Source organism: Thermincola sp. GK-1 (assembly GCF_059412445.1).
Genome location: NZ_JBSQAT010000016.1, coordinates 1 through 57,671, shown reverse-complemented (window position 1 = coordinate 57,671; position 57,671 = coordinate 1). Strand labels below are relative to the sequence as shown.

54 protein-coding genes (1 of these 54 running past the window's edge) are annotated in these 57,671 nt (G+C 44.8%); 49 read left to right on the top strand and 5 right to left on the bottom strand.

Annotation, left to right across the window (positions count from 1 at the left end; genetic code table 11):
* Positions 1 to 458: the start of a PRC-barrel domain-containing protein gene (locus ACSNJE_RS13235; RefSeq protein ID WP_495252832.1), read on the bottom strand. Its footprint begins 469 nt before the window's first position; 458 of the gene's 927 nt are visible here — the first part of the coding sequence; the start codon lies at positions 456 to 458; the stop codon falls past the left edge of the window.
* A gap of 146 nt (positions 459 to 604) precedes the next feature.
* On the opposite strand from ACSNJE_RS13235, the gene ACSNJE_RS13230 reads away from it, so the two are divergent.
* The 19 genes from ACSNJE_RS13230 to ACSNJE_RS13140 all read left to right on the top strand — a co-directional run bounded on the left by ACSNJE_RS13230 (position 605) and on the right by ACSNJE_RS13140 (position 19,529).
* Positions 605 to 1,258, top strand: coding sequence for a 50S ribosomal protein L25/general stress protein Ctc (locus ACSNJE_RS13230; RefSeq protein ID WP_013119092.1), 654 nt, complete (start codon positions 605 to 607; stop codon positions 1,256 to 1,258).
* A gap of 99 nt (positions 1,259 to 1,357) precedes the next feature.
* The gene (gene pth / locus ACSNJE_RS13225) at positions 1,358 to 1,921 is read left to right on the top strand and encodes an aminoacyl-tRNA hydrolase (RefSeq protein ID WP_013119093.1); all 564 of its coding nucleotides are present in this window, start codon (positions 1,358 to 1,360) and stop codon (positions 1,919 to 1,921) included.
* 71 nt (positions 1,922 to 1,992) lie between these two features.
* Positions 1,993 to 2,388, top strand: a complete 396-nt coding sequence (locus tag ACSNJE_RS13220) for a hypothetical protein (RefSeq protein ID WP_013119094.1) — start codon at positions 1,993 to 1,995, stop codon at positions 2,386 to 2,388.
* Between the two features lie 162 nt (positions 2,389 to 2,550).
* Positions 2,551 to 6,087, top strand: coding sequence for a transcription-repair coupling factor (gene mfd, locus ACSNJE_RS13215; RefSeq protein ID WP_495252831.1), 3,537 nt, complete (start codon positions 2,551 to 2,553; stop codon positions 6,085 to 6,087).
* Positions 6,088 to 6,148: 61 nt separating this feature from the next.
* Positions 6,149 to 7,207 (top strand): peptidylprolyl isomerase, encoded by a 1,059-nt coding sequence (locus ACSNJE_RS13210; protein ID WP_052218619.1) that lies wholly within the window; start codon positions 6,149 to 6,151, stop codon positions 7,205 to 7,207.
* A gap of 119 nt (positions 7,208 to 7,326) precedes the next feature.
* Complete coding sequence (spoVT, locus tag ACSNJE_RS13205; RefSeq protein ID WP_013119097.1) at positions 7,327 to 7,890, top strand: stage V sporulation protein T; 564 nt, start codon at positions 7,327 to 7,329, stop codon at positions 7,888 to 7,890.
* 105 nt (positions 7,891 to 7,995) lie between these two features.
* Positions 7,996 to 9,558, top strand: a complete 1,563-nt coding sequence (locus ACSNJE_RS13200; protein ID WP_495252830.1) for a putative polysaccharide biosynthesis protein — start codon at positions 7,996 to 7,998, stop codon at positions 9,556 to 9,558.
* A gap of 29 nt (positions 9,559 to 9,587) precedes the next feature.
* Positions 9,588 to 11,069 carry a bifunctional methyltransferase/pyrophosphohydrolase YabN gene (gene yabN / locus ACSNJE_RS13195; RefSeq protein ID WP_495252829.1) on the top strand — a complete coding sequence of 494 codons (1,482 nt, stop codon included), beginning with the start codon at positions 9,588 to 9,590 and terminating at the stop codon, positions 11,067 to 11,069.
* 119 nt (positions 11,070 to 11,188) lie between these two features.
* A complete protein-coding gene (locus tag ACSNJE_RS13190; RefSeq protein WP_013119100.1) occupies positions 11,189 to 11,461 on the top strand; it encodes an HU family DNA-binding protein in 273 nt (90 codons plus the stop codon).
* A 190-nt stretch (positions 11,462 to 11,651) separates the two neighbouring features.
* Positions 11,652 to 13,874 carry a methyl-accepting chemotaxis protein gene (locus ACSNJE_RS13185; RefSeq protein ID WP_495252828.1) on the top strand — a complete coding sequence of 741 codons (2,223 nt, stop codon included), beginning with the start codon at positions 11,652 to 11,654 and terminating at the stop codon, positions 13,872 to 13,874.
* A gap of 21 nt (positions 13,875 to 13,895) precedes the next feature.
* The gene (locus tag ACSNJE_RS13180) at positions 13,896 to 14,156 is read left to right on the top strand and encodes an RNA-binding S4 domain-containing protein (protein ID WP_052218615.1); all 261 of its coding nucleotides are present in this window, start codon (positions 13,896 to 13,898) and stop codon (positions 14,154 to 14,156) included.
* A gap of 115 nt (positions 14,157 to 14,271) precedes the next feature.
* The gene (locus tag ACSNJE_RS13175; RefSeq protein WP_052218614.1) at positions 14,272 to 15,231 is read left to right on the top strand and encodes a SpoIID/LytB domain-containing protein; all 960 of its coding nucleotides are present in this window, start codon (positions 14,272 to 14,274) and stop codon (positions 15,229 to 15,231) included.
* Positions 15,232 to 15,352: 121 nt separating this feature from the next.
* Complete coding sequence (yabP, locus tag ACSNJE_RS13170; protein WP_013119104.1) at positions 15,353 to 15,640, top strand: sporulation protein YabP; 288 nt, start codon at positions 15,353 to 15,355, stop codon at positions 15,638 to 15,640.
* Between the two features lie 42 nt (positions 15,641 to 15,682).
* Positions 15,683 to 16,189, top strand: coding sequence for a spore cortex biosynthesis protein YabQ (yabQ, locus tag ACSNJE_RS13165; RefSeq protein WP_495252827.1), 507 nt, complete (start codon positions 15,683 to 15,685; stop codon positions 16,187 to 16,189).
* Positions 16,190 to 16,395: 206 nt separating this feature from the next.
* Positions 16,396 to 16,629 (top strand): helix-turn-helix transcriptional regulator, encoded by a 234-nt coding sequence (locus tag ACSNJE_RS13160; RefSeq protein WP_013119106.1) that lies wholly within the window; start codon positions 16,396 to 16,398, stop codon positions 16,627 to 16,629.
* Positions 16,629 to 17,033: an FtsB family cell division protein gene (locus ACSNJE_RS13155; RefSeq protein ID WP_013119107.1), complete on the top strand. Its 405-nt coding sequence runs from the start codon at positions 16,629 to 16,631 to the stop codon at positions 17,031 to 17,033. Before ACSNJE_RS13160 ends, ACSNJE_RS13155 begins: the two co-directional genes overlap by 1 nt.
* A 118-nt stretch (positions 17,034 to 17,151) precedes the next feature.
* The gene (locus ACSNJE_RS13150; RefSeq protein ID WP_013119108.1) at positions 17,152 to 17,520 is read left to right on the top strand and encodes a S1 RNA-binding domain-containing protein; all 369 of its coding nucleotides are present in this window, start codon (positions 17,152 to 17,154) and stop codon (positions 17,518 to 17,520) included.
* Between the two features lie 56 nt (positions 17,521 to 17,576).
* The gene (locus tag ACSNJE_RS13145; RefSeq protein ID WP_052218612.1) at positions 17,577 to 18,458 is read left to right on the top strand and encodes a Ppx/GppA phosphatase family protein; all 882 of its coding nucleotides are present in this window, start codon (positions 17,577 to 17,579) and stop codon (positions 18,456 to 18,458) included.
* Between the two features lie 162 nt (positions 18,459 to 18,620).
* Positions 18,621 to 19,529, top strand: a complete 909-nt coding sequence (locus tag ACSNJE_RS13140) for a hypothetical protein (RefSeq protein WP_474774013.1) — start codon at positions 18,621 to 18,623, stop codon at positions 19,527 to 19,529.
* 53 nt (positions 19,530 to 19,582) lie between these two features.
* On the opposite strand, the gene ACSNJE_RS13135 is transcribed toward ACSNJE_RS13140, so the two are convergent.
* Positions 19,583 to 20,983: a phosphoglucomutase/phosphomannomutase family protein gene (locus ACSNJE_RS13135; RefSeq protein ID WP_474774012.1), complete on the bottom strand. Its 1,401-nt coding sequence runs from the start codon at positions 20,981 to 20,983 to the stop codon at positions 19,583 to 19,585.
* A 107-nt stretch (positions 20,984 to 21,090) separates the two neighbouring features.
* Complete coding sequence (locus ACSNJE_RS13130) at positions 21,091 to 21,324, bottom strand: hypothetical protein (RefSeq protein WP_495252826.1); 234 nt, start codon at positions 21,322 to 21,324, stop codon at positions 21,091 to 21,093.
* A 181-nt stretch (positions 21,325 to 21,505) separates the two neighbouring features.
* Between ACSNJE_RS13130 and ACSNJE_RS13125 the strand changes: the two genes are divergently transcribed.
* From ACSNJE_RS13125 to ACSNJE_RS13020, 22 genes are all read left to right on the top strand, one after another.
* On the top strand, positions 21,506 to 22,105 hold the full coding sequence (locus ACSNJE_RS13125) for a hypothetical protein (RefSeq protein WP_495252825.1): 600 nt from the start codon (positions 21,506 to 21,508) through the stop codon (positions 22,103 to 22,105).
* Between the two features lie 16 nt (positions 22,106 to 22,121).
* Positions 22,122 to 22,679, top strand: coding sequence for a hypothetical protein (locus tag ACSNJE_RS13120; RefSeq protein WP_013119117.1), 558 nt, complete (start codon positions 22,122 to 22,124; stop codon positions 22,677 to 22,679).
* Positions 22,680 to 22,812: 133 nt separating this feature from the next.
* The gene (gene spoIIE / locus ACSNJE_RS13115) at positions 22,813 to 25,245 is read left to right on the top strand and encodes a stage II sporulation protein E (RefSeq protein WP_474774009.1); all 2,433 of its coding nucleotides are present in this window, start codon (positions 22,813 to 22,815) and stop codon (positions 25,243 to 25,245) included.
* 122 nt (positions 25,246 to 25,367) lie between these two features.
* A complete protein-coding gene (locus ACSNJE_RS13110; protein ID WP_495252824.1) occupies positions 25,368 to 26,066 on the top strand; it encodes a hypothetical protein in 699 nt (232 codons plus the stop codon).
* Positions 26,067 to 26,186: 120 nt separating this feature from the next.
* Positions 26,187 to 27,602, top strand: coding sequence for a tRNA lysidine(34) synthetase TilS (gene tilS / locus ACSNJE_RS13105; RefSeq protein WP_495252823.1), 1,416 nt, complete (start codon positions 26,187 to 26,189; stop codon positions 27,600 to 27,602).
* Between the two features lie 78 nt (positions 27,603 to 27,680).
* A complete protein-coding gene (gene ftsH / locus ACSNJE_RS13100; RefSeq protein ID WP_052218604.1) occupies positions 27,681 to 29,621 on the top strand; it encodes an ATP-dependent zinc metalloprotease FtsH in 1,941 nt (646 codons plus the stop codon).
* Positions 29,622 to 29,651: 30 nt separating this feature from the next.
* Positions 29,652 to 30,101, top strand: a complete 450-nt coding sequence (gene ndk, locus ACSNJE_RS13095) for a nucleoside-diphosphate kinase (RefSeq protein ID WP_052218603.1) — start codon at positions 29,652 to 29,654, stop codon at positions 30,099 to 30,101.
* 177 nt (positions 30,102 to 30,278) lie between these two features.
* Positions 30,279 to 30,680, top strand: a complete 402-nt coding sequence (locus ACSNJE_RS13090) for a thioesterase family protein (RefSeq protein WP_052218602.1) — start codon at positions 30,279 to 30,281, stop codon at positions 30,678 to 30,680.
* Between the two features lie 367 nt (positions 30,681 to 31,047).
* Positions 31,048 to 32,823: a formate--tetrahydrofolate ligase gene (locus tag ACSNJE_RS13085; protein WP_013119124.1), complete on the top strand. Its 1,776-nt coding sequence runs from the start codon at positions 31,048 to 31,050 to the stop codon at positions 32,821 to 32,823.
* 494 nt (positions 32,824 to 33,317) lie between these two features.
* On the top strand, positions 33,318 to 33,845 hold the full coding sequence (locus tag ACSNJE_RS13080) for an HD domain-containing protein (protein WP_052218600.1): 528 nt from the start codon (positions 33,318 to 33,320) through the stop codon (positions 33,843 to 33,845).
* Between the two features lie 30 nt (positions 33,846 to 33,875).
* A complete protein-coding gene (gene folP / locus ACSNJE_RS13075; protein WP_052218599.1) occupies positions 33,876 to 35,057 on the top strand; it encodes a dihydropteroate synthase in 1,182 nt (393 codons plus the stop codon).
* Positions 35,058 to 35,067: 10 nt separating this feature from the next.
* Complete coding sequence (gene folB / locus ACSNJE_RS13070) at positions 35,068 to 35,430, top strand: dihydroneopterin aldolase (RefSeq protein WP_052218598.1); 363 nt, start codon at positions 35,068 to 35,070, stop codon at positions 35,428 to 35,430.
* Position 35,431: 1 nt separating this feature from the next.
* Positions 35,432 to 35,923: a 2-amino-4-hydroxy-6-hydroxymethyldihydropteridine diphosphokinase gene (gene folK / locus ACSNJE_RS13065; protein ID WP_013119128.1), complete on the top strand. Its 492-nt coding sequence runs from the start codon at positions 35,432 to 35,434 to the stop codon at positions 35,921 to 35,923.
* Positions 35,924 to 36,185: 262 nt separating this feature from the next.
* On the top strand, positions 36,186 to 37,061 hold the full coding sequence (locus ACSNJE_RS13060; RefSeq protein WP_474774006.1) for a Rossmann-like and DUF2520 domain-containing protein: 876 nt from the start codon (positions 36,186 to 36,188) through the stop codon (positions 37,059 to 37,061).
* The gene (gene panB / locus ACSNJE_RS13055) at positions 37,061 to 37,897 is read left to right on the top strand and encodes a 3-methyl-2-oxobutanoate hydroxymethyltransferase (protein ID WP_495252822.1); all 837 of its coding nucleotides are present in this window, start codon (positions 37,061 to 37,063) and stop codon (positions 37,895 to 37,897) included. The genes ACSNJE_RS13060 and panB overlap by 1 nt, the downstream gene beginning before the upstream one ends.
* 11 nt (positions 37,898 to 37,908) lie before the next feature.
* On the top strand, positions 37,909 to 38,754 hold the full coding sequence (gene panC / locus ACSNJE_RS13050; protein ID WP_474774004.1) for a pantoate--beta-alanine ligase: 846 nt from the start codon (positions 37,909 to 37,911) through the stop codon (positions 38,752 to 38,754).
* A gap of 3 nt (positions 38,755 to 38,757) precedes the next feature.
* Positions 38,758 to 39,141, top strand: coding sequence for an aspartate 1-decarboxylase (gene panD, locus ACSNJE_RS13045; RefSeq protein WP_013119132.1), 384 nt, complete (start codon positions 38,758 to 38,760; stop codon positions 39,139 to 39,141).
* 87 nt (positions 39,142 to 39,228) lie between these two features.
* Positions 39,229 to 40,146, top strand: coding sequence for a quinolinate synthase NadA (nadA, locus tag ACSNJE_RS13040; protein ID WP_041587874.1), 918 nt, complete (start codon positions 39,229 to 39,231; stop codon positions 40,144 to 40,146).
* A gap of 28 nt (positions 40,147 to 40,174) precedes the next feature.
* Positions 40,175 to 41,767: an L-aspartate oxidase gene (gene nadB, locus ACSNJE_RS13035; RefSeq protein WP_052218594.1), complete on the top strand. Its 1,593-nt coding sequence runs from the start codon at positions 40,175 to 40,177 to the stop codon at positions 41,765 to 41,767.
* Positions 41,768 to 41,786: 19 nt separating this feature from the next.
* On the top strand, positions 41,787 to 42,641 hold the full coding sequence (nadC, locus tag ACSNJE_RS13030) for a carboxylating nicotinate-nucleotide diphosphorylase (RefSeq protein WP_495252821.1): 855 nt from the start codon (positions 41,787 to 41,789) through the stop codon (positions 42,639 to 42,641).
* 150 nt (positions 42,642 to 42,791) lie between these two features.
* Positions 42,792 to 43,766 (top strand): biotin--[acetyl-CoA-carboxylase] ligase, encoded by a 975-nt coding sequence (locus tag ACSNJE_RS13025; RefSeq protein WP_495252820.1) that lies wholly within the window; start codon positions 42,792 to 42,794, stop codon positions 43,764 to 43,766.
* Between the two features lie 82 nt (positions 43,767 to 43,848).
* Positions 43,849 to 44,421, top strand: coding sequence for a biotin transporter BioY (locus ACSNJE_RS13020; protein WP_013119137.1), 573 nt, complete (start codon positions 43,849 to 43,851; stop codon positions 44,419 to 44,421).
* Between the two features lie 57 nt (positions 44,422 to 44,478).
* On the opposite strand, the gene ACSNJE_RS13015 is transcribed toward ACSNJE_RS13020, so the two are convergent.
* Both ACSNJE_RS13015 and ACSNJE_RS13010 read right to left on the bottom strand, forming a co-directional pair.
* A complete protein-coding gene (locus ACSNJE_RS13015) occupies positions 44,479 to 46,233 on the bottom strand; it encodes a vWA domain-containing protein (protein WP_495252819.1) in 1,755 nt (584 codons plus the stop codon).
* Positions 46,234 to 46,247: 14 nt separating this feature from the next.
* On the bottom strand, positions 46,248 to 47,594 hold the full coding sequence (locus tag ACSNJE_RS13010) for a magnesium chelatase ATPase subunit I (protein WP_495252818.1): 1,347 nt from the start codon (positions 47,592 to 47,594) through the stop codon (positions 46,248 to 46,250).
* A gap of 352 nt (positions 47,595 to 47,946) precedes the next feature.
* Between ACSNJE_RS13010 and ACSNJE_RS13005 the strand changes: the two genes are divergently transcribed.
* The 8 genes from ACSNJE_RS13005 to lysS all read left to right on the top strand — a co-directional run bounded on the left by ACSNJE_RS13005 (position 47,947) and on the right by lysS (position 57,129).
* Positions 47,947 to 48,417, top strand: a complete 471-nt coding sequence (locus ACSNJE_RS13005; protein ID WP_013119140.1) for a chemotaxis protein CheX — start codon at positions 47,947 to 47,949, stop codon at positions 48,415 to 48,417.
* 130 nt (positions 48,418 to 48,547) lie between these two features.
* Positions 48,548 to 49,315: a type III pantothenate kinase gene (locus ACSNJE_RS13000; RefSeq protein WP_013119141.1), complete on the top strand. Its 768-nt coding sequence runs from the start codon at positions 48,548 to 48,550 to the stop codon at positions 49,313 to 49,315.
* Complete coding sequence (gene dusB / locus ACSNJE_RS12995) at positions 49,296 to 50,318, top strand: tRNA dihydrouridine synthase DusB (RefSeq protein WP_474660317.1); 1,023 nt, start codon at positions 49,296 to 49,298, stop codon at positions 50,316 to 50,318. Before ACSNJE_RS13000 ends, dusB begins: the two co-directional genes overlap by 20 nt.
* A gap of 1,131 nt (positions 50,319 to 51,449) precedes the next feature.
* On the top strand, positions 51,450 to 52,730 hold the full coding sequence (ltrA, locus tag ACSNJE_RS12990) for a group II intron reverse transcriptase/maturase (RefSeq protein WP_495252817.1): 1,281 nt from the start codon (positions 51,450 to 51,452) through the stop codon (positions 52,728 to 52,730).
* Positions 52,731 to 52,949: 219 nt separating this feature from the next.
* Positions 52,950 to 53,852: a DUF8754 domain-containing protein gene (locus ACSNJE_RS12985; RefSeq protein ID WP_013119143.1), complete on the top strand. Its 903-nt coding sequence runs from the start codon at positions 52,950 to 52,952 to the stop codon at positions 53,850 to 53,852.
* A gap of 22 nt (positions 53,853 to 53,874) precedes the next feature.
* The gene (locus tag ACSNJE_RS12980; protein ID WP_495252816.1) at positions 53,875 to 54,792 is read left to right on the top strand and encodes a hypothetical protein; all 918 of its coding nucleotides are present in this window, start codon (positions 53,875 to 53,877) and stop codon (positions 54,790 to 54,792) included.
* 300 nt (positions 54,793 to 55,092) lie between these two features.
* Positions 55,093 to 55,569 (top strand): transcription elongation factor GreA, encoded by a 477-nt coding sequence (gene greA / locus ACSNJE_RS12975; RefSeq protein WP_013119145.1) that lies wholly within the window; start codon positions 55,093 to 55,095, stop codon positions 55,567 to 55,569.
* 90 nt (positions 55,570 to 55,659) lie between these two features.
* Positions 55,660 to 57,129 (top strand): lysine--tRNA ligase, encoded by a 1,470-nt coding sequence (gene lysS, locus ACSNJE_RS12970; RefSeq protein ID WP_474773998.1) that lies wholly within the window; start codon positions 55,660 to 55,662, stop codon positions 57,127 to 57,129.
* Positions 57,130 to 57,671: the final 542 nt, after the last annotated feature.

Below are 57,671 nucleotides of genomic sequence, written 5' to 3'. Positions count from 1 at the left end.
GCATCGGCTCCCATGGTTATTATCTGGGATGCGGGCAGCAGGCCTTTTCCTTTCAGCAGGCTTTCCATAAGCTTGCCTGATATTTCCAGGGAGACAATCTGCCCGGATTTTTCGTCGATATAATATTCGTCTACATGGCCGAGAACTTTGCCTGTTTCTGAAATCACTTTCAACCCGATAGGGTCAGTTTTTTCCCGCAGCAGTTTGAGGATTTCAGGCAGGTTGGTCGATTTTTCCACGTTACTGGACTGGTCGATGGTAATAGCGTCGTCGCCGACATTGGATACCTTACTGTAAGGAATGATTTTTTGCTCTCTAAACCAACCTTTCTGGTCTATAACCAGGGCGGCTATTTCTTTTTGTTCCGGGTCCACGACCAGTGATTTAACGGTCCCTATTTGAATCCCTTCTGCGATGCTTATTATTGGCATGGCCATTATTTTACGGCTTTTTCGCATGGCTAACCCTCCATTATTTAAACTAACCACTTAATTTGGAACGGATTTTTATAAAATAATATTCCTCCACTTAGGTTTATATGCCATAAAAAGGGAAATAATATAGACAAATTATTGGAAACCAAACGAAGAGGGGGAGTACGAAAATGGTAGAAGTAAAACTGAGGGTCCAACCAAGGCCAAATAAAACCAGAAGTTATAAACATTGGCTTAGAAATCACGGGAAAATTCCAGCCGTCATTTACGGTAAAGATTTGCCTAACAAATTAGTTGAAGTTGATGTGCGGAACCTGGAGAGCATTTTGCGGAACGGCGCCGGAAAGAATGCAATTATTAATTTAACGGTTGAAGAAGCAAAGCCCCACAAACTGACTGTAATGATCAAAGACTTGCAGCGTGACCCTGTAAAGGGCGATTTAATGCATGTAGATTTGCAGAAGATTTCGCTCACTGACAAGATACATACCACTGTGCCTATTCATTTAACCGGTGAAGCGGAAGGGATTAAAAAAGGCGGAATTTTACAGTCCGGTTTGCGGGAACTCGAAATAGAATGTGTACCGGCAAACATACCGGACCATATCAGTGTAGATATATCTGGCCTGGATATCGGCGATAGCCTGACAGTAGCTGATATTGCCGGGCAGGATGGATTTACGGTTAAGAATGACCCGGCTACAGTTATTGTTAGTATAGTGTCTCCACGCCGGGCAGAAGCTATAGAAGATAAAGCGGTGGAACCTGCTAAAACCGAACCGGCCAATGGGGAAGCAGGGAATGGAGATAAAAAAGAGGAATAACGCTACTGCTGAGTAAAATTCTTTCCCCGAAAAATTTCTCGCAGGAAAAATAGGAATTTCAGCGAATAGTTCATAAGAATTATTAGGGAGGCCAGACCGTTGAAACTTATAGTAGGGTTGGGAAATCCGGGGAAAGAATATGAGTTTACAAGGCATAACATAGGTTTTTTGGTGCTGGAGCAGTTAGCCGAAAAGTGGGGAATAGCAGTAAACAAAAATAGGTTTAAATCCCTTTTCGGCGAAGGGATTTTTCAGGAAGACAAGATTGTCCTGCTGAAACCCCAGACCTTCATGAATTTAAGCGGCCAGGCGGTTTTGGATGCGGTTCGGTTTTATAAGCTGGAATCCACTGACATCCTGGTAATTTACGATGATATGGACCTTCCCACCGGTCGCCTTCGTTTGCGGAAGAGCGGTGGCGCTGGAGGACATAGGGGAATGGAGTCCATTATTTACCTGCTAAACACTGAAAATTTTCCTCGTTTGCGAATAGGCATAGGAAAACCCGGACCGGATAAAGATGCGGTCCAGCATGTGTTGGGAAGGTTTGGTGAAGAAGAGCGGGAAAGGGTGGTTGCAGCCGTTTCCAAAGCGGTGGCGGCCGTAGAACTGGTTTTGAAAGAAGGCGTGGAAAAAGCAATGAACACAGTTAACAGAAACTAACGCCTCTTCAAATAAGGATAATCCAACCCGGTTTTTACAATTAATTCTCCATTTAAGGAGGTAAAAGGTTAATGCTTGTCGCTGTGGCGGCAGTTGCGGCTGCTGCTGTTTCCTGGTCGGGAAATAAAATCTTGACCAGACTATGGAAAACCGAAGGAATTATGTTTATCACTCCTTTACTTGAAGAGACGGCCAAAACTTTATCGGCTGTATTGCTACAACAGTCTGTTGTGTTGGTGCATGGTGCTTTTGGGGTAATTGAGGCTGGCTATGACTTAACAATAAAAAAGCAGACCAGTCCGATAGCAGCCTTGGTAAGCCTTTTAGGGCACCTTTTTTATGGAATCATTACATTACTCGGTTTCATGAAATGGGGAACCTGGCCTGGAATTATGCTTGCCTATGCCGCCCATACATTTTGGAATGTTTTTATTTTAAAAGCTTTACGGGATAGGCAGGTATCCTGAAAGAAAGCCCAGTCCTTGACGCAGGCATATTGGGCAGCTATAATGAATATAACTGTAAAAATATAGAAGAAGTTGCAGACCGGCTTTAGCTTTTCCTGCTAAGGCTTTTTTGGCGTTCGGAAAAAATGAATTGCAGTTAATAACCATCGGGAGCAAAAGATTATGGGTACTAATGGGTTATTTACTCCACTAATAGAATCAGCCGAATTCAATTCACTGACTGCCGGTTTAAAGCGGGGTCTGGCATATCAGATGGTTTATGGCTTGTCAGGTGCGCAGAATAGCTACCTGATAGCCGGTATTATAGAGAAGTTAAACGTGCCGGCCCTTATTATGGCGCCCAATGGTATTGCGGCTAAGAAAAGGCTCGATGATTTGAGGAATTTTTTACCAAACAGGGAAATATTGTATTATCCGGAACTGGAGCATGTGCCCTTTGGTTCCATTGCCCAAAGTAAAGAGCTGGCTGCTCAGCGCCTGGCTGTTCTTGCCAAGTTGGTGCAGCAGGACAACCTTATTATTGTGGCGCCTGTTGAAGCTCTTTATCAGCAATTGATTCCCAGGTCTGTATTTGAAAAGTTCAGTTTATGCCTTTCCGTGGGCCAGATTATTTCCCAGGAAAAAATGATTGAAGTATTTTTGGCGCAGGGATACGAAAGAGTTGAGATGGTGGAGGGCCCCGGCCAGTTTAGTGTGCGGGGCGGTATTATAGACATCTTTCCGCAAACCAGGGAGCGTCCTCTACGCATAGAGCTGTTCGACGATGAAATTGATTCCATCAGGGAATTTAAAGTAGATAGCCAAAGGTCGCTGAATAGGCTTCAGGAAGCAGTTATTTTTCCCGCTGTCGAACTGGTCGTAGAACGGGAAAATTTTGTAAAGGCTGCCGACCTGATTGCAGCCGATTTTGCCGAACACGGAAAAAGGCTGAAAAAAATAGGCAAGTATGAAGCTTTTAATAAGTTGCAGGAAAAAACGAAAGAGATAATTGAAAAACTGAGAAGCGGCCTTTATATTGAAGGGATGGAATATTATTTTTCCTATTTTTATCCTGAAGGGGCCAGTTTGCTGGATTACTTAGACAGGAAGACGGTACTTTTTGTTGAAGAACCTTCCAGGCAGAAGGAATACCTGCAGAACCGTATCAATGAAATGGCCGAGAGCCATACTCATTATCTGGAAACAGGCCTGGCCCTGCCCAAACAGGGAAGAGCCTACTTTAATCCTGGTGACCTGCAGAAATCAGCCAAAGATTTTTCTCAGGTCGGTTTTTCCTTGCTGCCCAAGCAGCCCGCCGGAATAAGACCCGGCAACATAGTCAGCTTTGCCGGGAAATCCATCCCCTTTTTCATGAGTAAAACCGATTTGCTTGTAGAGGAAATTCGCAATCGCAGAAAAAAAGGTTATGCCATTGCCATAATGGCCAGTACTTCCAACAGGGCGGAGAAAATCCGCGACTTACTAAGGGACAGTAAAGTTGATGCTTTTTACGTATCCCGAATAACGGGCGAACTTAAACCCGGTAACGTGATTATTACCGAAGGCAGGATTGAAGCCGGATTTGAGATCGGGCAAATTAAATTTGCCCTTATTACGGACCTGGAAATATACGGAAAAAGAAAAAGCGGCAAGAAGGCCACCTTAAGACACCAGGAAGGGGCACTCATAAGTCATTTTACGGATTTGTCCGTAGGTGATTACGTTGTCCATGTAAATCATGGGATTGGGCGGTACCTGGGCCTGCAAAAGCTAGAGGTCGGTGGGGTTACCAAAGACTACCTGGTTATCCAGTATACGGGTGAAGATAAACTTTATGTCCCTACTGACCAAATAAGCTTGGTGCAGAAGTACCTGGGTGCCGAAGGAGCTGCTCCCAAACTGTCCAGGTTAGGGGGCCAGGACTGGAACAAAGTTAAGAAAAGGGTTAAGGAATCGGTCCGGGAAATGGCCCAGGAACTACTAAATCTTTACGCGACCCGGGAAAAAGTGGTTGGGCATGCTTACCCGCCCGACACAGTATGGCAGAAAGAATTTGAAGAAGCATTTCCATACGAAGAAACACCGGACCAACTGCGGGCCATCAAAGAAATCAAAGAAGACATGGAACGTCCTAAACCTATGGATAGGTTATTGTGCGGAGATGTAGGATACGGCAAAACCGAAGTGGCTATCCGGGCCGCTTTTAAAGCTGTTATGGACAGCCGGCAGGTAGCTGTTTTAGTTCCTACTACCATACTGGCTCAGCAGCATTATAATACCTTTGTGGAACGTTTTTCAGGCTACCCCATCAAAATCGAGATGTTAAGCCGCTTCCGCTCACCCAAAGAACAGCAGGAAATTTTAAAGAACCTAAAAACCGGCGGCGTGGATATAGTAATCGGAACGCATCGTTTGGTACAAAACGATGTACAGTTTAAAAAGCTTGGGTTGGTCATTGTGGATGAGGAGCAGCGTTTTGGCGTTGCCCATAAAGAGCGCTTAAAACAATTGCGAAAAAATGTTGACGTTCTCACCCTTACCGCCACACCTATTCCGCGGACATTGCATATGTCCCTGGTCGGGGTACGGGATATGAGTATTTTAGAAACTCCCCCCGAAGACAGGTGGCCGGTACAAACTTATGTGCTGGAATTTAATTGGGACGTTATCGGTGATGCCGTCAGGAAAGAAATGGACAGGGGAGGCCAGGTTTATTTTGTTCATAACCGGATTATGGATATAGACCAGATAGCGGCTCAGCTTAGGGCAGCCGTTCCTGAAGCCAGGGTAGCCGTGGCCCATGGGCAAATGAAAGAGGACCAGTTGGAGCAGGTAATGCTGGAGTTTCTTGAGGGTGAGTACGACGTGCTTCTTTGTACGACTATAATCGAAACGGGCCTGGATATCCCCAACGTGAATACTCTTATTGTGGATGAAGCGGACCGAATGGGACTGTCGCAATTATACCAACTACGGGGACGTGTCGGGCGTTCACATCGCCTGGCCTATGCTTATTTTACCTACCGGCGTGACAAGGTGCTGACAGAAGTTGCGGAAAAACGTCTCCAGGCTATTCGTGAGTTCACCGAATTCGGCTCCGGCTTTAAGATTGCTATGCGTGACCTGGAGATCCGCGGCGCCGGCAACTTTCTGGGGCCGGAGCAGCACGGGCACATGATGGCCGTGGGTTTTGATATGTACTGCAGGCTACTCGAGGAAGCGGTCAAAGAGCTGAAAGGCGACCTGATTGAAGAAATTCAGGAGCCTACGATAGATTTAAATATCGATGCGCATATAGGTAATGATTATATCACTGACGCCGGAATGAAAATAGAAATTTATCAAAAAATTATGCGCATACAATCTGCGGAGGATGCCAGGGATGTGGGAGAAGAGTTGGAAGACCGTTACGGCCCTGTGCCTCAATCGGTCACAAACCTGTTGGCTATTGCGCGAATTAAGGCTTTGTGTACGCGGCTTAAAGTTCAGGCAGTTACCCAGATTAAAGATATGGTCCACATTAAGTTCCATCCCAGCAATACGGTGCAGGGAGAACAGTTAGCAGGATTGGCGCAAAGATACCGCCACCGTCTGGTGTTTACCGGCACGCAGGCCTTGCAAATTAATCTGAAGGTGAAGGGTCTGTCTCGGGAACAAGCGCTGGCTAAAGTAGAGGAATTGTTGCTCTATCTACTAGACGAGGGAAAATTAAGAACTTGAAGTTTGTAGGCATCGGCAGTATAATATGGTTATGATTATAAAAGGGGAGGGTCACGAATTAATGTCAAAATTCAGAAAAATTTTAGGTCTGGCGCTTATATTGGTTTTTGCGGTCGTTGTAGCCGGTTGTGGAGCCAAAACAGTTGCGGAAGTAAACGGCGAAAAAATTACTCAGGAACAGTTGGACAAGCGTGTGAACAAAATGAAGCTGGCTTATGAGCAGCAGGGAGCTTCCTTTGAAGGAGAGCAGGGTAAGCAGATGCTCGAGGCCATTAAAAAGCAGACGCTTGACCAGATGATTGACCAGTTATTAATTAAACAGGCAGCCGAGAAAGAAGGCGTTGCGCCTTCAGATGCCGAAGTTCAAAAGCGTTTTGACGAGATTAAAAAGCGTTTTAAATCCGAAAAAGAATTTGAAGATGCCCTGAAAAATTATAACTATACAGAAGAAGAATTAAAAGAATATATTGCGCAACAGGCGATGACCGACGCTCTTTTCCAAAAGGTAACGAAGGACGTGAAAGTTACCGAAGAGGATATGAAAAAATATTATGAGGAGCGGAAAGACTCCTTTAAGGAGCCGGAAAAAATTAAAGCCCGCCATATCTTAATTAAGTTTGATACGGCAAATGAAAAAGTCGGTCGGAAAGAGGAAGAGGCCAAGAAAATGGCTGAAGAACTCATTGCCAAGTTAAACAACGGCGCTGACTTTGCTGAACTGGCCAAAGAAAAATCCGAAGACCCCGGCAGCAAAAACGATGGTGGTTTGTTGAAAGATCCCATGGGTAGTGATTATTTCGCCCGGGGCGTAATGGTCAAAGAATTTGACGATGCCGCTTTTGCTCTGAAAAAAGGGGAAATTACCAAAAAGCCTGTAAAAACCCAGTTCGGGTATCATATTATTAAAGTAGAAGATAAAAAACCGGAAAAGCAAAAAACTTACGAAGAAGCTAAAGAACAAATCAAAAAAGACCTGCCGAATACCCGGAAACAAGAGGTTTTCAACAAATATATCGAAGGTTTGAAGCAAAAGGCTAAAATTACCAATGAGTTAACCAAGAATGAACCGGCTGCTTCTAAGCTGCCGCAGGGCCATCCACCTATTAACGAAAATAAATAACTGTCAATTCAAGCTTAAACCCTTAAAAGGAAAAAAATGAATAATTCCCTCCACTGCGATATATACTATCAGTAAAAGAATAGTAGTAAATTTAAGCAGACGAAAAAGGAGGGAAAACAGTGAAAGCTACAGGTATTGTACGCAGAATAGATGACCTAGGAAGAGTAGTAATTCCCAAAGAAATAAGGAGAACTTTACGTATTCGTGAAGGCGATCCTTTGGAAATTTTCGTTGACAGAGAAGGAGAAGTTATCTTAAAAAAATACTCACCTATAGGTGAATTAGGTGATTTTGCTAAGGAATATGCTGATTCTTTATATGAAGCTATTGGCCATATTGCTTGCATTGCTGACAGGGATACCATAATTGCCGTAGCCGGTGCTTCTAAAAAAGAATTTCTGAACAAGCATATTGGGCCTGCTGTTGAAAAAGTTATGGAGGATCGCAGGGCGGTTTTGGTGAACAACCCGGCAGCCGATCCTACCTGTAAGGACTGCCCCATTATCGAGGGTGAGGAAGAAGACAGATACAGCGCTCATGTTATTGCTCCTATAATCGCTGAGGGCGATCCTATCGGGGCGGTAATATTGCTCTCCAAAGAAGAAGGAGTTGAAATGGGTGACCTGGAAATGAAACTGGCTGAAACAGCAGCCGGGTTCTTGGCGAAGCAAATGGAACAATAACTGGCTAGGTAGCACACAAGGTGCTACCTTTTTTATTGTCAAATATTAATAAAATGTCATCGTCAGCCATAAACATAATTATCATAACTGGACGACGGTGATAAAATGACAAAAGGGGCATTGGCGAAGGGAGCAGTTATATTAAGTATTGCCGGGTTTATTAGCAAAATTATCGGTGCCGGGTATCGGATTCCGCTTTTTCGGCTGATCGGCGCGGAGGGTATGGGCATTTATCAAATGGCTTACCCTTTGTATACTTTGCTTTTAACCATATCCAGCGCCGGCATACCGGTGGCCGTTTCCAAGCTCGTGGCGGAGCGGGTAGTACTGAACGACCGGCAAGGAACCCGGGATATCTTATTGGTAAGTCTGGTTATGCTATCTTTGATTGGCGCTTTATGCACTACAGCGCTTTACATATTGGCCGGCTTTTTATCCCGGGAAGTATTAAAAGATGAAAGAGCGTATTATTCTATCGTGGCCATAGCGCCAGCAGTTTTTTTTGTTGGGCTGATGTCCGTTTTCCGCGGGTACTTCCAGGGTTTCCAGCAAATGTATCCTACTGCCATATCGCAGATTATTGAGCAGGCGGTAAGGGTGGCGACAGTTTTGATAGGGGCTTATCTCTTTTTGCCGTGGGGAATTGAGTATGCTGCCGCCGCAGCAACCTCAGGAGCTGTAGCCGGAGCTGTAGCGGGTTTGGGGGTCCTCCTGGTTTGCTATGTCTGGAAATCTGCAATTCTGCCCCCGGTATGGACTAAGGGTATGGGGGGCCAATCGCTGTCTCTGCTTATGACGGGCTACCGTATATTAGCCTTGTCACTGCCGATCTCTTTTGGGGGCCTGGTACTGCCTATGGTGCAGATTCTTGATGCTGTTACTGTACCCTTAAGGCTGCAACAGGCCGGCTATTCCGTGGCCAAAGCGGCGGAGTTATATGGGGAGCTAACAGGTGGAGCGGTTACCTTGGTGAATGTACCGACTATTTTTACTCTAGCCCTGGCTACTTCTTTGGTTCCTGTTATATCAGAACTCCATGCAAGAAAAAATAAATTTCAGATTTACCGTAATTTAAATGCCGCTGTAAAAGCAGCCGTATCTATATGCCTGCCTGCAGCAATGGGCCTGTATTTGTTGGCCGAACCTATCGCTGACCTTCTTTTCAACTGTCCCGAAGCAGGTATACCTTTGTCTATTTTAGCTCCCGCCGCTGTATTTTTGGGATTACACCAGACTACTTCCGGTGTTTTGCAAGGGTTAGGCAGAACCCATTTACCGGTAAAAAACTTATTGGTCGGTGTGGTAGTGAAGTTAGGGTTAAATTATTATTTAACAGGTCTTCCTGTTTTCGGAATAAGAGGCCCTGCCTTGGGGACATTGGCCGGTTTTTGTATTTCCTCTGTTTTGAACCTGGCAGATTTACGCAGAGTGACGGATTGGCGCTTAAGCAGGCAGGTATTGTCAAAACCGGCAGTAGCTGCTACAATTATGGCGGTAGGCGTATATTTGACCTTTGGATTTTTGAAACTAACTTATAACATGCATTTGGCCACTGTTTTAACAGTGCTTTTCGGGGCGGGAATCTATTTTGTAGTTTTGGCATTAATAGACAGAGGCAACGATTCTACGATAATGTTGCTTGTCAATGTGTTCAGGAAACGCTCATAGGGAAATAGGCCATTGTAGGGAGGAATTTAATGGGAGATATTACGGTGATTGGTTTGGGCCCCGGAAGTATTGGGGCTCTAACGGAAGCAACCATAAAAATTCTCAAAGGAAACGAACGGGTTTTTCTCCGCACTACCAAACACCCTGTTGTTCCATTGCTTATGGAACAGGGCCTTATAAAAGGCGATTCTTTTGATCATTTTTACGAAGAAATTGATGATTTTGGTGAAGTGTACCGGCGAATTGCTGTGACATTACTGGAAGAAGCAGAAAAAGGTCCGGTAGTATATGCTGTGCCGGGCCATCCCCTGGTGGCGGAAGATTCAGTGCACCTGTTGCAGGAAATGGCCCGGGAAAAAGGCATTAAAGTGGAGATCATACCGGCCATGTCTTTTTTAGAACCATTGTTTCAAGTGGTAGGTTATGATCCTATAAAGGGATTGAATATTATTGATGCGCTCCAGTTGGACAAGCATTTCCCATTGCCGGCTTCGGCCAATGTGGTGGTCCAGGTTTACAGTCAACTGGTGGCTCAGGACGTGAAAATTTCCTTGATGGATTATTATCCTGACGAACATAAAATTTTTGTGGCTAGAGCAGTCGGGGTTCCCGGCATGGAACAGGTAGCTGAAGTCCCCCTATATGAATTGGACAGGCTGCCCTGGATTGACTACCTGACAAGTGTCTTTATTCCGCCGCTGCCGGGAGCTGAAAAGGGGCCTGTTAAATACCCCATGGACCCTTTGGTAAAAATTATGCAGCAATTGAGAAGTCCTGAGGGGTGCCCCTGGGACAGAGAACAAACTCATGAATCCTTAAAAAAGTATTTGATTGAGGAAACATACGAAGTTCTGGATGCTATAGATAATGGAAATATGAATAAATTTTGCGAAGAATTGGGAGACTTATTACTACAGATAGCCTTTCACGCACAGATAGCTGATGAGGAAGGTTTCTTTGACATCAATGATGTGGTTAAGAGCATCGCTGAAAAACTGGTGCGCCGGCATCCCCATGTTTTTGGAAATACGCGCGTAAAAAACAGTAGTGAGGTAAGTTATAACTGGGATAAAATAAAAGAAATGGAAAAGCGAAAGGAAGGAATGGAGGAAGCATCTATCCTGGACTCTATTCCCAAGGCTTTACCTGCTTTGCTGAAAGCAGAGAAGGTCCAGAAACGGGCAGCGAAGGTTGGCTTTGACTGGACTGATTACAGAGGTGCACTGGATAAGATTTACGAGGAACTAGAGGAGCTTAAAGAAGCCCTTGACCGGGGCAATCGTTCCAATGCAGCGGAAGAAATGGGTGACCTTTTCTTTGCCCTGGTAAATCTGGCGCGTTTCTTGAGTGTTGACCCGGAAGAAGCCTTACAGGCTACTGTTGATAAATTTATCAAAAGGTTTAAGCTCATGGAAAAAAAGGCTTGGGAAACCGGAAAGAAGCTGGCAGACCTGAATTTAGACCAACTAGATCAATTATGGGAGGAGGCCAAAATTGTCCTAAACCAGTAAATTATAGGTGTTTTAGCAGAAAAAGTTGGTTGCAAAGCAGGAAATTAAAGGGTTATAGCGAATAATGCTTTTATATGAAAATCAAACACCAAATATAAAATATTCTAGGAGGGATTTTTGTGAACAAACAAGATTTAGTAAGCAGTGTAGCAGAAAAAGCCGGTTTGACAAAAAAAGATGCCGACAAAGCTGTTAGCGCAGTTTTTGCCAGCATTGAAGAAGCTTTGGCTAAAGGTGACAAAGTACAACTGGTTGGCTTCGGTACTTTTGAAGTGCGTGAAAGGGCCGCCCGTAAGGGCCGTAATCCTCAGACCGGAGCTGTTATCGAGATTGCTGCGGCCAAGGTTCCTGCTTTTAAGGCTGGCAAGGCTTTAAAAGATGCCGTTTCCTAATTAAAAAAGTACTAAAAAAATCAGGTTCCGGCGAGCCTGATTTTTTATTAATTTACAATTTGTGTTAAATTTATTTCTAAGTTTAAAGAAGGAAAACCGGCCAAAAAAAAAACAGATAAAACTGCCGAATTATGGAGAAAAGGAGCTAAAGGGTGAAACTTAAAAAAACCATAATTTCGGGAGTGATACTATGAAAAGTTTACGGACCTTTTTTATTAGCATGTCATTAGGCATAACATTCGTAATCTTTGCTGCTTTGACAGCATATAACCTGTTTCAATTTGATGACATAATAGCCGGTGAGGTGCAGAATCAGCTAAAGACCCAAGCGGAAAAGGAAGCAAATAAATTTAATAGCAGGTTGCGGGAAATAGCGAAGGAGAATATCCTTTGTGCAAAAAATATTGAAGTTTCGGCCACTATTGACACAAATAACATATTGAAAACAATTGCCGGTTATATTCAGCTTGACCCTATGGTTTTAGGTTCGGGATTTTGGTTGGAGCCGGGGAAATATGACCCTCAGAAAGAGTTTTATGGCCCCTATGTTTATAAAGATAAGGGGAATATACAGGTTACCTGGGATTACAGTAACGCCCAATATAACTATTTTCAGTATGATTGGTATAAAAACGGTTTACAAGCTGTCGGCAAAGTTGCCTGGACGGAACCTTATCATGACCCTGTCTTGAATTTGGATATGATTACGTCATCCAGCGCCATAGTTAAGAACGGGGTTCCCATTGGTGTTACTACTACTGATATAAATCTGGACGTGTTAGCGGAAGCTGTTTCCAAAATTAAGGTCGGACAAACCGGATACGCATTTATAATTACCAAACAAGGATTTTATATGGCCCATAGAGATGCAAAGAAGAACTTAAAGGCCAAAATTACGGACGAAAAAGATGCAAACCTGAAAAATCTGGGAAATACTATAGTAAATGATACTAAATCGGGAATCCTTACCACAGTAATTGATGGGGTCAACCAGTATGCAGTTTATGCCCCAATCGGAGATACAGGTTTAAAGCTGGTAATGTTTATGCCCACCAACGAAACAACCTCTGGCTTTAATTTAACCGCTTTTTTTGTAAAAAACGCCGGGTTATTTATTGTGGCTATAGCAGTTTATGGTATTTTACTGTCAATCCTGATTAAAAAGAAAGTAATTCAACCTTTGAAAAACCTGAGTAATGAAGCTGAAAGGATTGCCGGTGGAGACCTGACCAATCTAACATCGGAAGAGACAGGCCGGAAGGATGAGATAGGCATTTTAAGAAAATCCTTTAACACCATGGTTGGGCAACTTCGTCAGCTCATCTTACATATTAACCAGTCTGCAGATAATATAGCTTCCACAAGCCAAATATTGGCCGTAAATTCTAATGAAACGGAGAAATCTACGCAGCAGGTGGCTAATGCAATTCAGGAGGTAGCCAAAGGCACCTTGGAACAGACCAAGTTAATTACGGAAACAATGAAAGATGTGGCCCAGCTTGATAAGATACTGGAAGGATTGGCGGCAGGGTCCCAGGAACAAATTAGAAATATAAAAGGGACAAATGATTTTGTCAATCAGATGACCGCTTCAATCGACGAAGTCACGTCCTGCGCGCATGCTGTTGCCAAGTCGGCAGAAAAAACCAAAGAAGCGGCTGAAAAAGGAGATCACGCTGTTAAATTGACTACTGAGGGCATGGACAGTATTAAGGAAAAGACCTTCGAAGCCTCCAGTAAAATAAAAGAATTAGGGGAGCATTCGCAACATATTGGAGAAATAATTCAGGTTATTGATGATATAGCGGAACAAACCAACCTTTTGGCCTTAAATGCAGCCATTGAGGCGGCCCGGGCGGGGGAACACGGCAAAGGTTTTGCGGTAGTTGCCGACGAAGTAAGGAAACTGGCTGAAAGAAGCGGGAATGCTACCAAAGAAATTGCTAAATTAATCACGGATATTCAAAAACTGACGGCGGCCTCAGTATCTGCTATGGAGCAGGGAACGGTAGAAGTAGAACGCGGAGTTGGTTTGGCATCTGATGCCCGGAAAGCTTTGCAAGAAATTCTGCAAACTGTTATAGATACATATCAGCAGACCCAGAAAATATTGGTAGCCGCTGAACAAATGTCGACCAGCAGCCAGAAAGTCGTAAATGCCGTTAATAATGTCAGCACTGTAAACGAGGAGGCTTCAACGGCTATAGCAAGTGTTTCTGAAACAAGTCACCAGGTGGCTCAGGTTATGGAAAATATTGTGGCCATCACAGAAGAAAGTTCGGCTGCTGCCGAAGAGGTTACCGCCTCTACCGAAGAAATGACTGCTTCTGCCGGCGAACTTTCCACCGTAGCGGAAAAGCTGGCGGGAATGTCCGATGAACTTAAAAGACTGATAACGAAGTTCAAATTTTAACTGCATCAGGGAGATGATTTGGTGCGGCTGGATAAGTTTCTAAAGATATCCCGGATTATAAAACGCCGGACGTTGGCCAAGGAAGTATGTGACAGCGGGCGGGCCAAGGTAAACGAACGTTTGGCCAAACCCGGTACCGATGTTAAACCGGGAGATATCTTGGACTTGGATTTTGGCGCCAAAAGAATAAAGGTGGAAATTTTGGATACCCCTGAAAACGTCAGGGCATACCAGGCCAAAGAAATTTACAAGGTTCTCGAGGAAATCAGAATAATTCAATAGCTTTTTGGCGCCTACTTACCTATACCTAAAAATTTTTGTCATATCTTTCCACTTATAAAATCCCCACTCCAGAAAACAATAATTCAGTAAAAATACTGAATACTGGAGGGGTTTTATGAAACTGCCGAAAAATAAAAAAGGTTTATGTTTAGTTTTAGGCATTATAATTACTCTGCTTTTTTCCGGCTGTCCGCCAAAAGCTAAAAAACCCTTTGAACCTAAAAAAGTGGGCAAGGAACCGACAATTACGCTATATATAAATGAAACCGGCGAAAGGAAACGAATCCCCATAGAAGAATATATCCAGGGGGTAGTGGCAGCTGAAATGGATACATCCTGGCCGGTTAATGCCCTTGCCGCCCAGGCCATTTTAGCCAGAACCTTCACCATGAAACAGATAAAAACGAAAGGCGGGGTACCGCAGCATAAAGCTGATGCTTCTACCAGCGTGGAGGAATTCCAGGCCTATGATGCAAGCAAGATCAATGATAATGTAAGAAAAGCGGTGGCAATGACGAGAGGTGAAGTAATCAGGTATAAAGGAGAATATATCAATGCCTGGTTCAGCGCCTGTGACGGGGGAGAATCAGCTTCCGCCGCTGAAGGATTGGCCTATCATAAAGAAAAAACTCCATATATAAAGGCCGGCGTAAAAGACGGTTGTATAAATATCACCGTCCCAGAAAATAAATCATGGACTATCCGGTTCCCTTTAGCGTCAGTAAGGGGGGCAGTAAAAGAAGTTACCGGGAAAGACCCGGGCCCGCTGAACAGCAGTAATGTAAAAATTATCAAATGGGGGCCGTCAGGGCGGGCTGAGTCTCTCAGGATAGGTAATACAGTGGTCAGTGGCCCTGCGCTTCGTTTGGCCTTGGGTAACGATAAAATGAGGTCTATTTTCCTGAACAAATTCACAGTAGAGGGTAATAACCTGGTAGTTTCCGGCAAGGGTTATGGCCACGGTGTCGGTATGTGCCAGTGGGGAGCCAGGAAATTTGCCGAGCAGGGTAAAAGCCCGGAAGATATTATCAGGTTTTACTTCCGGGACATAACTATTGATAAAATGTGGAAATAGGAGTACGCTAAAAGAGCATGTTATTTGAATAACATGCTCTTTTAGCGTTTTTTGGGTATAATTGTGGACGCCGCAGCATAATTATGGAAGTAGTTTAGAAATGCTGTGGGGAGGTTTTCGGATGAACGCCGACAGAGGAACTAAATACCAAATGACGATGATCAACAGAGAACAGCTTGTGGTCGAAGGAGTAGAGCACGTGGCCAGTTTTGACGAAGAAGAAATTGTATTGGATACCAAAATGGGCCAACTGCTGCTGAAAGGGCAGAACCTGCATATAACCCAGTTAAACTTAGATGAAGGAAGGCTGGAAGTAGCTGGGTTGATTAAATCGGTGGATTACGATGAAGAAAAGGCTGGCCGCAGCCGCGGGTGGAGTAAAGGCCTTTTGGACCGGATTTTAAAGTAAAAAGTTATGGTTTAGAGCATAAAAATTTGAAAGGGTGGAGAAATGCAGAATCTTTCAACCCAATTATTCGCTTTCGGAGTCACTGTTTGTGGGGGCTTTTTGTTAGGGTTATTGTTTGATTTTTACAGAGTGGCCCGGGGGGTAATCAGGCCCAAAAAGATAATTACTCATTTGGGAGACCTGATATTTTGGATAATTAGCACGTTTATTATTTTCCTTTTTCTGCTGTTGGGAAACTGGGGAGAAATACGGCTATATGTTTTTATTGGATTGCTGCTGGGTAGTACCATATATCTGAAAATATTCAGTTCAAGGGTCATTAAAACTATCCTCCTGATAATTAAGGCAATAAGAACCATAAAACTAGAAATAGTTAAAGTGGTTCTTTTTTTGTACCGGATAGTCGGTTACCCAGTAAATTTAATTAGGAGAGTAGTGCTTATACCTGTAGGATTAATTGGTTCTCTTCTAATTTCTATAAAAATAGGTATCCGGCGTATTTTATCCAGACTGACGATTAAAGGTGAAAAGAAGGATCCCCCTCCGTAAAAATTTTATTAAGTTTACTAAATTTTATATAACCAGGCAGGAAAAATTAGCTAAATGTAGAATAACAAACGCTAATACTAAACTTGTACAAATCTTGTACTAAAATTATACACATATTGTGGACAAACTGTGGATAAATAAATATAGCTAGTCGATAACTTGTCGATAACCTGTCGATAACCGGGTCGGCTGGAATAGGTGAGTTTATGCAAATTGAAATAAGAGGCGCCGAAAAGTTAAGCTTTAGAGAACGGCAAGTTGTTACTTTAAAAGAGATGGGCTACTCGAATGAAAAGATTGGTGCTAAATTGGGTCTGACCAGTAGTACGGTGGCCACTCTTTTGAACCGTGCCAGGAATAAAGGTTATCAGGTAGTTATTGTTATTCCGGGGGATTCATTGGGGCTTTTTGGTTCTGATGAAGAGGAGAGTGAAGCTTAATGGTATTATCGGCAAAAGCAAAAAGACAGGCCAGGGTAGTAAGTTTGCCCGTACACAACCCGCCTCTGAAAAAGAAGAAAAAACATTTTAAACTTGGTGGGCCGGGAATAGTATTAATGATTACTTTGGGTTTTGCCGTTTACTCTTTTGGCGGACAAATGGCCGAAACTTATAATGTCCAGCGGGAAGTAAAAGAGATTCAGCAGGAAATGGAACAATTGAAAAAGAAAAATGAGGAGTTGAAAAAACAGATTAATAAATTGGAATCTCAATCCTGGGTAGAACATGCGGCAAGAGAAAAGCTGGGTTTGGTAAAACCGGGTGAAAAGCTTATTCTGGAGGTAAAACCCAAGGATATGAAACAGATAACAGAAGAAGAAAGAAAAAATATTGAAGTTCATTAAAAAGTCATCTTGACTAAGGTTCAACTTGAGTTTATAATTCTACTATATGTGTGGAGTATGGTTACTCGATGACTGCTTTTTTAACTGTTGTTATAACTTAAGGAGGCATTGCGTATTAATGGCCATCGAGGTTGGTAGCATTTTAGAAGGAGTTGTAACGGGCATTACTAACTTTGGAGCTTTTGTGGAACTACCCGGAGGAGAAACGGGCCTGGTGCACATTTCCGAAGTGGCCGAGGCTTACGTTAAGGATGTCAAGGATTATCTTAAAGACAAAGACAAAGTGAAAGTCAAGGTTATTGCCATTGAAAACGGAAAGATCGGTTTGTCCATCAAACAGGCCAATCCCAAGCCAAAGCATGAAAAACGATACAGCGCGTCTTTTGAAGATATGATTACCAAATTTATGAAGGATAGCGATGAACGGCAGCAGGACCTTAGGCGCAGCCTTGACTCCAAAAGGGGTGGCCGTGGCAGGAGAAGATAAGAAGCATCCGCAAGGATGCTTTTATATTTTGGCGATTTTTGCGGGGGTGTTTTCTTTTGAAATTAGGGGTTATTGACATTGGAACCAATTCTGTACGCATGTTAATAGTAACAAAAGAACAGGAACTGCTGGTCAGAGGGTCCTACCTGGTTACTACCCGCATGGGCCAGGGGATGGCGGCTTCTACCTGCTTGCAGGAGGAAGCAATTGTCAGGACCGTCAAGGCGCTGCGGGAATTTCAAGATATTTGCTCCGGACAGGGCGTAGAAAAAGTTATTTTAATAGCTACAAGCGCTGTCAGAGAAGCTTCCAACAAAGAGTATTTCCTGGATAAAGTGAAAAGGGAACTGGGATGGCAAATCAGAGTAATTTCCGGTGAAGAAGAGGCTCGCCTGGGGTACCTGGGGGTAGTTAAAGGACTGCCACAAAAACTAGCACATCCCCTGGTTATCGACATCGGCGGCGGGAGTACGGAACTTATCTGGGAATCGCAGAACGGGGTTAATTATACCAGTTCCAAGGTCGGAGCCGTACGTATGACAGAAATGAAGAGTACGAAAGGTGTGATATATAGAATTTTACAGCCAGTTTTAGACAAAGTAAAAGAGGACTTACCTTCCAATACTGTGGGTATAGGGGGGACAGCTACTACTTTGGCGGCTATAGACCAGAAACTGGCCGTTTATTCTCCGGAAAAGGTCCACGGATACCGGCTGTCTTTGGAAAGAATAACAGAAATTGGGGAGTGGCTAGCTGCTATGGACTTGCATGCCAGACGGCAGGTAAAAGGTCTACAGCCCGAAAGAGCGGATATTATTTTGGCCGGTATCGCTATTTTGGAGGTTATATTGTCTGAACTCCGACTTCCGGAAATTGTTATTAGTGAAACCGATATAATGTACGGGTTGGCATACGATTACTTTTATTCCGACCCTTAGAACTATCCAACTAACCTCAAAATTTGGCTGGTCCTTGGCAGTATCAAAATGGAGTCGGACTTGTACTTTTTTATAAAGATTGTTAAGATTTATGTTTTCCGTGCATATATTTAAAAAAGGATTAAGTAGGTAAGGGATTCACCTTGATAAAGGAGGATGTTCATGAGGGGCCTCCCTGAATCCAGGTTCAGCCAATACATCAGTATCTTGAAAAGGAAACGAGAGGGGGCTGCTGTAAGCCGCCGGAGGAAGCCGCAGGGCTATGTACAGATTGACGTTTCCGGCAATCGGGGAAGGCTGTCGGTGCAGTTAAAAAATCTGAAATCAGAACAGGTGGGAGAAGATTTCCCCAAATTATATGAGCTATGGCTCCATTCTATTGGCAGGGGCCGGCGAAAACCAGTTAAAATTGGTACGTTGCAGGTGGATAGCCAGGGTGACGGAGAAGGCTGCTGGGAGTTTAACGCCGAAAACGTCAAAGGAACTGGGTTAAAGATCGATGCTTTTTCGCAGGTGCTGTTGGTAAGGGTGGGGAACGCTGCCAAAGACAGGCAAATAATATTGGCTGGGGATTTGGAACTGCATATAGCAGAGTCTTTTGACGGACTGAACATAGAAAAAGTGGAGCCCTTCGGAACCGCCATGCCAAACCATCATTGGTGGAAGTTTTATCCCAGCCATTTTTTTAATGAAGGAGAAGCTGAAGAGGCATATAAACCGAAAGCCGATAACCCGGGTAAGAAAACTGAAAAGCCTTTTTACCCACCGGGGTTGGAGACAGGTCCGGTTTTCCGGGGCCACCAGCTAATTGGGCTGCATTACGATGCGGACGGGACAGTAGACTACCTGGTGCACGGTATACCAGGCAGGTTCTGTGCGGAGGACCAACCAGACGGGGGGAGCAGCGGATATGTTTACTGGCAGCCGCTCCCCGGCCAGAAATATGAAAAAGGCCATTATGGTTACTGGTTGGTACATATAGACCCTGAAAGCGGGGAGGTGGTTTTTCCGAAAAAACAAACAATCCCGCCGGACAAACAAGAGACCGGCAAAAATGAAGAAGGGAGCTGAAAATTTAAGGCGTCAGGGCGATTATACCTGGCGCCTGCTTTAATTGCCGGTAATTATTTTTCTATGTTATCAATTAATAATTCGGCTTCGTGTAAAAGCTTTTGAACCTGTGCCGGGCAACTGGCTTCGGCGTATAGCCTTAACAGGGGTTCGGTGCCTGAAAACCTGAAGAGCAGCCAGCCCTTATCAGCAAAACAGAATTTAATACCGTCCAAGGTTTTTATTTCCGTAACTGCCAAACCGGCTATCGTTTCAGGGGGATTGTTCAATACTGCATCATTGAACCTGGCTTTAGCCTGGGGAGTTACCGGCACGTCCCTGCGGTCGTAATAATAGGACCCGATATGGTTAAAAAGAGTTTGTAACAATTGTTCCGGGAGTTGGCCTGTTTCGGCTATGTATTCCAAGAGCAGCAAACCGCAAAGTATTCCATCGCGTTCCGGTAAATGACCTTTAATGCCGATACCTCCACTTTCTTCTCCGCCAATTAATATATCTTTCGATAAAAATAAATCACAGATATATTTAAAGCCGATTGGGGTTTCGTGTACAGCCAGGCCATATGATGCAGCCAATAAATCAATCATGCCGGATGTAGAGAAGGTCTTCACTACAGCTCCCTTAAGATTCTTAAACTCAACCAGGTATTTTAGTAACAAAGCAAATATTTGGTGGGAGTTCATAAACATTCCGTTGGAACAAATTACACCCAATCTGTCCCCATCACCGTCCAGCGCCAGACCGGCAGTATAGCCTTGTGAGCTGACCAGGTTGGACAATTCCCCGAGGTTTTTAGAGATAGGTTCAGGATTTATTCCTCCAAAAGAAGGGTTGATTTCACTGTGGATCTCCTGCACCAGGGTGGGGCAGGCTGCGAAAATCTGTTGGAAATAACCCTGTGCCGAACCGTACATAGGGTCAACGGCAAACGTTATTCCGGAGTTTATAATTTTATTAATATCTACAAGGGTCATGAGGTGATTTATATATTTTTCTTCAGGGTTAAAGGTTTCAATATTAGAGGTATTTGCAGGGGCCCGGCTAATCACGCGGGCTGAAAGCTTATCTTCTATGGCGGCTACTGTTTCCGGCAAAGCCGAGCCTCCGTAAGGACCTTTGAACTTGATGCCGTTATAAACGGGTGGGTTGTGACTGGCAGTAACCATTACGCCGCCTGCTGCTCCCAGTTCCCTGGTTGCAAAAGAAAGAACAGGCGAGGTAACGGGTTTTTCCGCCAACAGCACCTTTATCCCGTTCCCTGCCAGTACCTGGGCTATTTCCCTGGCAAAAATATCGGACATAAACCGAGTATCATAGCCTATTACGCACAAAGGTTGCGTGTGCCGGGAAAGCAGGTAATCTGCCAGCGCCTGGGCAACCAGGGAAACATTGACAGCAGTAAAATCGTATCCAATTACTCCCCGCCATCCATCGGTGCCAAATTTAATTTCCATAGGTTAGCCTCCTTGACTAGTCGGTTTTTCTTTCGCTTTTGCATGTTGAGGGCTCCCCCCTAAGGGAATGTGCCTCGGTGCGTGTACTATGGTGATACTGTTTAATATTACTTCCCAACTGGTTTTTTTCCTGCTTCTTCGGTTACTTTCCGAAATTCGGCCCGGGGAACAAATATGGAAACTTCATGCGGCACAACGGATTTATAATTCCTTTCCAGACTGATTTCTAAACAGGGTAGAGTAACTGTTGCCTTATCCTTGTTTGTTGCGGAAGGCCTAGCCCTATCATAACTGCGTATAGGGCGGGATGCCAGCTTTTGCAGCCAGGTGAAAAGTCCCATTTATGATTCCTCCTTTGTGGCTGTTTCATTATATGTGTGAAGCAAACGAGAAGGTATTGGATTGCTTTGAACCGTTCTGTGTTTGCAGGGATTTGACAGGCACGTATTTTTATGGAAAAAAATATATTAGTAATAAACTGAGTAGATGAAACGACCAAGCGGAATTGAAAGGAAGGTGGATATGGAAAATAGTACACAACCGGGTTACTCCTTTCGTAGAATTTTCCTGACGAGCCCCGAAGCTAAGACCGCAGGTTCGGCGCCGGAAGGAAAACTGGATGTTCACTTAGATGGAGTGACGGGGGAAATTATATATCGAACCTGCAACAGGAATGGTATGATATTGGAACGGTGGCTGGCCGTGCAGACTTTGGAAGGCGAAGAGGAACTGGTAGGAAAACTACAACCGGGAAAGAGAGGTCAGGGTGTTTATTATTTAAAAACAGATAAAGTTGACCTGTTTCAGAAAAAGATTCAGGTAAAAGTTCTTGGAAGAAACCGCTTTCAAAGGCGGGCAGGAAAATTTCAACTTCTTCATTATGGGGTGAGCAACGAGAAAACCGCCCTTAAAGAAAGGCCGGGAGATTACTTGTGGAAAACTGATATCAAAGACTTTCCTGTGCTTTTAAACGAGATGATGCAAAAAGTTGAAGCTCTCACAGAAAAAGTGCAAGTTTTGCAAAAAAAAAGAGCCTTACAAAGCAGGTCGGCAGCTATAAGAAGGGTGGAGCCGTTTACACCGTCTCTCCCCAATTATAAGTGGTGGCAAATCAGTATTTAAAAAGGAGGAATCTTTTTTGGCCTATCCGCTGAAGCAGCCGTTTCCCCGTATTCCTCTGACGTTAAGAGTTCCTGACAATTTACCTGGTATAAAAGAAATTGCAAGTTTTTCCGTGGAGCCCACTTTAAGTTCGGTGGTCTATCATAAGGAGGAAATTGAAATAGAAGGGACTTACCGGATTTGCCTGAACTATTGTGGGGCCGATGTAGACAGTCCGATGAGCTTGAACGAAGACGAACGGGTTTCTTCTTGCTGTTTCTTTGAAAGTTTGCAATTTTTAAACGGAGGTTTTCTTGAGGAGTGCGAGGAAAAGCAAAAGCTTGACCGAAATAGCGAGACCGGCTGGGAATACAGTTGGTCATGGGAAGATTCGATTCACACCTTTGTGCAGACTGACCGGGGCAACTACAGTTCCATGCCGTTGATTTTAAAAGTGCACGATTGTGAGTTGAAAGCTGTCAACGAGCGGACTGTTAAAGGCTTTCTTGTGTTAATGCTTGATGCCCGGTCTGCCTCTGAAATGACAGCAAAAGACACAAAGTGGCAACATGGCAATACGGGCCCGTTATATTAGGGCCTTTTTTGATGCCTGGGTGAGAGAAAAATTGTATCTTGTCGAAACAATTTTTTTTTGTTTCTACCAATGCTGACAAGCTTCTGCAGCAACCTTTTGTATAATAATAGAAAAAGTACATCAGGTGGGAACCATGGAAAAAATAGATATTTACCCTTTCCAAAGGGCAGATAACAAAAAGTCTGTAAACAAGCCCCTTAAAATTTCAGTACCATCGTTGAAGGTATTTGCGAACAGGGCCCGGTATCTCTGTTCTGTGGAAACCCTGCCTATTATTATTATGGCTTTCTTGTGCGGTCGTACCCTTTTATTTGGAGAATTGTCTCCCTTTGGTATCGCTTTTGCGGCCGGTATTACCGCTGTGTTCCCTGAATACGGGCTCTTGAGCGCTATCCTGGCCCTGGCAGGTTACACAACTGTATTACAGGGCAGTAACCTGGCGGCCACCTTCGGGGCTACGGCATTAATTTACCTTTTGTTGGGAAAATACCACCTGAGGTTCCGCCAGTTGCGGTACGGTCCTTCAGCGGTAGTCCTGGGCCTCACAACCATAATCAAAACAGGTGTTTTTGCCTACCAAGGGGCCGATTTATACAGGTATTTAACCATATTTTTTGAGGCTGCTCTGGCCGCAGGTTTAACTTATATATTTTTTAGGGCAGCTCCGTTACTGAAATTGAAAACGGTGCGGACTTTTAAGCGGGAAGAACGGCTCTTTATTGTTTGCGCATTGGTAGGTATTCTGGCAGGTCTCAACGGATGGCAGGCGGCCTATGTAAATGTGCAGAGGGCCTTTAGTTCTTTCATTGTTCTGGTGGCTGTTTTTATCGGTGGGCCGGGGTGGGGCGCCGCAGCAGGTACATTGGCCGGCGCCGTTCCCAGTTTAACGTCCCTGGTTGTGCCGGGCTTAATGGGGTATTATGCTTTTTCCGGGCTATTAGCGGGAATTTTTCGCCATTTTGGCCGCATTGGCATTGCCCTGGGTTTTTTGCTGGGAAACATACTTTTATCTGTATATTTTAATGGACCTGCTTCCATAACATCTGCTTTGGCCGAAGGTTTAGCGGCGGTAGCCTTGCTTTTGGTTTTCCCCGTTAAAGGGTTGCACCGGCTGCGTACTATTGCCCGGGTAAGTTTTGGGGAACCGGTGAAAAGCGCCAGGGACCAACGTATTAGAAATTACAGCGCGCGGAAAATAAGAGATTTTGGCCGGGTGTTTTCCGAAGTTGCCAAGACTATCGAACAGGTATCCAGTGACCTGCAAACCTCCGGTGAAGATGATTTGCAGCAGTTATTTAACGGAATTACCGGAAAAGTTTGTGCTGATTGCTCCCTTTACCGAATTTGCTGGGAATCGGAGTTTTATAAAACTTACAAAAATATAATGGATTTGCTGGCTGTTTTGGAGTTAAAGTCCAGGGTGACTGAAGAACACATACCCACGGACTTGCAAAAGAGGTGTATCCGGCTTAAGGAACTGGCTATAACCATCAATTGCCTGTATGAAAACTATAAAACCAACCATTATTGGAAACGAAAAATGGCGGAGAGCAGAGAAGTTGTATCGGGCCAACTGCAAGGTATAGCCACCATTTTAAGCAACCTGGCGAATGAAGTGCGGCTGGACGTACAGATGCAGGAAGACATTGAAGCTATTTTAAAGAGTGAATTAGCTAAGAGCGGACAGTCGGTGATGGATTTAACAGTTGTTTCCCTTGGGGACGGCCGGCTGGAAGTTAATGTATGGTGCCCTTCCTGTGGCGGCAAGATGCATTGTTCAAAAAAAATTAACCCTATTATTTCTAAAATATTGGGCCAGCGCATGACAGTATTCAATAACAATTATTGCGCCAGGAAAACGGGAGAGTCAATTTGCGAGTTTAAACTGCACCCGGCCAGAACATTTGATGTCAATATTGGTATGGCCAAAGCGGCTAAGAACGGCGGCATCGTTTCCGGCGATAACTGTTCGACGGTTGAATTACGGGATGGCAAATTGGCGCTCGTGTTAAGCGACGGTATGGGAGTAGGCGCAAAAGCCGCCATGGAGAGCAGCGCCACTATAGATCTCTTGGAACAGTTGTTGGAAACGGGGTTCGATAAAAATCTGGCGGTGAAAACTGTAAACTCCATATTGGTGCTCAGAACACCGGAAGAGACTTTTTCCACAGTTGACCTGGCGATTTTGGACCAGTATACGGGTAAAGCAGAGTTTATAAAAATCGGCGCGGCGCCAAGTTTCATAAAGAGAGCTGACCGGGTAGATGTGGTCAGGCACTCCTCCTTGCCGATAGGTATTTTAAATAACATTGAAGTAGAATGTATTGAACATCATTTGCAACCCGGGGATGTGGTAATAATGGTTTCCGATGGTATTCTTGATTCTCATAAAGACAGCGCCAATAAAGAAGAATGGATAGTGACCCTTGTGCAGTCTGTTATTACCACCGACCCCCAGAATATTGCAGACCTGATTTTAAACCGGGCCATAAAAAATGCCGGCGGGTTAAGTGATGATGATATGACTGTTCTGGTAGCCGAGGTTGCCGCCGGACCCGTTCAGTGAACTGCAGCAAATTTTTGAAAGGTGCAAACCACCGGACGATTGAGTGGTTTGCACCTTTTTTACCGTATACGCAACCAAAATATGGGAAAAATAGACATAGCAAGAATTTTGGAGGAACAAAAGTGGACAGTATTCTTAAGCCCGGTGATATAGTTAGAGGCCGGTGGACGGGAAACAGATTTATCGTTAAAGCCATTATAGAAGTAAATACGAAATGGGAATTGTACAAGGTACAGGCATTGCCAACGGGTCTTTTTTTTGCCCTGAAAGTTTCTGGCTTTATACCTGATCTTTCCCATGAATTCAGGATAATGCGGGATTTAAACAAGAAGGAAAATATCCGGCAAACAGGGCTTATCCCTCAAGTTTATATTCTGGACGATTTTTTGCTGGCGAAAAGGCATTACCGGTTTTATGTCATGGACGTGCCTTGCGGCGAAAGACTTTGCAGTTTACTGCCCTTTTTGCGGGAGCGGGAGATGGGCTGGCTTTTTTACCAATTAAGTTCTTTTTTGCATAAACTACAATCTGCCGGATGGGAATTTACAAACCTGCACCCGGCCAGTATATTTGTTGACTCCGGGCAGGCAAAATTAGTAGTTGTGGATTTTACAGAATTGCAGCCATGTAAAAACCTATCTCAGAACCTGGCGAGATTGGAAAATGAACAAACCAGGTGGCTGTTGAACTATGATTCCGGCAAAGACGGGCTGAAACAGGATACGTCCCTGGAAACTGCGAAGACTCAAATTGTTGTCAATGCTGTTGGGATTTTTTCCTTTTTACTTTTTCTCGGTAGTATAATATACACTTATTTTTAGATTTTTACGTGATTTTCGGCCTTTACGTAGGCAGGAAAAACCTTTATGGTGTCGAAATTCAATGGATGTATCAGAACACGGTTAACTTAAAGGATGATCTGGGGATGAGGAGTATTCCGGATGTACGAAAAGGTAAAAGCCACTGTTATCAAATACAAAATGCTTGAGCCCGGTGACAAAGTTGTGGTTGGTGTTTCCGGCGGCCCCGATTCTGTGGCTTTGGCTCATATATTGACCCGGCTGGCAAAAGAATTCAGGTTGACCATACATATCGGCCACCTCAACCACATGTTTCGGGGTAAGGAGGCTGAGCTTGATGCGAACAGTGTGGCCCGCCTGGCGGAGAAGCTTGGTTTACCCTGTACGGTAGAAAGGATAGATGTGCCGGCTTACCTGTCGGAACACCGCGTTTCCGCCCAGGCGGGGGCCCGGTATATACGTTACGCTTTTTTTGAAAAACTTGCGGATGAGGTAGGCGCCAATCGGATAGCCACCGGGCATCATGCCGATGATCAGGCGGAAACGGTTTTAATGAATTTTCTCCGGGGGAGCGGGGTATCGGGGTTAACGGGCATACCGCCTGTAAGACAAGGTAAATACATCAGGCCGTTGATAGAAGTTTCCCGGCAGGAAATAGAAAACTATTGCCGGTATTTTGACTTGCCGGTACGGTTCGATGCTTCCAACGCGAAAAATATTTACCTGCGCAATAGGGTTAGAAATCAGCTTATTCCTTTCTTGCAAAAGGAATTTAATCCGAAAATTGTGCAAACTATAGCCCGCTTCAGCGAGATTGCCCGGGATGATAATGAATTTATTTGCCGGGAAGCAGAAAAAGCATGGCAATTGCTTGGTGTGGGGGAAAGAACTGAAGAAATCCGGTTTCAACTTGATAGGTTTTGGGAATGGCCCAGGGCTGTTCAGAGAAGAATACTGATAAAGGCGTGGGAAGCCGTAACGGGTTCCGCGCGGGACATCATGTACACAAATATTGAAAACTTGCTGGAGTTTTTAAAGACCGGGCCTGCTTCGGGTTACATCGAATTGCCCAAAGGTGTTGTGGCCCAAAAAACCTATAATTCGGCAATTATTACCGCCAAATATGAGCCCGCGCAAATCGAATATGACCACGAACTTAAAGTACCCGGCCGGACGATAATTCCTGAAGCAGGGTTGACAATTATCACGGAAGTCAAACAAATTGCCGCATACAACATGGACGCAAAAGCCCATGGAATTGATAAGGGTTTAAAGGCCCATGCAGTTGATTATGACAGGCTGCATGGCGACGTGCGGGTGAGGAACCGGCGACCGGGTGACAGGTTTCAGCCCCTGGGCATGAAAGGTACCAAAAAGCTGAAGGATTTTTTTATTGATTTGAAAATTCCTGTTGCAGAGAGGGACAGGTATCCCGTAATTACAGCGGGCGACGATATTGTATGCGTAGGTCGTCTGCGGATTGACGAAAGATGGAAGATAACGGAGTCTACCCGAACAGTGTTAATTATAAAAATTATTGATGAAATAGATTCATAAAATTGAAATGGCTGAAAAATTATGCTAAAATTATTAGGTATCGTGCCCCTTTGACTGTATAGGCCGAGAGGAGTGAACTTGTTGAACAGGATTTTCAAGAACCTTAGTATATATCTGCTTATAGTGGTACTTGCTGTAGCCATCATCAAGTATACACAACCAACGCAAGATGAGATCAAAGAGCTCACCAACGACCAGCTTTACACGGAGATTGCCCGTGGCAACATTTTGACTGCAGAAATTCAGTCCGAGGAGGAAATAGCCCGTGTTAAGGGCAAGCTGGCCAAAGATAACAAAAAAGAGTATTCTTCCACCGTTTCGGTTTTTGAAGTTCCGGAACTAACGAAGCTTCTTAGAGATAAAGGAATTTCTGTAAAGGTAATTCCAGCCCCCAAACCTCCCTGGTGGTCCAGCCTGTTTATTAATTTTTTACCTATCCTGCTGGTTATCGGTTTGATTTTTTTTATGCTGAACCAAACCCAGGGCGGAGGCAACCGGGTTATGTCTTTTGGGAAAAGCCGGGCCCGTTTACATACTGATGAGAAAAAACGGGTGACTTTTGACGACGTGGCAGGCGCTGACGAGGTTAAGGAAGAACTGCAGGAAGTGGTTGAATTTTTAAAATACCCCAAGAAGTTTAACGAATTAGGGGCTAAGATTCCTAAAGGAGTATTATTGTACGGCCCGCCCGGTACCGGCAAGACATTATTGGCCAGGGCTGTTGCCGGCGAGGCCGGAGTGCCTTTTTTCACCATCAGTGGTTCTGATTTTGTGGAAATGTTCGTGGGTGTGGGCGCTTCCCGTGTTCGGGATTTGTTTGAACAGGCCAAAAAAAACGCTCCCTGTATAGTATTTATTGACGAAATTGACGCTGTAGGCCGGCAAAGAGGCGCAGGCCTGGGAGGCGGCCACGACGAAAGAGAACAAACTCTTAACCAGTTGTTGGTTGAGATGGACGGCTTTAGTCCCAACGAAGGAATTATAATTATTGCGGCTACTAACAGGCCCGACATCCTGGACCCGGCGCTCTTAAGACCGGGACGCTTTGATAGGCAGATTGTGGTTGACTCCCCTGATGTTAAGGGCCGGGAAGAAATACTGCAGGTACATGTAAGGGGTAAACCCCTGGATGAAAGTGTTAACCTCGGCGTTCTGGCCAGAAGAACGCCAGGTTTTACCGGAGCCGACCTGGCTAACCTGGTGAACGAGGCTGCCCTGCTTTCCGCAAGGCGCAATAAAAAGAAAATAGGGATGGAAGAACTGGAGGATTCCATCGAAAGGGTAGTGGCAGGTCCTGAGAAGAAATCCAAAGTTATTAGCGATAAAGAGAAAAAACTGGTTGCTTTTCACGAAGCCGGCCATGCACTGGTTGGTTACCTGCTGCCCAATACAGACCCTGTGCATAAAGTATCGATTATTCCAAGGGGAAGAGCCGGCGGTTATACACTGTTGCTCCCCAAGGAAGACCGTTACTACATGACTAAATCCCAGTTGCTTGACCAGATTGCTATGCTTTTGGCCGGTAGAGTGGCTGAAGAACTGGTTCTGCACGAAATCAGTACCGGCGCCCAAAACGATTTGGAAAGGGCTACGGAAATAGCACGCAGAATGATCATGGAATTGGGAATGAGCGAGGAAATAGGTCCATTGACTTTGGGCAGGCGCCAGGAACAGGTTTTCCTGGGCCGGGATATCGCCAGAGACCGTAATTACAGTGAAGAAATTGCTTTCAAAATTGATAAAGAGGTACGGCATATTATTGAGGACTGCTATGAAAAAGCCAAGAAGATTATCATGGCAAACATGGATAAGCTGCATTTGATTGCCAATACTCTCATCGAAAAAGAGACGCTGGATGCAGAAGAGTTTGCCAACCTGATAGAGGGTAAAAACATTAACGGCACGCCCAAAGTCGAAGATAAGGCCGTTCCTCCGGCGGAAGATGAAAAAAATGCCTTCAATTCGATTGAGAAAACCGAAGAACCTGCTGATAAGTTGCCGCCGGACAGAACGGAGTAAGCAAATTGATACCCGGGAGGAGATCAGATTATGGAAAGAACCTATGTAATGATTAAACCTGATGGAGTTCAGCGCAATTTAATTGGCGAGATTATTACCCGTTTCGAGAGGAAAGGCTTAAAGATTGTGGGCCTTAAAATGCTGCAGATGGACCGGGCCATGGCTGAAAAACATTATGCCGAACATACAGGAAAACCTTTCTTTGAAGGGTTAGTAAGTTACATTACTTCCGGCCCGGTAGTGGCTATGGTTTTAGAGGGAAAAGACGTCGTGGCTACTGCCCGCGCCATGAATGGGGCAACCAACCCAGCCAATGCCGGACCTGGGACGATTCGCGGCGACTATGCCATTGAAGTGGGGCGCAATGTAATTCATGCGTCAGATTCAATAGATAGCGCCAACAGGGAAATCGCCATTTACTTTACCGAGAGCGAATTATGTGAATATAAAAAGGTGCTTGATGATTGGATTTACGAGTAAATATAGAGCAGGCAAATGCCTGCTTTTTTAATTGAGCTTATCTACTTGTTTTTGAATTTTTTCATTCCGAAGGAATTTTTTTGCTTATTTTTGTAGAACGCTAAAGGGAAGGCAGGAAAAATATTAATTTTAACGAAGTCTATGTATTACCATTTGAAAAAAAGAGGGGGTGATAAAATGGACATCAACCTGCAAACGGGTATCAAAGGGGAAAGTAAGGTTGTGGTATCGGAAAACAATACGGCTATTGCTTATGGGAGCGGAGGGGTAGAAGTATTTGCCACTCCTGCCATGATAGCGCTCATGGAAAATGCAGCCCTTAATTCAGTAGAAAAATTCCTGCCTCCTGGTCATACCACTGTAGGGATCAATATTCAGTCAACTCATTTGGCGGCTACACCGGTTGGTATGGAAGTTGTTGCAAGGTCGGAACTGATTCGGATAGAAGGCAAGAAACTGGTTTTTAAAGTAGAAGCCTATGATGAAAAAGATAAAATCGGGGAAGGAATACACGAACGATTTATCATTAACCGGGAAAAATTTATGGCCAAGTGCGAAGGTAAAAAGCAAAGCGGATAAATTCTGATGATTAAAAAGGGGACAAAAGGCATATTATTTATAGGGCTGTAGATATAAAAAAACAGGAGATTTTATGCCTTTTGGGTTCTTGCAATAGGAAACATTAGCAATTTTTAAAATATTTTGTCTACGCTGGCAGGAGTTTATTTAAAAGTCTCGAATAATATCAAGGATACCCTTAATTATGCATATTTGATAGCCTGCCTTTGAGGAGACGGGTGGTCTTTAACAAAACTAGAGTTCTAGCTTGCTCTAACAACGCCAGCAAGTATTAAGGGGGGATGATGTTTTTTAGTTTCTGAATAGGGAGAGGGACCCAAGTTTATTACACACTTAAAAAATTTAAATAAAAAAGGAGAGGATAAGAATGCCTTACAATCCAAGGTCAATGGACCCGACCAAGTACAAAGATTGGGAAATAGCCCAGGAGGCTGAAAAGTATCTGCCCAGTGTGGAGGAATGGGTTGAAAAGCTGGGACTGGAAAAGGATGAACTGATTCCTTACGGAAAAACTCCTAAGCTCAACTTTTTAAAAATAATGAACCGCTTGAAGGATAAGCCGGATGGCAAATACATAGAGGTTACCGCCATTACCCCTACGCCCCTTGGCGAAGGTAAGACCACTGTTTCCATGGGTCTTATCCAGGGTCTTGGGGTAAAAGGAAAAAACGTTGGCGGCGCATTACGTCAGCCTTCCGGTGGACCTACCATGAACGTTAAAGGAACCGCTGCCGGTGGCGGTAATGCTCTGCTTATTCCTATGACCGAGTTTTCGCTGGGTCTGACCGGTGATATTAATGACATCACTAACGCTCATAACCTGGCTATGGTTGCTCTTACTTCCAGGTATCAGCATGAGTGCAATTATACAGATGAAGAACTGGCCAAGCGCGGCCTGCGCCGGCTGGATATTGACCCCAAAAACGTAGAAATGGGCTGGGTAATGGACTTTGCTGCTCAGGCCCTCCGCAATATCATTATCGGTCTCGGTGGTAAGAAAGACGGTTACCCCATGCAGTCCAGGTTCGGTATTTCCGTAAGTTCTGAATTAATGGCTATTTTGGCCGTTTCCAGAGACCTTGCTGACATGAGGGAGCGTATTGGCAAGATTACTGTTGCCTATGACAGAACAGGCAAACCGATCACAACCAGCGATCTTGATGTCGCCGGCGCTATGACTGCCTGGATGCGTAACACCATTAACCCGACTCTCTGCTACTCTGTAGAAGGCCAGCCTGTATTGATCCATGCAGGTCCTTTTGCTAACATTGCTATCGGTCAGAACTCCATTATCTCCGACCGCCTTGGCTTGAAACTCTTTGATTACGTTGTAACCGAGTCCGGATTTGCCGCCGATATCGGTTTCGAGAAGTTCTGGAATGTTAAGTGCCGTTTAAGTGGCAATATTCCCAACGTATCCGTTATCGTTGCTACCATTCGTGCCCTTAAAATGCATGGTGGCGGTCCGGCTGTTGCTCCTGGTCGTCCTCTGCCCGCAGAGTATACCGAAGAAAACCTTGGCCTGGTCGAGAAGGGCTTCGAGAACCTGCGCCACATGATCGGCATTGTCAAGAAGTCCGGTATTGTACCTGTTGTCTGCATCAACGCTTTCTACACTGACACCAAGGCTGAGCATGACCTTGTCAGAAGGCTTTGTGAAGAAGAGGGCGTACGCTGTGCCGTATCCAACCACTGGATGTACGGCGGCGAAGGCGCTGCTGAACTGGCAGACGTTGTTCTGGACGCCTGCAACGAGCCCTCCAATTACAAACCGCTCTATCCGCTTGAAATGCCGTTGCGTCAGCGCGTTGAAATGATAGCTAAGGAAGTTTACGGTGCTGACGGTGTATCATGGTCGCCGGTAGCTGAAGCGAAGGCTAAGAAGTTTGAAGCAGACCCACAGTTTGCTGACTTCCAGACCATGATGGTTAAGACTCACCTGAGTCTGTCCCACGATCCTACTCTGAAGGGAGTGCCCAAAGGTTGGGTTTTGCCTATCCGCGACGTTCTCGTTTACAGCGGTGCGAAGTTCCTTTGCCCGATGGCCGGCGATATCAGCTTAATGCCTGGTACCGCTTCCGACCCTGCTTACAGGAGAATCGACGTGGATGTAAACACCGGCGAAGTAAGTGGTTTGTTCTAAAAGTTTTAAAAAGGCAGGTTCATACGAACCTGCCTCTTTTGTACCTTTTGCATGGTAACGATGTGTGTACCGGTCGTAATTTCTTAAACCACAGAGATTTTCATGCCGCTAACGCGGCACCAACAGAGAATGAAATATTTATTTTCGGGGTAGTACACGGAGAATTAATTGTAAAAGCAAAGTTGATGCTTGTTGTGTTTTCTCTGTGCTCTCTGAGTCCTCTGTGGTACTTTGTTAAAACCATAAATTATACCGAGGAAACAGAAATTTTCAAGTAATGAATTCTCTGTGGTAAACGGTTCCCCCTGCAGCTTTGGAGAAACGATTGCTTAACCTTTACGCAGCAACTCCACTTATTAAATTTAATAACTTTGCAGATGCTAAACATGACTTTATTTAGGCAAAAGAAAAAGGATTTTTTGCGCAGTATGTCAAAGTAAAGGTAAACGGCATATGTTCAATCTATGCCAGGAATATGTGAGGGGGCATCTGGAATGGACAGGGTGGAAAAAATACTGAAAGACCCGTTTTACCAGGAATGTATAGCCAAGAACGAAGTAAAGGAGGCAAAACGTAAGTTTTGCAAGCACGCCTTTCAGCATATGGTGGATGTAGCAAGGGTCGCTTATATCCTGATTATGGAAGCAAAGGAACTAAAGAATTTTATCATACAGAATAACCTCGGTATTCGGGAAAAAGCCCGGGAAGTGATTTATGCTGCAGCCTTACTGCATGACATCGCCCGGTGGCATGAATATGAAACGGGTGAGGACCACGCGGTAAAAGGCGCTGAAATAGCTGAAGATATATTGAAGAGGGCAGGGTTCGATAATAGAGAAATAACTATTATTTGCCAAGCAATTAAAGAGCACCGGGGTAGTTTTACAGAAAACATGAGTCTGTTGGGCGAATATTTACACCGTGCGGATAACCTGTCCAGAAGCTGTTATTTTTGCCCGGCCAAAGCGGAATGTTACAAGTTTGACGATATGGAAACAGGAGTTAAAGCAATACTCTATTAAATCAATTTGGTCAATTTGCAGGAGGGTATTATGATAAGAGTAAGGGCTATTGACATAAATGACTCGGAAAAGGCAACCAAAGAAATATCTGCTATCGGGCCGGATGAATTCGGCTTGAAGTGGATGAAACCGAAGGCTGTCCACCGGACGCTTAAAATTGAAGGCATTAGAACAGCGGTGGCCAACATAATCAAACAAGAAATGCTGTCCAAAGGGGGCGAAGTAGTTTTACCCAGACAAGCAGGGAATAATACTGTTGACACCTGTGATATTCTGGTCATGGGGACGGTGCGGCAATTTGCCGATTTGACAGCGAAGCTAAAGATGCAGCCTTTTGGGATGGCGCAACTTGCTGAAGAGATATCTGTGGTCTTAAAGAACCTGGAAGGCCATGGCCGCAAATTTTTGCGCTGCCGTGAACATACGCTGCCCCTTGGGGAAAAGACTTTGGTGATGGGTATTCTCAATGTAACCCCCGATTCATTTTCGGACGGGGGCAAGTTCTTTGAGCTGGACAAAGCCATAGAGCATGCGAAGGAAATGGTTGAACAGGGAGCAGATATCATTGATATAGGTGGAGAGTCCACCAGGCCAAATTATGATCCGGTCGGGGCGGAAGAGGAGTTGGAACGGGTAATTCCGGTCTTGGAAAGACTGGTGAAGGAAGTGCCGGTGCCGATTTCCGTTGACACTTATAAGTCCCAGGTGGCCAGGAGAGCCCTTGAGGTGGGGGCCCATATACTTAACGACGTATGGGGCCTGCAGGCTGACCCGGATTTGGCCAAAGTGGCGGCGGAATACGATGTACCCCTTATTTTGATGCATAATCAAAGAGGAACAGAATACAAAAGTATGATGGACGACATTCTGGCATCCTTAAGGCAAAGTATCCAGCTAGCTTTAGATGCCGGCGTAAAAGAGGAAAATATTATTATTGACCCCGGTATAGGTTTCGGCAAGGACACTGACCAGAACCTGGAGGTAATGAACCGCCTTTGGGAATTCAAGACACTGGGCTACCCGGTTCTTTTGGGCACTTCCCGAAAGTCCATGATAGGAAATACCTTGGGGCTGCCTGTAACAGAAAGGGTTGAGGGAACGGCGGCAACGGTAGCTTTCGGTATTGCCCAGGGAGTGGATATAGTCCGCATTCACGATGTCAAGGAAATGGTCAGGGTGGCCCGTATGACCGATGCTATGGTAAGAAGGTAGGTAGCAAGCTATGGGTGACAAGATAATTTTAAAGGGCATGCAGTTCCATGGTCGCCACGGGGTTTTCCCCGGAGAGAAAGCCATGGGGCAAAAATTTGTTGTTGATCTGGAATTATCTGCGGACTTAAAAAAGGCCGGCCAGACTGACGATCTGGCCCATACACTGAATTACGCCGATATATACGGCCTCGTAAAAGGAATTGTTACCGGGAAGAGCTTTAACCTGCTAGAAGCATTGGCCGAAAATATTGCTCAGGCTATTCTTCAAAATTACCAGGTAAAAAAGGTCAAAGTAAGGGTAGAAAAACCACAGGCCCCTATTAGCGGCATTTTCGATTATATGGCTGTTGAAATAAAAAGGGAGAAACATTGATATGGTTCGTGCATATATTGCACTTGGTTCTAACCAGGACAACCCAAGGGAAAAGATAAGGACAGCGCTGCAAAGGATGCATGAAGTGGATGGAATTACCGTACGGAAAGTGGCTCCCCTTTACCTCACAGAACCAGTAGGGTATGAAGAACAGGAATGGTTTTATAATACGGTAGCGGAAATAGAGACTGCTTTACCTCCGTCGGAACTGCTTGCTGCCCTGCAGAAGATTGAAAATCATTTGGGGCGGGTTAGAACCGTTAGGTGGGGGCCGAGAACCATTGACCTGGATATAATTCTTTATGGAGATGAAAAAATTCTGGAAGAGGACCTTCAGATTCCCCATCCACGCTTTGAGGAGAGGGCTTTTGTGCTTGCGCCGCTCAAGGACCTGGCGCCTGATATGATTCTTCCTTCTGGAAATAAGATTGGCGAAGCCCTGAAACGGCTTACAGACAAAAAATTCGTTTGCATAGACCAGAAAATATGGTAAAATAAGCTTAAACGGGTGGGTAGTATCTCTTTTCGGGAACTGCACCGCCGACGGAATTATTATTTAAAGACAGTGTTTCATATTGGTGTCATGCGACCCGCTTGGAGCCTAATCGGACCGAGACGGAAGGTATATATCGATATCTGAAACCTTTCGGATTTAGTCTGAAAGGTTTTTATATTTCCAATAACCTTGCCGTAAACTCCAAGCCCGTTGCAGTTTTTGCTCTTTTCGCAATTTTCGGAAAAAGGGGGTTTGAAGAGTGAAAAAAGTTGCCGTGGTTGGAGCAGGAAAAGTAGGGACTGCTATGGCGCTTTTGTTACAGGCAAAGGGTTTTGAGATTTGCGGTATTGCCGGTAGAAATCCTACAACGGTTCAGGAGACGGCAAAAAGGTTGGGAACCTGCGGAACATTGGTTCCGGCACAAATTACCAAAATAGCCGACCTTATTTTTATCACTACGCCGGACAGGCTAATAGAAAAGGTTTGTCTCCAGATTCGTCAGGACAACGGTTTTGGGCCCGGTCAGGTTGTGGTACATATGAGCGGGGCTATGCCTGCCGGGGTCCTCGGCCCGGCCAAAGAAGCGGGGGCTTATGTTTTGTCAGTGCATCCACTCCAGTCATTTGCCGATGTGGAGCAGGCTATCAGGAATTTGCCCGGTTCCTTTTTCGCGTTGGAGGGCGACCGGGAAGCTTTGCCGGTGGGGATGGAAATTGTCAAAGCTGTGGGGGGAGAATACTTTCTGCTGGAAACCAAGCATAAGCCAATGTACCATATGGGGGCGGCTGTGGCATCCAACTTTCTGGTAGCAGTGTTACACTGGGCCATAAAAATCTATCAGCAATTGGGTATGACGCAAAAAGAAGCTATTAACGCTTTATGGCCGTTAGTGAACGGCTCGCTAAAAAATATTTCCGCTTTAGGGCCCGTGCAGGCCTTGACTGGCCCAATAGCCAGGGGAGACCTATCTACTCTGAAAAAGCATTTACAGGCTTTGAGTGACTACCAGCCCGAAAACGAGGTATTATATAAAGTTTTGGGTCTATATACGGCCCGTATTGCCAGAGAAAAGGGGTCTATTGACGATACAGTTTATAACCGGATGATTCAACTCTTTAAAGGAGGTATTAATTAATGAGTGGTAAAAAAGTAACAACTTTAACTTTAAAACAGAAAAAACAAAAAGGCGAGAAAATTACAATGTTAACCGCGTACGATTATTCTGCTGCCAAAATATTTGATGAGGTAGGTATTGATGTGCTTCTTGTCGGAGATTCCCTGGGCATGGTGGTATTGGGTTACGAATCGACACTACCCGTAACCATGGAGGACATGTTGCACCATGTTCAGGCAGTTTCCAGGGGTACTACAAATGCCATGGTTGTGGCGGACATGCCCTTTATGTCTTACCATGTTTCCGTGGGTGAAAGCGTACGGAATGCCGGTCGGTTTTTGCAGGAAGCCGGAGCAAATGCGGTCAAGCTTGAGGGTGGCAGAGAAGTTACCGATACCGTGAAAGCAATTATTGCAGCAGGCATACCTGTAATGGGCCACTTAGGTCTTACGCCGCAGTCAATTAACCAATTAGGCGGTTACCGGGTGCAGGGAAAGGACGAGGCCGCTGCCAGAGCGATAATCAACAATGCTTTGGCATTACAGGATGCCGGAGTGTTTGCCATTGTTCTCGAGTGTGTGCCTGCTCCCGTGGCCAAAATGGTTACTGAGCGGCTGGATATACCGACCATTGGGATTGGTGCAGGTAAAGATTGTGACGGGCAGGTTTTAGTCAGCCATGATATACTTGGCCTGTATTCTGATTTGGTGCCCAAAATGGCTAAACAGTATGCTTCTTTAAAACCTATTATTGTTGACGCGGTGGCCAGATACAAAAAGGAAGTAGAAACGGGAGTATTCCCGGCCGAAGAACATAGTTTCCAGATGGCAGCGGAAGAATTAAATAAATTATCGTAGAGGAGTTCAACATGCGGTTGCTGAAAACGATTGAAGAGGCGAAGGCTTATATTAAAGAGGTTAAAACCGCCGGAAGATCGGTGGGTTTTGTGCCGACTATGGGATACCTGCATGAGGGGCACCTGCAACTGATGAAGGTCGCCAGACGGGAATGTGACACGGTGATAATCAGTATTTTTGTAAACCCTATCCAATTTGGTGTGAATGAAGATTATGATAAATACCCAAGGGACCTTACAAGGGATTGTGAACTGGCCGCGTCGGTTGGCGTTGATGCTGTTTTTGCTCCTACTGCGGCAGAAATGTATCCTTCCGGGTACGCTACTTTTCTAGAGGTAGAAGGCCTGACGGAAAAACTCTGTGGCTTATCCCGACCGGGCCATTTTCGCGGAGTTACCACCGTAGTTACTAAATTATTTAACATTGTTCAGCCGGATATTGCTTATTTTGGACAAAAAGATGCCCAGCAGGTTCTGGTAATCAAAAAGATGGTTGCTGACCTGAACATGAATCTGACTGTTAAAACGGTAGAGACGGTGCGTGAAGCAGACGGGTTGGCCATGAGCTCGCGCAATACGTACCTGAATAAAGAGGAACGCCAGGCTGCTCTGGTATTGTATAAAAGCTTGCAGAAGGCCAGGGACATGATTCGGGCGGGAGAGAGACAAAAATCCAGGGTTATAGCGGCGATGGAGGCGCTGATTAAAGCTGAGCCTTTGGCCAGGATAGACTATGTGGATATCTTGAGTATTCCGGACTTGCGTGATATTGAGGAATTAACGGGTGAGATACTGATTGCTCTGGCTGTCTATATCGGAAATACCCGGCTGATTGACAACTTTATGCTGGAGGTGTAAGCGATGTTTCGGATGATGATGAAATCCAAGCTCCATCGGGCCACTGTAACAGAAGCCAATTTAAATTATATTGGCAGTATCACCATTGATAAGGACTTGATGGAGAACGCAGATATTCTCCCCAATGAAAAAGTGCAGGTGGTAAATAATAATAATGGAGCCCGGTTTGAAACTTATGTAATTGAAGGTCCTCGCAAATCAGGGGTTATCTGCCTGAACGGGGCGGCGGCAAGGTTAGTTCAGCCGGGGGACAAGGTTATCATTATTTCGTACGCTTTGCTGGAGGACAAAGAAGCCAGGAGTTATCGGCCCAAAATTATTTTTTTGGATGATAACAACCGGGTTAATGAGATTCATAACTGTGAAGAAGCAGGCAGGATTGGTTAGAATCTATTGACAAGTTTATTTAAATATAGATAGAATGAGGATAACCCGGTAAAGTTACAGGAAAATAAGGAGCTGATTCAAGTGGATATGTCACAGTATGTTCAAAAGTTGTCACAGGAAATTTTAGAATTGAAAGAAAAAAAGAATGCTGTAATTTTGGCCCACCTTTATCAAAGGCCGGAAGTTCAGGATATAGCCGACTTTGTGGGTGATTCCCTGGGGTTGGCTCAGCAGGCGGCCGGGACCAATGCTGATATTATTGTCTTTTGCGGTGTTCATTTTATGGCAGAAAGCGCTTATATCCTATCGCCTGATAAAACGGTTCTGCTGCCCGACCCCAATGCCGGATGCCCAATGGCGGATATGGTCACGGCTGAGGCATTGCGCAAGAAGAAAGAGGAGCACCCGGATGCTGTTGTAGTATGCTATGTGAATTCCTCTGCCGAGGTCAAAGCAGAAAGCGATATTTGCTGTACTTCAGCCAATGCCGTGAAGGTTGTCCAATCTGTTCCCGCAGATAAGCCCATATTGTTTGTGCCTGACCGCAACTTAGGTCATTATGTCGGGTTAAAGGCCAACCGGAAGGTAATTTTATGGGAAGGTTACTGCAATACGCATGACCGTTTAACTGAGGCAGATATTGAAAAAGCCAAGCAAGAACACCCGGCAGCAGAAGTACTTGTGCATCCCGAGTGTAAGCCGGAAGTGGTGGCCAAGGCTGATGGGGTTTTCAGTACTTCAGGGATGATTAAATATGCTAAAGAAAATCCTCAGGAAGAGTTTATCATTGCTACGGAAATTGGAATTATGCATCAACTGCGCAAAGAATGCCCGGATAAAAAGTTTTATTTAGCTTCCGAGAAACTGATTTGCCCTAATATGAAACTGACCAGCTTGCAAAAAGTGAAATGGGCTTTGGAGACGGAAATACCCAGGATTACTGTTGATGAAGAGATTAGAACGAAAGCCATTCGCGCGTTGGACAGGATGTTGGAAATAAAATAATCAGCGCTAAAGTTGGGAGGAAATAATTTTGATTCCCAGGTATATTGTAAATTTTGATTCGCGGGAACTTCCCTGCCAATTTACGGAATGCCTTGTGATTGGCAGCGGTATTGCCGGACTGTATACTGCCATCAGGGCCAGTAAAAAAATGGCTGTTACAGTCGTAACGAAAAAAAAGCGCGGGGACAGCAACACGGAATTAGCTCAGGGCGGTATAGCCGCGGCCATTCATGATGCTGATTCTCCCGCATTGCATAGAATGGATACCCTGGAAGCCGGAGCAGGGTTATGCAACGAAGAAGCCGTAGAAATTCTGGTTACTGAAGGCCCTGACCGGGTCCGTGAATTAATTGAAATGGGGGCTAACTTCGACAGGCACGGGAAAGAACTGGCCTTTACCAGGGAAGCAGCCCATAGCCGCAGGCGAATTTTACATGCCGGTGACTCCACAGGTGAAGAAATTCAACGCACCCTGAACAGAAAAGCAGAGGAAAACACCAGGATAACGCTGTTAGAAGACCATAGCGTCATTGACCTGATCACTGTTGGCGGGGAATGTCTTGGCGCTTTGGTTTGGAGTGAAAAAGAGGAATCTCTTGAAATCATATATGCCCGGGCGGTAGTTTTGGCTACCGGTGGGGCCGGCCAAATTTTTAAACATACCACCAACCCGGAAGTGGCCACGGGAGACGGTGTTTCTATCGCTTATCGGGCGGGAGCCGTAGTGACGGATATGGAATTTATCCAGTTTCACCCCACGGCCCTTTTATTGCCGGGTGCTCCCCGATTTTTAATATCAGAAGCGGTACGAGGCGAAGGAGCCATACTTAGGAATATCCATGGCGAAAGGTTTATGCCTAATTATCACCCTAACGCTGAACTCGCGTCCAGGGATATAGTTGCCCGAGCTATTACCAGTGAAATGGTGCGGACCGGCAGCAACAACGTATTTCTTGATCTATCCCCGATAGACGCGGAAAAAGTGAAGAAACGTTTCCCGAATATTGCAAAAACCTGCGGGTTATATGGCATAGATATTGCCCGGGAAATGATTCCCGTTGCCCCTGCCGCCCATTACATGATGGGTGGGGTGAAAACCAACCTGAATGGCGAGACTAATATCCACGGGCTGTATGCCTGCGGGGAAGTTGCCTGCGAGGGGGTTCACGGCGCTAACCGGCTGGCCAGCAATTCATTACTGGACGGTTTGGTTTTTGGTGCCCGGATTGCTGAGCATATAATTCGCGTTTTAAATAAGCCTATACCTAATAAGGTCGACGTGGTTTTTGACCGGCTTAAGCCGGGGGATGTAACAATAGATTACGAATGGCTGCGCCAACAAATCAGGGAAGTAATGTGGGACAACGTCGGGATCATCAGGAACGAAAGTGGTCTGAGGCAGGCGTTAGATTGGTTTGAAAAAAGTGAACACATACTGGAGCAGCAGATTAAAGACATTTGCTATGTACCTGTTGTCAACATGCTCGTTTTAGGCAAACTGATTGCCAATGCAGCTTTACAGCGAAAGGAGAGCAGGGGAGGCCATTTTCGCGAAGATTATCCCTGCCCTGACGATGAACATTGGAAGCGGCATATTGACCTTTGCAAAGAAGATTTATAGCCAAAGAAGGGGTATTTTTATGGAGCTCAATACTTTTATTGTTGACGAGATAATTCGCCGGGCTCTGCAAGAGGATATAGGAACGGGAGATATTACAACAGATGCTATTGTCCCCCGGGACCATTTCACGAAAGCCTTTATTCATACTAAGGAAGACGGTGTTTTGGCCGGCATTTTTATAGCGGAGCGGGTTTTTTCCTTGCTAAGCGGCGAAGTAGACTTCAAAAGGATAAAACAGGATGGAGACATTTTGCAAGCCGGAGATATACTGGCAGAATTATATGGCCCGGCCAGAGTTATTTTAACCGGGGAAAGAGTGGCGTTAAATTTCCTACAGCGGATGTCAGGGATTGCCACCAAGACCAGGAGAATAGCCGATCTTTTGTCTGATTTCGGGACCGCAGTTGTTGATACGCGGAAAACCACCCCTGGCATTAGGGCGCTGGAAAAGTACGCGGTATATATCGGGGGTGGAAAAAATCACCGTTTTGGGCTATATGACGGTGTACTGATAAAAGACAACCACATAAAAGTTGCCGGAGGAATCAAAAAAGCGGTGGAGATGGCTCGCGCCTACGCCCCTCATACAATAAAAATTGAAGTGGAAGTAGAAACCCTTGCAGGTGTTAAAGAGGCTCTGGAAGCCGGCGCCGATATTATTATGTTGGATAATATGGATATTGAAACGGTCAAGCAAGCTCTGGTTATGATTAACGGGCAAGCCCTGGTGGAAGTATCGGGCGGTTTGTCTGAAGATAAGGTTCCGAAACTGGCTGAGCTGGGGGTAGATATTATTTCCATGGGCGCCCTGACTCATTCGGTTAAAGCCCTGGACATCAGTTTGGATGTCGGCGGGATAAAAACCAGAAAATAGAAAGAACGGGAACTTTTTTACCTGGAGATGAAAATGAGTTAAAAACATGTATACAGTATAAATGTCAACCTATAGTTATGTTTGGGTTGACATTTGCTTTTTTAGGGGATAAAATGGTAACGTCAAGTTTTTGCCGAAATGGGTGAAACCATGAAGGACGCAATTTTAAACCTGCTGAAAAAAAGCGAGTGTAGTTTTTTATCAGGCGAGGAGATCAGTAGCCGGCTGCAGGTATCCCGGACAGCCGTATGGAAACACATTCAGGCATTGCGGGAGGATGGTTATACTATTGAATCAAGGTCCAAAGTGGGCTACCGTTTGGTTACAGTGCCTGACAGGTTATATCCCGGCGAAATAACAGTCGGGTTAAAGACCCGGGTCATCGGCAGCAGGATTGTTTATTTCGATACTATTGGCTCCACCAACGATAAAGGCAAAGAGTTGGCTGCCAACGGGGCGCCGGAAGGTTTGGTTATAGTGGCCGAGGAACAGACCGCCGGCAGAGGTCGTCTTGGTAGGGCCTGGAGTTCTCCAAAAGGACGGGGTATATGGATGTCCGTTATCCTACGGCCTGAAATTAATCCTATGGATGCACCCAAACTTACTCTGTTAACGGCTGTGGCTTTGGCCAGAACATTTGATTCCTATCCGGGCATTCAACCAGGCATTAAATGGCCCAATGATGTGTTTATAAAAGGAAAAAAAATAGCCGGGGTACTCACGGAGATGAATGCTGAGCTGGAACGCATTAACTACGTTGTTGTGGGAATTGGGGTAAATGTCAACACTTCCAGGGATGAGTTGCCTCCTGAAATTCAAAACATCGCCACATCCCTGTACATAGAAACGGGTAAATCATGGAGCAGGAAAGACTTTTTAACTAAGCTCCTGGAGGAATTGGAAGTGTTATACCTGTCTTTTAAAATGGGAGAATATGCTGCAGTGGTGGAAGAATGGAAAAAGTATTCCGTTACTTTAAATAAAAAAATAAAAGTGACCTCCCCCGGAGTTGCTTTGGAAGGAACTGCTGTGGACCTTGATGATGACGGAGCATTGATAGTAAGAACCCGGGATGGGTCCCTGAAAAGGGTTGTGGCGGGGGAAATAACATTTGATTCTAGGTAAGGTTTTTTTGTCAATTAAATGTTAACCATATGATGTACCAAGGTTAACAAACTATATGCTAAGTATAAGGAGGAATCAAGAAATGCGGCTAACAATTCGTGACATGGCTTTTGTTTCTCTGTTTACCGCTTTGGCCGTTTCAGCGGCTTTGGTACTGCGGTTCGGTGGAGAGGCAGTGGTACCCTTTAGTCTGCTACCTTTAGTTGTGATGCTTGCCGGTTCGTTGCTGGGGGCCCGGTTGGGCGCATTAAGTATGATAGTTTATATTCTGTTGGGATTGGTGGGGGTCCCTGTTTTTGCGAAACCGCCTTATGGTGGGCTAACTTATATTTTACAGCCTTCCTTCGGTTTTTTACCTGGTTTTGTTGTTGCAGCATATGTTATAGGCCGAATCCTGGAACGGAAGGAACAAAAATCATTTTTGTCCTATTTTTTGGCTTCTGTTGTAGGGATAGTAGTAATATACATAATAGGTATACCTTATTTATATATAATCCTTAATTTCTACCTGGGGAAGGCCGTTTCTGTTATGCAGGCTTTAAAAATAGGTTTTTTGCCCTTTATATTGTTTGATTTAGCCAAAGCTGTTGTGACTGCCTTAATAGCACGCCCGGTTGCCGAACAGGTACGTACGGCCCGCATTTCCAGAAGCTGATTCATAGAAAACCCTCTATCTCAAAGCCTTTTGAAAGATAGAGGGTTTTGCTATACTTCATTTACTATATTTATATCTCTGCCATTCCTGGGTTACTACGTCAAGAAGGCTGTTTTTATCCAGTTCGTCGACGATATACAGGTTGCCCTTGCCGATTTTGGCAAGTTCCTTCAAGAAAGATTCGTTCGGCAGCACACCAATGCAAACCAGGCGAATCTTATTTTCGGCGATCATTTCCGCTGCTTTTAAAGCATCAGCCTGGGCATCGGTAGTCCAAAGCGGGTAATTGGGAATGCCATCGGTGATTAACACCAGCAGAGGGTTCCTGGCCCGTTTTTTCTTGATCAGTTCTACTGTTTCCAGAATACCTTTGGCTAGGGGAGTCATACCTTCGGGTTGGATAGACCGCAAACCCTCTACTAGTTTTTGGTAACTTTTGGTAAAAGGGATGACTACCTTCGAACTTGTTTCCTGAAAGGTTACCACGCTAACTTTTTCCCTGGAAGTCAGGAGAAAATGCTGGGCCAGGTAAGATACAGCCCTTATTTTTTCGCCAACCATACTGCCGCTGCAGTCTATGGCCAGGCAGGTATCAATGGGAGCAAAAGATTTTCGCCCATACTGCCTGATGTCTTCTCGTTTAATGGACATATGTCTCTGTCCTTGCAGAAAACTGCGGGCAGTGGCTGCTACTACTGTTTCCGGAATGGCCAGTTCGCCCAGCCAGGCGTGGCTGTCTAAGCCGACAACTCTTCTTTCGTCGGTTAGCTGGCTTTTACGGGATTTGAGTTCCGAGTTATGATAAGTTTGGTAGTTGTGGCGAACAATCTGGTACTTTCTGATGGATTTCCTGACCTGGGCTTCCAGTTCTTTTTGATGATATTTTATGAATTCCAGGAGTTCTTTTCCTTCGTCAGTAAGGGTATGGGTGAATCTGCCTTTTTTGACAAGGTTATGGTTGCACAAGTCCAGGAGGGTTTGTTTTAAATCGCCGTCCCCGTGCTTTTTGGCGAAGGAACCAAGGAAAATATTCCCGGTAGCAGTCAGGGACTCCAAAAAGTTTTTCGCTTCTTCAATGGTGCCGAAAGCAGAGGCGAGGTCCAGGATAATTTGCAGCCTGTTTTGTTGTGCTATATGGGCCTTTGCTTCCGGCGAGTTAAAACCCGGTAAGCTTACCCCTACGCCCGTTCCTTTTTCGGTGACAATTTCTTTTTCACAGTGGTCCAGGGCTTCCACCCGGCGAATTTCAAAGCCTTGGTTGATAATGGCTGCTTCAATGGCATCTACCATAAATATAAGGCTGTCGTAATATTTACATTCTAATTCCGCAAGCACGTGGACGTGGTTTTGAATTATATTTTTTGAGGTCGAGATTTCCCCTTTTCTGCTGGCCAGTTGGAAAACAGTGCCTTGGCCGCCGGCAGTCTTGACGTGGATTTTTTCGGAAAGTTCTTTGACGATTTGCCTGCATTCATCTTTGGTTAATTCAGAACGTCTTTCATCCCGCAATTGGTTAAAGTAAGTTTCCAGAGCGCCCCAAATTCTGCGGGCTACATATACGGGGTCAAGGCGGGCCGGTTCATGAAAAACGTCGATGTGCAGGATCTGGTTCGCTTCTTCACGTCCCAGGTAAGTCTGCCCGGCATCCTGGTCGATATATATCTTGATGTGGCCTGGAGTAGCAGGGTGGTTGGAATGAACTTTGTTGCTGACAACTGTTGTTTCACCAAGCCGTACTCCTTTGTTCTGTGAAAAATAATATGATAAATAATGTTCCAGGGTCATTCGTTGATGCCGTTCTCTACTTTCCATTTTCAGACCCCCTTTTATTTAAGATCTTCTTCGGAGTTGAGAAGTTCATCCAGGTTCAGGTCGTGAATCTTCTTGGCCTTATTTAAGGGTGCTGCTTTAATGCCGTCTGATTCTTCGACTTTAGGTCCTTTATCCTTTCTTGAAAAAAGGTTCTTCAATGGAGAAAAAAGGGAGCCCGCTGTGTCCTGGGCTACCTCTTTGTCTCCGTCAGCGTAATTCAGCTCGTTTTCTCTATCAGGCTCTGAAGAAAAAATCTCTGGTTCTTTTTTTTTAACTGAATTGGCAAAAGACATTGGGGGGGCACCATCGTTCGGCCCTTTATCAGCGCTTGAATTCATGATTTTAGTCAGTGTGTCCATATCAACCCTGTGTCTTAAAGCAAGGGGAATCACCTTTACAATATCACTGACCAGGACTTTATCCCGCTGCCGTAAAGCGCAGTGCAGGACAGCGGCGTGTTGAATTGCTTCAATAGCCCGGAAACTTTCCAGGTTATATTTGACATATAACCGGGCGATGTAGTTTCTCAGGTAATCGGGCATTTGCAGGGTTTCATATTTTTTAGCTATCCGTTCCATTTCTTTTTGCAATTTTTCATTGTGCTCAATAGTTTCTTGGGATACCCTGTTTTTTGATAAACGCCGTTGTTCGCTCTGCTGCAGGATTTCTGCTATTGATTCCTGGTTATGGGAACGCCCCATTTCAACTACTAAATCGAACCGGTCGGAAAGCTGCCGGCGAATTTCCTGCAGCGGTCCGGGTTCTTCATCGGGGTTAGAAGCGGCCCATACCGACGCCTGAACCGGGATTTCCACCAGGGGTAAACCTGTTTCTTCAATCTGAACCCGGCCGGGTTTTGTTCCCATCAAGTCCAACAGTACGTCAGTAATTTCCGGTGACGTATCAGCCAACCGGTTAATCTCGTCTATAAATATTATGCCCCGGTGTGCCTGGGGAATAATGCCCGGCAGCAAAGCTGCTTCCGGGTTGGCAGCATTTGTTATTTTCGCCAGGTCAATACTTCCGGCAATAGTACCGATTTTTGCCGAATGGGAAATTTCCAAAAACGGTCTGGGCACAATTTCTGTTCCCAACTGTTCGATTTCCTCTCTGGATAAATGTTTATGATTCGGACAATGCGGTTTTTCCGGGTCACAATTGTAGAGGCAGTTTTTTATGCGCACAATGGGGGGCATAATTTGGCGGGCCGCTCTCATGATAGTAGTCTTGCCGGTTCCCCTTAGGCCTTCGGCATGTATGTGTAAAGGAACTTCCCAAAGTGTCGATATAATGCCCATTTCCACGACTTCAAAAAGAATTGCATTCCCGTCGTGCCTTGTTAGTTGAGTATAAGAGCGCATATGAACACTTCCTTACTTACGCTAATATTTAATATTTTTAAAAAAAATTTACATATTTACATCTTATTATAGCGAAAATTGTTCGCCTAATGCAACTACTAAAATACTGTCAGGGCTAAAAAGGTGGATTATAGGTCCAAAAAGCCAGGTTTCCGGTTGCAATTACTACTTAACTGTTTAGACATGCTATAGTATGATAATTAATATAGGTTTCTTTTTATGTATCTAAATTGTTTTTACGATAGTTTTTGCTTTTTATGGGTAGAAAAAAATAGAAAAATGTACCATGTAATAGCAGGGAATCGGCCGAATTTGTCGAAATTACCTTTTTATTACGAAGGGAGTGAAAGGGTTGAAGGTTGAATTCGTCTCCCCATTTGTTACAGCAACTATTAAGGTTTTGGAGTCGGAATTGGGACGCCCAATTTCTGTGGAAAAGGGGCAATTGTCTATCGAATCGTCTTCTTATACTGGACAGGATGTAACCGTTTTAATCGGCGTCACAGGGCGCGTTCAGGGTATCGTTATGTATGGTATGTCGGAACGAACGGCCAAAAATATTATTTCCGAGATGCTGGGCCAGAGGATTGTTGTTTTTGACGAAATGGGAGAAAGTGCCATTGCCGAGTTAGGCAATGTTATTACAGGTATTGCCAGTGCAGATTTGGAAAAGGCGGGGTATCCATCTACCCTGGCGCCTCCGACAGTGATTACGGGTCGTGGCGTAGTTATTTCCACCATTGATATTAAAAGACTGCAAATTCCTCTGATAACCGATTTCGGTGAAATTGAAATAGGCATTGCCTTGAGAGAGAAAAGATAACCCTTCTACGGGTTATTTTTTTGGCTTATATTATAGTGCTTTTGTTTATGGTATAATTTTAAAAGCTAATTTGTTATTACGGGGTTGTTACCCCGGACCAAAGGAATTGAAGCGTGGTGGTGAATTGGAGATGTTACTGGTATTGGATGTAGGAAACACAAATATTGTGTTGGGGGTATTTGAGGGAGCGAACTTATTAAACAGTTGGCGAATAGCTACCGATAAGCAAAAGACCGTTGATGAGTACGGGGTACAGATCCGCGTATTATTTGATTATTCCGGTGTTAAACCCCAGAAAATTAAAGATGTAATAATATCTTCTGTAGTTCCTCCGGTAACGCCTATCCTGGAGGGAATGGCTAAAAAATATTTTAACGCTAAACCTATGGTAGTGGGACCGGGGATTAAGACTTCCATATCTATTAAATATGACAATCCCAGGGAAGTAGGAGCGGACAGAATTGTTAATGCTGTTGCTGCCAGAGCCCTTTATAAGGGGCCACTGATAGTTGTTGATTTTGGTACGGCTACCACTTTTTGCGCCATATCTGAATCCGGAGAATACCTTGGCGGTGCCATAGCCCCCGGAGTAGGCATTTCCATGGAAGCGTTGTTCACCAGGGCGGCTAAACTTCCCAGGGTGGAATTGATCCGCCCGAAAAATGTTATAGGTAAAAATACTGTTTCCAGTATGCAATCCGGTATTTTTTACGGTTTTGTAGGACAGGTTGACGGTATTATTAAAAGAATCAAGGAAGAGATGGGTGCCGATGCTTATGTGGTGGCAACCGGAGGGTTAGCTGAATTAATTGGCCGTGAATCGCGAATGATAGATGTGGTCAACAAGAATTTAACGCTGGAGGGTCTAAGGATTATTTATGAGCGCAACAAAGGCTAATGTCCCCCCCAATTGCGGGTTTACCATCGGTAACCTGCGTTTGGCCAATCGCGTCGTTTCTGCTCCAATGGCCGGCGTTACTGACAAGGCATACAGGTTAATCGCCGAATTGGCAGGCAGTGGATTAGTATGTACGGAAATGGTTAGCGCTACTGCTCTCCGTTACAACAGTGAACGCACTAAAACGATGCTTGACTTGTCTGGCGAAAAAGGTCCCATAAGTGTGCAAATATTTGGTAATCAACCTGAACTTATGAGTAGAGCAGCAAAATTTGCTGAAACCCAGGGGGCTGCCATCATTGATATAAATATGGGCTGCCCTGCGCCCAAAGTAGTCAAAAATTTTGAAGGTTGTGCGCTGATGAGGGATTTACCGCTGGCACGGGAAATAATGTCGGCGGTGGTGAGGGCAGTCCAAATTCCCGTCACTGTAAAGATGCGTAAAGGGTGGGATGAAGAATCTGTTAATGCCGTTGAGCTTGCTAAGATGGCGCAGGAAACAGGGATTGCGGCGGTGACGGTCCATGGAAGGACCCGAGGGCAGTTTTATTCCGGCAAAGCCGATTGGGATATTATAGCCCGGGTTAAGGAAGCGGTGCAAATACCCGTAATAGGTAACGGCGATATTTTTGAACCGGTTCACGCCCTGGCCATGATGAAACAAACCGGCTGCGATGCTGTTATGATTGGACGGGGCGCTTTAGGAAACCCCTGGCTGTTTTCCAGAACTGTAAAACTGTTAGAAACGGGTGAGATACCACCGGAACCGTCAATAGACGAGCGGCTGGAAATGGCGAAAAAGCACTTGCAATTGGCTGTCGTCTTTAAAGGAGAATACAGGGCTGTGCGCGAAATGCGCAAACATATTGCCTGGTACATCAAGGGACTAAGGGAAGCTGCCAGAGTGAGGGAAAAGGTTAATCAAGCCGTAAGTGTTGAGGAACTGGTCAGATTACTGGACCAATATAAGGAATCTGCAAAACCTTGCCAGGAAAACAAATAGCCGCTGTGGAGGAAAAACAATCGTTGCTCCAAGGTTACGGGCGGAAACGATTTACCACAGAGAAGTCATTACTTGAAATGTTTTCTTTTGGTTGCTCTGTGGTCCAGAAAATACCACAGAGAGCTCAGAGAACACAGAGAAAAAATTGAACGAAAAAATTACTAAGAAGCTAATTAAAATTTCATTGTTAGATAAGCTTTTCAAGCCTTCACTGTCGTTAACACTGTCTATCCGCCCTTCACCAGGTCGCAACTTGTTGTTTTACTTTCACAGCGGCAGTTTCTTTTTCTTGGCACCGCGCCCTTCGCCATCTTCAAACATGCGGGAGCCCCCTGCCTTCCAGTCTGCGGTTTTGCGGGCGCAGTCGTAACCTCCCTTTTTCCTATTACTTTGGGGATAGGTGTTTAACCTATCCCTTTAGTGTTCGTCCGGCATGTCTGCTGAGCCGATGGGTTGAAAGAAACCCTGTCACCTAACCAGCGGGAAGACAACCTGTAGGCAAGGGCGTCACCGGCCAACGGTGGGGTCTGAAGGAAGCCGAAGGGGGAATCTGGAACATAGCGCAAGCGAACCGAGGTTGGCTCGTCAGGTGGGTAACCTTGCACTGAGTGGGAAAGCCCAAAAGCTGGATAACCTGGGGAGTTAGGACGGATGGGTTCAGATTCAGGCAGGCAGGCTTAACCGGAGAAGCCCGGCACCATCCCCATAGAGGGTAAGCCCAAACAAGTGGAGACACAAGGGCGGGACGAAGTGGTGTGGGGTGGCAGATGAGTCCGTAGTAGTGATAAACTCCCGGCCCATGAAAGCTGGTAACAGACTGGAGGAGAAAACCGGGAGGACACTGCACCTGGTTGCAGTGGGGCGCAGTTAGCCAAAAGCAGCTGCGACTGCGAAGGGACGAAGGTAAATCAAGGTATGTAACTGAGGGACCGAGTGATGGGAAGAGAAGACAGCTGCGGCTGGAATGCCAAAGGGAACGGCTAACCGGGGGTGACGAGCCTGCTGGGAAGTACGTCCGCTCAGTCGGAGTACTGCGGAGGGAAGGGTAAGATTGCCATAGAGCTAGAGACGCCCGGAAAACGCAGGAAGGGACCGGCGCGAAATCACAAAGAACCGAAGGAGCATAGCGAAATGGGTGACGTGATGAAGAAATGGTATAGCCTGATAGACAAGGTATATCGGATGGATAACCTGGAGAGAGCATATAAAGCCGTCAAAGCCAACAATGGGGCTCCCGGAGTAGACGGGGTGACCGTGGAGGTCTTCGGCCAAAATCTGCAGGAAGAATTACGCCAGCTTCATCACGAACTCAGAACCGGCATTTACGAACCGCAACCGGTACTGCGGGTAGAAATCCCAAAAGTGGACGGAAGCAAACGCCCGCTTGGGATACCTACCGTAAGGGACCGGGTAGTCCAGCAAGCACTTCTAAACATCCTGCAACCAATCTTTGAACCGGATTTTCATCCATCAAGCTATGGATACAGGCCGGGGCGCTCCTGCCATCAGGCGGTGGCCAAAGCAGAGATGTTCATAAACAAATACGGATTAAGCCATGTGGTGGATATGGACCTCTCCAAATGCTTTGACCGGTTAAACCATGACCTGATACTGGAAGGAGTCAACCGTAAAGTCAGTGACGGTAGTGTCCTGAAGTTAATCAAGAAGTTTCTGACAGCGGGAGTAATGAAGGACGGCGCCTGGGAGGAAACAGACCTGGGCAGCCCGCAAGGAGGAGTAATATCCCCTCTGTTAACCAATATATATCTGGATAGTTTCGACCAGGAAATGAAGAAACGTGGCATAAGAATGGTACGTTATGCCGACGATATATTGTTGTTTGCAGCAACATACCAGGATGCAAAGAAATACCGGCGCATAGCGACAGACTTCCTGGAAAAAGAACTGAAGCTAACAGTTAACCGGGAGAAGACACACCTTACGGATAACCGCAAGGGCGTGACTTACCTTGGATTTGTTATATACTCCAAAAGTGTAAGCATCAGCCCTAAGAAACTGAAGAACTTCAAGGACAAGATACGGAAAATGACACCCAGAAACCATGGACTGAGCGTAGAAGAAATGGTTGAGAGGATAAACCCTGTGCTAAGAGGATGGGCAAACTACTTTAGAGTAGCGAATTGCCGGGGTGTCTTTGCAGAGCTAATGGGATGGATAAGGCGCAGGTTACGGATGAAGAAGATGAAGGAATGGAAAACCTGGAAACCGTTGCACAAAGCCTTGCGAAGAAGAGGGTACAAAGGTACCTTTGAGAAAATCTCCATGACTACATGGAAGAACTCAGCCAGCCCGTTGATAAGCATGGCTCTGCCTAACAAGTGGTTTGACGAACTGGGTCTAATAAACCTGGAGAAATATAATGTCGGCATTTTGCATCACTACCGACCGTAGTGACCGAGATTTACCAGGAGCCGTATACGAGGCCCGTACGTACGGTTCTGTGAGAAGGATAAAGCCGAAGCAAATTACTTCGGCTTTACCTTACTCGATTTTATGAAAAGGGATTGCTTTTTCAGACAGCCACCCGTGTTGAACAGTTAAAATTTCCTGAAAATGGGTAAACTATGCTCTAGATTGGAAATCAGGTTTAATTTTCAGGAGGCTTGGAGCATGAAAACTGTATTAAGTGTAAGTTTGGGTTCTTCTAAGAGAAATCATTGTGTGGAAACAAGTTTTTTGGGAGTGCCGTTCCGAATCGAACGAATCGGGACAGATGGTGATTTAAACAAGGCGATGCAGATTGTCAGAGAACTGGATGGCCAAGTTGATGCTTTTGGGCTTGGCGGCATAGATTTATATCTGTATGCCGGCGACCGGCGATATATCATCAGGGATGCTTATAAGATAGCCAGGCAGGCTAAAATGTCTCCTGTAGTAGACGGGAGCGGTTTGAAAAATACCCTGGAGAGGAATGTGATAACATTTTTGCAAAAAAACCACGGGCTTGACTTAAGGGGAAAGCCGGTGTTAATGGTCTGCGGCGTAGACCGTTTTGGTATGGCGCAGTCTTTTGTCGATGCCGGGGCAATCGTTACTTTTGGGGATTTGGTTTTTGGGCTCGGTTTACCCATCCCGTTAAAATCTTTAAAATCTCTGGAGCGAACGGCAAAGGTGGTAGCGCCGGTAGTGTGTCGTCTGCCCTTTAAATTTATTTATCCCACCGGAAAAAAACAGGAGAAGAACAGTTCACGTCACCGTTACCTTTATTACAAAGCTGACATTATAGCCGGTGACTATCATTATATAAAAAAATACATGCCAGAAGAAATGCTGAATAAAATAGTTATTACAAACACAGTAACAAAAGATGATGTGGAAGATTTAAAAAGGAGGGGCGTAAAAGTACTGGTTACTACCACCCCGGAATTGAACGGCCGTTCTTTTGGTACCAATGTTATGGAAGGAGTTTTATTGGCGCTGGCAGGAAAGCGACCGGAAAATATGACAGAAGATGAATACAGCGATTTATTAGCCCAAACAGGATTCGGGCCGCGGGTTGAATATCTCAATTAGCCCTTAGACCAGGAGATTTTTTATGAAAAAAAGAGTTGTTTTCCTAAAACAATTTGAAATTAATGACTGGGTGCAGTACTTTTCATTTTTAAAGTTGGCGCCCACGCCTTTGCGTAAAAAAATCGTCTCTTACATGCCCTGTCTTACAATAGCAGAAATAGAGCTAAAAACAGCGGATAATTTGGTGGAAGGATATATTTTAGCTTATCCTACGCAGAGAATACCGTATAATCTGGATAAAAGAATTAAAATGATTAATCCTGATGTAATTATTACCGGAACGGAGGCATCTCCGGCTTTAGCGGAAAAGTTAGGACCGGGAAAATTGCTTAATGGTTTTTCGGGGCAGCAGCTCAAAATACTATTACTGAATAAGGCTTTTAAAGAATTAATTCAAGTGGCATGGAAGGAAGCAGACCACCCGAAAATTATGATCTGGGGCGCTGATAAAGAGACGGGAGCCAGACTGGCGCGTATTTTAGCGGCGGAGTGGAAAAAAATTATTATAGCCGGGGAGGATTGGGGAAACTTAAACCATTTGGCTCATTCTATTTTATATGAAACGGGGACGGCAGTAAAAATTATGCAAAAGCCATATATTAATTGGAGGCTGGCTGATGTCGTAATTTCAATGGACATCGGCATTGATGAACTCAATGGATGCATACCCATCCGCATTGATGCTTCTTTGTTGGAAGGACCAAAAATTAAAATAAATACTGCCAGAAAGAATTTTAGATTTGTTTGGGATTTTTATTTGGCGGAGGGAATACTCCATGCTTTGGCAGATATACGTGGTCAGGATATATGGCATGATTATAAAGTAATGGTGCAGGAAATTGGCAAAATAGGTTTTAACATGGGCCTAACGGGGCTTTTTGAAAATGCTTTAGGCCCATCCTTGACAAAAAGTAGCAATATCTTTATAATAGTTGCATGAGACGGAAGAGCATGATATATAATGCCTTTTTATCACAAAGGACAGTGTAAAAAGAGCAGTATAAATTGAAATTTGATACGAAATATACATACAGTGATTTACTTAAGTTTGCGCTTTGGGCGATAACAGTTTTGGTAGCCGGATTTTTGCATTATACTGAAGTGTCAAGATTGGTCTTGACACTATTTTTACTATTCCAAGAAGCCTTTTTGGCTATCCTGAATGTGAATGATAGTTCATTATTCTGCATATACTTGATTGGCAAAAGTATAGTTAAAAAATATAAAGGGGAGCGAAGTAATGGTGGAAAAGGAAGTTATACTTACCCTGGACGGGTTGAAAAAACTAGAGCATGAATTAGAACAATTAAAAACGGTCAAGAGACGGGAAGTTGCCGAAAGGATAAAACAAGCCATTGAATTCGGCGATATTTCCGAGAACTCAGAGTATGAGGATGCCAAAAACGAGCAGGCTTTTATAGAAGGCCGCATATTAACGCTGGAGAAAATGCTGCGCAACGCCAGGGTAATCGATGAAGGAGATGTCCACACTGATGTGGTTTCTATTGGTTCCACCGTACTGTTAAAAGATTTGGAATTTGGTGATGAAATAGCATATACAATAGTGGGTTCGGCAGAAGCAGACCCTTCCGCCAATAAAATCTCTAACGAATCGCCTGTTGGGAAAGCCCTATTAGGACAAAAAACAGGTGAAATAATTGAAGTAAACGTACCGGCCGGTACGTTAAAATACCAGATTATGGGAATTAGTAAGTAGCAGAAAACAGTAAATTCTTAAAAAAGGCTTGGGCAGAGCAATTAGCAACTGCAGCAATAGCCTTTTTAGTATAGTTTGGAGGCTTTAAAAATGAGTCGGGATTTAGAAACAAATGAACTGTTCCAAGTACGCCTTAATAAGCTGGACGAGCTTCGCAAGCAGGGAATTGACCCTTTTGGAGAAAAATTTGTGCGTACTCATTTAATTAAAGAAGTTATAGAAAACTTTGACCGGTTGGAGGGTCAAGAAGTGACGCTGGCCGGTCGGTTAATGGCTAAGCGGGGACAGGGGAAAGCCGGGTTTTCTAATATCCAGGATTTAACCGGGCGGATCCAGCTTTATACAAGGTTAGATGATTTGGGAGAAGAAGAATTCAAAAGGTTTAGCCATTTGGACATTGGTGATATTATTGGCGTTACAGGAAGAGTGTTTAAAACTCAAAAAGGCGAAATTAGTATTTGGGTTAAGTCTTATAAGTTGTTATGTAAGTCTTTAAGGCCGTTACCTGAAAAATGGCATGGGCTTAAAGATGTTGAATTAAGATACCGTCAACGGTATATTGACCTGATTGTGAATCCAGAGGTAAAAGAAGTCTTTGTGACAAGAAGTAAAATAATCAGGGCTATTCGCAACTACTTGGACAAGCTGGGTTTTCTGGAAGTAGAAACACCGATGATGCACCCCATTGCCGGTGGCGCCACTGCCAGACCATTTATTACCCATCATAATGCCCTCGATATGGATCTATATCTCCGGATTGCTCCGGAATTATATCTGAAACGATTAATTGTTGGCGGTCTGGAAAAGGTATATGAAATAAACAGAAACTTCAGAAATGAAGGAATCTCAACCAAGCACAACCCTGAATTTACTATGCTGGAGCTTTATGAAGCTTATGCCGATTACGAGGATATGATGGTCTTGACGGAAAACCTTGTTTCAACGGTTGCTAAAGAAGTCCTGGGAACTGATAAAATCGTTTACCAGGGTACAGAAATCGATTTGGCGGCACCATGGCGCAGAGTGCCTATGCTGGAGGCAATAAAAGAGGAAACCGGCGTAGATTTTTCTGTTATAAATACCGATGCAGAAGCTATTGAAGCAGCTCAAAAGCTGGGGATTAAATTAGAAGAAGGGGTAAGCAAAGGAACCGTTATTAATGAGGTGTTTGAGACATTTGTGGAGCCCAAATTGGTTCAACCCACGTTTGTTATTGATTATCCTATAGAAATTTCACCTCTTGCCAAAAGGAAAAAGGACAACCCTGCTTATACATACAGATTTGAAGCATTTATATATTCAAGGGAAACGGCTAACGCATTTTCGGAGTTAAATGACCCTATTGACCAGGAAGAAAGGTTCCGGAAACAAGTAGAAAAAAGGGCCAAAGGCGATGATGAGGCCCATATGATGGACGAGGATTATATTAATGCTCTGCAAATTGGTTTACCGCCAACCGGCGGTTTAGGTATCGGGATTGACCGGTTAGTTATGCTGCTTACCGATTCAGCGTCAATTCGCGATGTACTGTTATTCCCGCTGATGCGTCCCAGGGATTAAAAAAGACTCTTGAAAAAGAGTCTTTTTTAGTGGATAAAAAAGTGTAGCCTAGGTGTAAGTTTAGAAAAACTCCCCCTCGCTACGTTATGCGCTTCGCTGCAATCCTGAACGTCGGATATGCCCCCCATTTTGTCGAAACGGCGGGTTTTCAGATACCGCGCGGTTTGGGTAACAAAATGAAAAATTAAAATAAAGTAAATTGCACCGAAATAAAGAATTTAGCAGTAAAAAGAGATTAATTACTCATAAACCCCATTCCTTAAAATATTTCTCGTTTGACGAAAAATAAAGCCCATGGTATATTTGTTATTGTCGTTTGGAATTGCCCGGAAAATATTGCTGAAGCTAGATATTTCGGGCAGTGAAGGCAAATAAATATCTGATGCCGGACTTGACAAGCTAATGGTTTACATGGTAAAATGAAATTCCAGTTTGTGAATATGTTGTTAAATTAATGTTTGCCTCCAAAAACTACCGGTTGACGAAAAGCAGCCAGTTATGGTAGTATGGAATTCCGCGGCTGGTTGAGAGCCGGTGCGGGA

Excerpts from the sequence above, each read along its gene's own strand:
- panC (WP_474774004.1), top strand. The coding sequence starts at position 37,909 with ATGCGGTTGCTGAAAACGATTGAAGAGGCGAAGGCTTATATTAAAGAG.
- folB (WP_052218598.1), top strand. The coding sequence starts at position 35,068 with ATGGGTGACAAGATAATTTTAAAGGGCATGCAGTTCCATGGTCGCCAC.
- mfd (WP_495252831.1), top strand. The coding sequence starts at position 2,551 with ATGGGTACTAATGGGTTATTTACTCCACTAATAGAATCAGCCGAATTC.
- ACSNJE_RS13185 (WP_495252828.1), top strand. The coding sequence starts at position 11,652 with ATGAAAAGTTTACGGACCTTTTTTATTAGCATGTCATTAGGCATAACA.
- tilS (WP_495252823.1), top strand. The coding sequence starts at position 26,187 with ATGTACGAAAAGGTAAAAGCCACTGTTATCAAATACAAAATGCTTGAG.
- ACSNJE_RS13015 (WP_495252819.1), bottom strand. The coding sequence starts at position 46,233 with ATGGAAAGTAGAGAACGGCATCAACGAATGACCCTGGAACATTATTTA.
- panD (WP_013119132.1), top strand. The coding sequence starts at position 38,758 with ATGTTTCGGATGATGATGAAATCCAAGCTCCATCGGGCCACTGTAACA.
- ACSNJE_RS13000 (WP_013119141.1), top strand. The coding sequence starts at position 48,548 with ATGTTACTGGTATTGGATGTAGGAAACACAAATATTGTGTTGGGGGTA.
- dusB (WP_474660317.1), top strand. The coding sequence starts at position 49,296 with ATGAGCGCAACAAAGGCTAATGTCCCCCCCAATTGCGGGTTTACCATC.
- ACSNJE_RS13010 (WP_495252818.1), bottom strand. The coding sequence starts at position 47,594 with ATGCGCTCTTATACTCAACTAACAAGGCACGACGGGAATGCAATTCTT.
- ACSNJE_RS13175 (WP_052218614.1), top strand. The coding sequence starts at position 14,272 with ATGAAACTGCCGAAAAATAAAAAAGGTTTATGTTTAGTTTTAGGCATT.
- ACSNJE_RS13025 (WP_495252820.1), top strand. The coding sequence starts at position 42,792 with ATGAAGGACGCAATTTTAAACCTGCTGAAAAAAAGCGAGTGTAGTTTT.
- ACSNJE_RS13020 (WP_013119137.1), top strand. The coding sequence starts at position 43,849 with ATGCGGCTAACAATTCGTGACATGGCTTTTGTTTCTCTGTTTACCGCT.
- yabN (WP_495252829.1), top strand. The coding sequence starts at position 9,588 with ATGGGAGATATTACGGTGATTGGTTTGGGCCCCGGAAGTATTGGGGCT.
- ACSNJE_RS13150 (WP_013119108.1), top strand. The coding sequence starts at position 17,152 with ATGGCCATCGAGGTTGGTAGCATTTTAGAAGGAGTTGTAACGGGCATT.
- ACSNJE_RS13125 (WP_495252825.1), top strand. The coding sequence starts at position 21,506 with ATGGAAAATAGTACACAACCGGGTTACTCCTTTCGTAGAATTTTCCTG.
- ACSNJE_RS13090 (WP_052218602.1), top strand. The coding sequence starts at position 30,279 with ATGGACATCAACCTGCAAACGGGTATCAAAGGGGAAAGTAAGGTTGTG.
- ndk (WP_052218603.1), top strand. The coding sequence starts at position 29,652 with ATGGAAAGAACCTATGTAATGATTAAACCTGATGGAGTTCAGCGCAAT.
- ACSNJE_RS12980 (WP_495252816.1), top strand. The coding sequence starts at position 53,875 with ATGAAAAAAAGAGTTGTTTTCCTAAAACAATTTGAAATTAATGACTGG.
- ACSNJE_RS13140 (WP_474774013.1), top strand. The coding sequence starts at position 18,621 with ATGAGGGGCCTCCCTGAATCCAGGTTCAGCCAATACATCAGTATCTTG.
- folK (WP_013119128.1), top strand. The coding sequence starts at position 35,432 with ATGGTTCGTGCATATATTGCACTTGGTTCTAACCAGGACAACCCAAGG.
- yabQ (WP_495252827.1), top strand. The coding sequence starts at position 15,683 with ATGCAGAATCTTTCAACCCAATTATTCGCTTTCGGAGTCACTGTTTGT.
- spoIIE (WP_474774009.1), top strand. The coding sequence starts at position 22,813 with ATGGAAAAAATAGATATTTACCCTTTCCAAAGGGCAGATAACAAAAAG.
- ACSNJE_RS13210 (WP_052218619.1), top strand. The coding sequence starts at position 6,149 with ATGTCAAAATTCAGAAAAATTTTAGGTCTGGCGCTTATATTGGTTTTT.
- ACSNJE_RS13085 (WP_013119124.1), top strand. The coding sequence starts at position 31,048 with ATGCCTTACAATCCAAGGTCAATGGACCCGACCAAGTACAAAGATTGG.
- folP (WP_052218599.1), top strand. The coding sequence starts at position 33,876 with ATGATAAGAGTAAGGGCTATTGACATAAATGACTCGGAAAAGGCAACC.
- greA (WP_013119145.1), top strand. The coding sequence starts at position 55,093 with ATGGTGGAAAAGGAAGTTATACTTACCCTGGACGGGTTGAAAAAACTA.
- yabP (WP_013119104.1), top strand. The coding sequence starts at position 15,353 with ATGAACGCCGACAGAGGAACTAAATACCAAATGACGATGATCAACAGA.
- ACSNJE_RS13200 (WP_495252830.1), top strand. The coding sequence starts at position 7,996 with ATGACAAAAGGGGCATTGGCGAAGGGAGCAGTTATATTAAGTATTGCC.
- panB (WP_495252822.1), top strand. The coding sequence starts at position 37,061 with ATGAGTGGTAAAAAAGTAACAACTTTAACTTTAAAACAGAAAAAACAA.
- ACSNJE_RS13220 (WP_013119094.1), top strand. The coding sequence starts at position 1,993 with ATGCTTGTCGCTGTGGCGGCAGTTGCGGCTGCTGCTGTTTCCTGGTCG.
- nadC (WP_495252821.1), top strand. The coding sequence starts at position 41,787 with ATGGAGCTCAATACTTTTATTGTTGACGAGATAATTCGCCGGGCTCTG.
- ACSNJE_RS13080 (WP_052218600.1), top strand. The coding sequence starts at position 33,318 with ATGGACAGGGTGGAAAAAATACTGAAAGACCCGTTTTACCAGGAATGT.
- ACSNJE_RS13135 (WP_474774012.1), bottom strand. The coding sequence starts at position 20,983 with ATGGAAATTAAATTTGGCACCGATGGATGGCGGGGAGTAATTGGATAC.
- ltrA (WP_495252817.1), top strand. The coding sequence starts at position 51,450 with ATGGGTGACGTGATGAAGAAATGGTATAGCCTGATAGACAAGGTATAT.
- ACSNJE_RS12985 (WP_013119143.1), top strand. The coding sequence starts at position 52,950 with ATGAAAACTGTATTAAGTGTAAGTTTGGGTTCTTCTAAGAGAAATCAT.
- ACSNJE_RS13230 (WP_013119092.1), top strand. The coding sequence starts at position 605 with ATGGTAGAAGTAAAACTGAGGGTCCAACCAAGGCCAAATAAAACCAGA.
- ACSNJE_RS13130 (WP_495252826.1), bottom strand. The coding sequence starts at position 21,324 with ATGGGACTTTTCACCTGGCTGCAAAAGCTGGCATCCCGCCCTATACGC.
- ACSNJE_RS13160 (WP_013119106.1), top strand. The coding sequence starts at position 16,396 with ATGCAAATTGAAATAAGAGGCGCCGAAAAGTTAAGCTTTAGAGAACGG.
- ACSNJE_RS13155 (WP_013119107.1), top strand. The coding sequence starts at position 16,629 with ATGGTATTATCGGCAAAAGCAAAAAGACAGGCCAGGGTAGTAAGTTTG.
- lysS (WP_474773998.1), top strand. The coding sequence starts at position 55,660 with ATGAGTCGGGATTTAGAAACAAATGAACTGTTCCAAGTACGCCTTAAT.
- nadA (WP_041587874.1), top strand. The coding sequence starts at position 39,229 with ATGTCACAGTATGTTCAAAAGTTGTCACAGGAAATTTTAGAATTGAAA.